The sequence below is a fragment of the Schaalia sp. Marseille-Q2122 genome (assembly GCF_903645355.1).
Classification (GTDB): Bacteria; Actinomycetota; Actinomycetes; order Actinomycetales; family Actinomycetaceae; genus Pauljensenia.
Map to the genome: position 1 here is coordinate 115,343 of NZ_CAHJXR010000008.1, position 53,267 is coordinate 168,609.

The 53,267-nt window shown below is 62.6% G+C and carries 46 protein-coding genes; 14 read left to right on the forward strand and 32 right to left on the reverse strand.

The window, feature by feature from the left end:
- Window positions 1-108 precede the first annotated feature (108 nt).
- The 6 genes from rplI to HWX48_RS10145 all read right to left on the reverse strand — a co-directional run bounded on the left by rplI (window position 109) and on the right by HWX48_RS10145 (window position 3,979).
- Window positions 109-567 (reverse strand): 50S ribosomal protein L9, encoded by a 459-nt coding sequence (gene rplI / locus HWX48_RS10120; protein ID WP_175957181.1) that lies wholly within the window; start codon window positions 565-567, stop codon window positions 109-111.
- 23 nt (window positions 568-590) lie between these two features.
- Complete coding sequence (gene rpsR / locus HWX48_RS10125; RefSeq protein WP_124869999.1) at window positions 591-833, reverse strand: 30S ribosomal protein S18; 243 nt, start codon at window positions 831-833, stop codon at window positions 591-593.
- Between the two features lie 81 nt (window positions 834-914).
- Window positions 915-1,499, reverse strand: coding sequence for a single-stranded DNA-binding protein (locus HWX48_RS10130; protein ID WP_175957183.1), 585 nt, complete (start codon window positions 1,497-1,499; stop codon window positions 915-917).
- Window positions 1,500-1,562: 63 nt separating this feature from the next.
- On the reverse strand, window positions 1,563-1,853 hold the full coding sequence (gene rpsF, locus HWX48_RS10135; protein ID WP_175957184.1) for a 30S ribosomal protein S6: 291 nt from the start codon (window positions 1,851-1,853) through the stop codon (window positions 1,563-1,565).
- Window positions 1,854-2,066: 213 nt separating this feature from the next.
- A complete protein-coding gene (locus tag HWX48_RS10140; RefSeq protein ID WP_175957186.1) occupies window positions 2,067-2,567 on the reverse strand; it encodes a hypothetical protein in 501 nt (166 codons plus the stop codon).
- A gap of 77 nt (window positions 2,568-2,644) precedes the next feature.
- Complete coding sequence (locus HWX48_RS10145; RefSeq protein WP_175957188.1) at window positions 2,645-3,979, reverse strand: MATE family efflux transporter; 1,335 nt, start codon at window positions 3,977-3,979, stop codon at window positions 2,645-2,647.
- Window positions 3,980-4,399: 420 nt separating this feature from the next.
- On the opposite strand from HWX48_RS10145, the gene dnaB reads away from it, so the two are divergent.
- Window positions 4,400-5,746, forward strand: coding sequence for a replicative DNA helicase (gene dnaB / locus HWX48_RS10150; RefSeq protein WP_175957190.1), 1,347 nt, complete (start codon window positions 4,400-4,402; stop codon window positions 5,744-5,746).
- A gap of 338 nt (window positions 5,747-6,084) precedes the next feature.
- On the opposite strand, the gene HWX48_RS10155 is transcribed toward dnaB, so the two are convergent.
- A complete protein-coding gene (locus HWX48_RS10155; protein ID WP_175957192.1) occupies window positions 6,085-6,789 on the reverse strand; it encodes a hypothetical protein in 705 nt (234 codons plus the stop codon).
- A 103-nt stretch (window positions 6,790-6,892) separates the two neighbouring features.
- Here HWX48_RS10155 and HWX48_RS10160 point away from each other — a divergent pair, with 103 nt between their 5' ends.
- Complete coding sequence (locus HWX48_RS10160) at window positions 6,893-7,468, forward strand: Panacea domain-containing protein (protein ID WP_175957194.1); 576 nt, start codon at window positions 6,893-6,895, stop codon at window positions 7,466-7,468.
- 156 nt (window positions 7,469-7,624) lie between these two features.
- Window positions 7,625-8,029 (forward strand): GNAT family N-acetyltransferase, encoded by a 405-nt coding sequence (locus HWX48_RS10165; protein WP_175957196.1) that lies wholly within the window; start codon window positions 7,625-7,627, stop codon window positions 8,027-8,029.
- 45 nt (window positions 8,030-8,074) lie between these two features.
- Here the strand turns inward: HWX48_RS10165 and HWX48_RS10170 are convergent, their stop codons facing one another.
- On the reverse strand, window positions 8,075-8,848 hold the full coding sequence (locus HWX48_RS10170; protein ID WP_254873067.1) for a nitroreductase family protein: 774 nt from the start codon (window positions 8,846-8,848) through the stop codon (window positions 8,075-8,077).
- Window positions 8,849-9,280: 432 nt separating this feature from the next.
- Between HWX48_RS10170 and HWX48_RS10175 the strand changes: the two genes are divergently transcribed.
- Together HWX48_RS10175 and HWX48_RS10180 are read left to right on the forward strand one after the other, a co-directional pair.
- The gene (locus HWX48_RS10175; RefSeq protein ID WP_368483995.1) at window positions 9,281-10,003 is read left to right on the forward strand and encodes an ABC transporter ATP-binding protein; all 723 of its coding nucleotides are present in this window, start codon (window positions 9,281-9,283) and stop codon (window positions 10,001-10,003) included.
- Window positions 10,000-11,346: an ABC transporter permease gene (locus HWX48_RS10180; protein ID WP_175957198.1), complete on the forward strand. Its 1,347-nt coding sequence runs from the start codon at window positions 10,000-10,002 to the stop codon at window positions 11,344-11,346. Before HWX48_RS10175 ends, HWX48_RS10180 begins: the two co-directional genes overlap by 4 nt.
- A 498-nt stretch (window positions 11,347-11,844) precedes the next feature.
- Here HWX48_RS10180 and HWX48_RS10185 read toward each other — a convergent pair whose 3' ends face one another.
- From HWX48_RS10185 to HWX48_RS10220, 8 genes are all read right to left on the reverse strand, one after another.
- Window positions 11,845-12,093 carry a ribbon-helix-helix domain-containing protein gene (locus tag HWX48_RS10185; protein WP_175957200.1) on the reverse strand — a complete coding sequence of 83 codons (249 nt, stop codon included), beginning with the start codon at window positions 12,091-12,093 and terminating at the stop codon, window positions 11,845-11,847.
- 281 nt (window positions 12,094-12,374) lie between these two features.
- Window positions 12,375-12,833 (reverse strand): DUF523 domain-containing protein, encoded by a 459-nt coding sequence (locus tag HWX48_RS10190; protein ID WP_175957202.1) that lies wholly within the window; start codon window positions 12,831-12,833, stop codon window positions 12,375-12,377.
- A gap of 211 nt (window positions 12,834-13,044) precedes the next feature.
- Window positions 13,045-13,791 (reverse strand): amino acid ABC transporter ATP-binding protein, encoded by a 747-nt coding sequence (locus HWX48_RS10195; protein ID WP_175957203.1) that lies wholly within the window; start codon window positions 13,789-13,791, stop codon window positions 13,045-13,047.
- The gene (locus HWX48_RS10200; protein WP_175957269.1) at window positions 13,791-14,642 is read right to left on the reverse strand and encodes an amino acid ABC transporter permease; all 852 of its coding nucleotides are present in this window, start codon (window positions 14,640-14,642) and stop codon (window positions 13,791-13,793) included. The genes HWX48_RS10195 and HWX48_RS10200 overlap by 1 nt, the downstream gene beginning before the upstream one ends.
- A 68-nt stretch (window positions 14,643-14,710) precedes the next feature.
- Window positions 14,711-15,580 (reverse strand): ABC transporter substrate-binding protein, encoded by an 870-nt coding sequence (locus tag HWX48_RS10205; protein WP_254873069.1) that lies wholly within the window; start codon window positions 15,578-15,580, stop codon window positions 14,711-14,713.
- Between the two features lie 248 nt (window positions 15,581-15,828).
- A complete protein-coding gene (locus HWX48_RS10210; protein ID WP_175957205.1) occupies window positions 15,829-16,656 on the reverse strand; it encodes a hypothetical protein in 828 nt (275 codons plus the stop codon).
- The gene (locus HWX48_RS10215) at window positions 16,653-17,330 is read right to left on the reverse strand and encodes a DUF6318 family protein (protein ID WP_175957207.1); all 678 of its coding nucleotides are present in this window, start codon (window positions 17,328-17,330) and stop codon (window positions 16,653-16,655) included. The genes HWX48_RS10210 and HWX48_RS10215 overlap by 4 nt, the downstream gene beginning before the upstream one ends.
- A gap of 275 nt (window positions 17,331-17,605) precedes the next feature.
- Complete coding sequence (locus HWX48_RS10220; RefSeq protein WP_175957209.1) at window positions 17,606-18,271, reverse strand: hypothetical protein; 666 nt, start codon at window positions 18,269-18,271, stop codon at window positions 17,606-17,608.
- Between the two features lie 804 nt (window positions 18,272-19,075).
- On the opposite strand from HWX48_RS10220, the gene HWX48_RS10225 reads away from it, so the two are divergent.
- Window positions 19,076-24,241: an SCO7613 C-terminal domain-containing membrane protein gene (locus tag HWX48_RS10225; RefSeq protein ID WP_175957211.1), complete on the forward strand. Its 5,166-nt coding sequence runs from the start codon at window positions 19,076-19,078 to the stop codon at window positions 24,239-24,241.
- A gap of 71 nt (window positions 24,242-24,312) precedes the next feature.
- On the opposite strand, the gene HWX48_RS10230 is transcribed toward HWX48_RS10225, so the two are convergent.
- Entirely contained in the window at window positions 24,313-25,212 is a 900-nt protein-coding gene (locus HWX48_RS10230; protein WP_217701624.1) for a hypothetical protein, read from the reverse strand.
- Window positions 25,213-25,643: 431 nt separating this feature from the next.
- On the opposite strand from HWX48_RS10230, the gene HWX48_RS10235 reads away from it, so the two are divergent.
- On the forward strand, window positions 25,644-28,643 hold the full coding sequence (locus HWX48_RS10235) for a cation-translocating P-type ATPase (protein WP_175957215.1): 3,000 nt from the start codon (window positions 25,644-25,646) through the stop codon (window positions 28,641-28,643).
- Window positions 28,644-28,949: 306 nt separating this feature from the next.
- Here the strand turns inward: HWX48_RS10235 and HWX48_RS10240 are convergent, their stop codons facing one another.
- From HWX48_RS10240 to HWX48_RS10250, 3 genes are all read right to left on the reverse strand, one after another.
- Window positions 28,950-29,570, reverse strand: coding sequence for a cupin domain-containing protein (locus HWX48_RS10240; RefSeq protein ID WP_175957217.1), 621 nt, complete (start codon window positions 29,568-29,570; stop codon window positions 28,950-28,952).
- Window positions 29,567-30,955, reverse strand: coding sequence for an amidohydrolase family protein (locus HWX48_RS10245; RefSeq protein WP_175957220.1), 1,389 nt, complete (start codon window positions 30,953-30,955; stop codon window positions 29,567-29,569). The genes HWX48_RS10240 and HWX48_RS10245 overlap by 4 nt, the downstream gene beginning before the upstream one ends.
- A gap of 212 nt (window positions 30,956-31,167) precedes the next feature.
- Window positions 31,168-32,751 carry an NAD(P)-dependent oxidoreductase gene (locus HWX48_RS10250; RefSeq protein WP_254873070.1) on the reverse strand — a complete coding sequence of 528 codons (1,584 nt, stop codon included), beginning with the start codon at window positions 32,749-32,751 and terminating at the stop codon, window positions 31,168-31,170.
- Window positions 32,752-33,035: 284 nt separating this feature from the next.
- Here HWX48_RS10250 and HWX48_RS10255 point away from each other — a divergent pair, with 284 nt between their 5' ends.
- Entirely contained in the window at window positions 33,036-33,968 is a 933-nt protein-coding gene (locus tag HWX48_RS10255) for a Cof-type HAD-IIB family hydrolase (protein ID WP_254873071.1), read from the forward strand.
- Between the two features lie 114 nt (window positions 33,969-34,082).
- On the opposite strand, the gene HWX48_RS10260 is transcribed toward HWX48_RS10255, so the two are convergent.
- Window positions 34,083-34,832, reverse strand: coding sequence for a hypothetical protein (locus tag HWX48_RS10260; RefSeq protein WP_368483996.1), 750 nt, complete (start codon window positions 34,830-34,832; stop codon window positions 34,083-34,085).
- A 149-nt stretch (window positions 34,833-34,981) separates the two neighbouring features.
- Here HWX48_RS10260 and HWX48_RS10265 point away from each other — a divergent pair, with 149 nt between their 5' ends.
- A complete protein-coding gene (locus HWX48_RS10265; protein ID WP_175957222.1) occupies window positions 34,982-35,503 on the forward strand; it encodes a peptidylprolyl isomerase in 522 nt (173 codons plus the stop codon).
- A 118-nt stretch (window positions 35,504-35,621) separates the two neighbouring features.
- Complete coding sequence (locus HWX48_RS10270) at window positions 35,622-36,482, forward strand: rhomboid family intramembrane serine protease (RefSeq protein ID WP_254873072.1); 861 nt, start codon at window positions 35,622-35,624, stop codon at window positions 36,480-36,482.
- A 188-nt stretch (window positions 36,483-36,670) separates the two neighbouring features.
- On the opposite strand, the gene HWX48_RS10275 is transcribed toward HWX48_RS10270, so the two are convergent.
- Window positions 36,671-36,934, reverse strand: coding sequence for a cell division protein CrgA (locus tag HWX48_RS10275; protein ID WP_175957224.1), 264 nt, complete (start codon window positions 36,932-36,934; stop codon window positions 36,671-36,673).
- A 140-nt stretch (window positions 36,935-37,074) separates the two neighbouring features.
- Between HWX48_RS10275 and HWX48_RS11315 the strand changes: the two genes are divergently transcribed.
- Genes HWX48_RS11315 through HWX48_RS10290 form a run of 4 tightly spaced genes read left to right on the forward strand, consistent with a single transcriptional unit; the run spans window position 37,075 to window position 38,873 of the window.
- Window positions 37,075-37,599, forward strand: coding sequence for a hypothetical protein (locus tag HWX48_RS11315; protein WP_254873073.1), 525 nt, complete (start codon window positions 37,075-37,077; stop codon window positions 37,597-37,599).
- On the forward strand, window positions 37,599-37,922 hold the full coding sequence (locus tag HWX48_RS11320) for a DUF881 domain-containing protein (protein ID WP_254873074.1): 324 nt from the start codon (window positions 37,599-37,601) through the stop codon (window positions 37,920-37,922). The genes HWX48_RS11315 and HWX48_RS11320 overlap by 1 nt, the downstream gene beginning before the upstream one ends.
- On the forward strand, window positions 37,915-38,685 hold the full coding sequence (locus HWX48_RS10285; RefSeq protein ID WP_175957226.1) for a class E sortase: 771 nt from the start codon (window positions 37,915-37,917) through the stop codon (window positions 38,683-38,685). Before HWX48_RS11320 ends, HWX48_RS10285 begins: the two co-directional genes overlap by 8 nt.
- A gap of 35 nt (window positions 38,686-38,720) precedes the next feature.
- Window positions 38,721-38,873 carry a hypothetical protein gene (locus HWX48_RS10290; RefSeq protein WP_175957228.1) on the forward strand — a complete coding sequence of 51 codons (153 nt, stop codon included), beginning with the start codon at window positions 38,721-38,723 and terminating at the stop codon, window positions 38,871-38,873.
- 484 nt (window positions 38,874-39,357) lie between these two features.
- Here HWX48_RS10290 and pknB read toward each other — a convergent pair whose 3' ends face one another.
- The 10 genes from pknB to HWX48_RS10340 all read right to left on the reverse strand — a co-directional run.
- Entirely contained in the window at window positions 39,358-41,376 is a 2,019-nt protein-coding gene (gene pknB / locus HWX48_RS10295) for a Stk1 family PASTA domain-containing Ser/Thr kinase (protein ID WP_175957230.1), read from the reverse strand.
- Window positions 41,349-43,166, reverse strand: coding sequence for a serine/threonine-protein kinase (locus HWX48_RS10300; RefSeq protein WP_175957232.1), 1,818 nt, complete (start codon window positions 43,164-43,166; stop codon window positions 41,349-41,351). The genes pknB and HWX48_RS10300 overlap by 28 nt, the downstream gene beginning before the upstream one ends.
- Complete coding sequence (locus HWX48_RS10305; RefSeq protein WP_175957234.1) at window positions 43,163-44,620, reverse strand: penicillin-binding protein 2; 1,458 nt, start codon at window positions 44,618-44,620, stop codon at window positions 43,163-43,165. The genes HWX48_RS10300 and HWX48_RS10305 overlap by 4 nt, the downstream gene beginning before the upstream one ends.
- Entirely contained in the window at window positions 44,617-46,035 is a 1,419-nt protein-coding gene (locus HWX48_RS10310) for an FtsW/RodA/SpoVE family cell cycle protein (RefSeq protein ID WP_175957236.1), read from the reverse strand. Before HWX48_RS10310 ends, HWX48_RS10305 begins: the two co-directional genes overlap by 4 nt.
- On the reverse strand, window positions 46,022-47,377 hold the full coding sequence (locus HWX48_RS10315) for a PP2C family serine/threonine-protein phosphatase (protein WP_175957238.1): 1,356 nt from the start codon (window positions 47,375-47,377) through the stop codon (window positions 46,022-46,024). The genes HWX48_RS10310 and HWX48_RS10315 overlap by 14 nt, the downstream gene beginning before the upstream one ends.
- A 2-nt stretch (window positions 47,378-47,379) precedes the next feature.
- Window positions 47,380-47,862, reverse strand: coding sequence for an FHA domain-containing protein (locus HWX48_RS10320; RefSeq protein WP_175957240.1), 483 nt, complete (start codon window positions 47,860-47,862; stop codon window positions 47,380-47,382).
- Window positions 47,862-48,572: a DUF3662 and FHA domain-containing protein gene (locus tag HWX48_RS10325; protein WP_175957242.1), complete on the reverse strand. Its 711-nt coding sequence runs from the start codon at window positions 48,570-48,572 to the stop codon at window positions 47,862-47,864. The genes HWX48_RS10320 and HWX48_RS10325 overlap by 1 nt, the downstream gene beginning before the upstream one ends.
- A 169-nt stretch (window positions 48,573-48,741) precedes the next feature.
- A complete protein-coding gene (locus tag HWX48_RS10330; protein WP_175957244.1) occupies window positions 48,742-49,446 on the reverse strand; it encodes an energy-coupling factor transporter transmembrane component T in 705 nt (234 codons plus the stop codon).
- A gap of 5 nt (window positions 49,447-49,451) precedes the next feature.
- The gene (locus HWX48_RS10335; protein ID WP_175957246.1) at window positions 49,452-51,941 is read right to left on the reverse strand and encodes a DUF2232 domain-containing protein; all 2,490 of its coding nucleotides are present in this window, start codon (window positions 51,939-51,941) and stop codon (window positions 49,452-49,454) included.
- Window positions 51,941-53,267, reverse strand: a 1,327-nt coding sequence (locus tag HWX48_RS10340) for a polysaccharide deacetylase family protein (protein WP_175957248.1), incomplete at its 5' end; no start/stop codon positions are given. The genes HWX48_RS10335 and HWX48_RS10340, both read right to left, overlap by 1 nt.

Here is a 53,267-nt window from a genome sequence, read left to right on the forward strand (position 1 = left end):
CAAAGGTGCTGTCATGAGGTTGGAAAAACACTGGGGGCCTGGCTCAAAGAGCCAGGCCCCCAGTGTTCAAGCAGTGATCCGCTCAGCGAATCAGCCGCCCATCAGTCTTCACTTAGCAGCGACAACGCGAACCTTGAGGTTAGCGGTCACCTCGTTGTGGAGGTTGACGACCACGGTGTAATCGCCAGTGGTCTTGATCGGAGAAGCGATCACCACGCGGCGACGGTCGATGGTCTGGCCGAGTTCAGCCTTGACAGCCTCAGCAATGTCAGCGGTGGACACGGCGCCGAAGAGGCGACCGTTGCCGCCAACCTTGGCGGAGATCGTCACAGGAGCAGCAGCCTGGAGGACGTCGCGCACGGCGCGAGCGTCATCGATGGAAGCGATCTCGCGCTTGCGGCGAGCAGCAGCCATCTGGTCAATCTGCTTCTGAGCGCCCTTGGACCAGGCGGTAGCCAGGCCACGGGGAACCAGGTAGTTACGGGCGTAACCGTCCTTGACCTCGACAACATCGCCGGCAGCGCCGAGATTTTCGACATCGTGGGTGAGGATGAGCTTAGTAGCCATGAATAATCTTCCCTTCCCCTCGATCAGCGGCCAGAGGACGAGTACGGCAGCAGAGCCATCTCGCGGGCGTTCTTAACGGCCTTAGCAATGCGACGCTGTTCCTGCACGGACACGCCAGTCACGCGGCGAGCGCGGATCTTGCCGCGGTCCGAGATGAACTTACGAAGCAGAGCGGTGTCCTTGTAGTCGATCTTTTCGATCTTGGCCGACTTCAAGGGGTTGGCCTTCTTCTTGATGGGCTTATTGCGAAGTTGAGGCTTCGCCATGATGGTCTCCTTGTGATCTGGGCGGCCGGGCCGCCCCAAGCATTGTGTGAGCGTTGCTGAGAGAATCCCTCAGCGTGAGACTCAGAACGGCGGTTCGTCGCCGAACGAGGCCGCACCACCATCGGTACGCCACGGGTCACCTGCACTGCCCCCAGCAGGAGCCGAGTAGGTCGCCTGGCCACCGTATCCACCCTGGTTGTAGCCGCCCTGGCTGTAACCATCCTGGGACTGGCCATATCCACCCTGACCCTGAGGCTGGCCGTAGCCGCCTCCCTGGCTGTAGCCTCCCTGGCCCGACGGCGCTTGCACGCGGGTCACTTGAGCTTTCGCGCGACGCAGCGAAGGGCCGACCTCGTCAACCTGAAGTTCGACGACGGTACGACGCTCGCCCTCGCGGGTCTCGTAGGAGCGCTGGGTCAGACGACCCTGCACGATCACGCGCATACCCTTACGCAGCGACTCGGCCACGTTTTCCGCAGCCTCACGCCACACGCTGCAGCGCATGAACAGGGTCTCCCCGTCCTTCCATTCGTTGGATTGACGGTCGAAAGTACGGGGGGTCGATGCCACCGTGAAGTCAGCAACTGCGGCGCCCGAGGGCGTAAAACGCAGTTCCGGGTCAGCGGTGAGGTTACCGATGATCGTAATGACGGTTTCTCCGGCCATTTCTGCTCCTCAGTGGGATCGATTGAGTGGACTCACAGGTGAAGTGGTGATGCGGATACGACGTCAGTGAGCGTCGGGGCGCAGGAGCTTGGTGCGCAGAATGGCCTCAGACAGGCCCATCTGGCGGGTGATTTCCAGCGCGACGGCAGGGGTCGTGGTCATGTTGATGACAACGTAGATGCCTTCGGAACGCTTGTTGATGTCGTAGGCAAGACGACGCTTGCCCCAGATGTCGACGTTCTCAACGGAACCGCCCTCAGCCGTCACCAGCTGCAGGTACTTGTCCATCGAGGGTGCGACGGTGCGCTCGTCGATCGAGGGATCGAGGATCACCATGAGTTCATATGCACGCACGTGAATACCCACCTCCTATGGTCTTCGCGGTCACGGTCTTTCCGTGACAGGAGGGTCATGCGTCAGACGAGGCCGAAACCTCGTCCTAAGGACCGCTTCTCACCCGGGACGGGCGCAGAATAGTCCGACTTCCTATCCTAGTGGGGGGTAGGGTCACATGTCATGTGTGCGCTCATCATTGAACGCGTGCAATAGAGCACGCCCCGAGGGGAATTAGAGGCTCAAACCCGCCATCAGAGTCTCCAGTGCCGACTGCATCATCCTGCCTGAAATGAAGGTAGCAATACCGGGAAGAACCAACACTGTCACCAGGGCAATGATGCTCATGGTCTTGGGGCGTTCCTTGACGATGGCGATGATGGCCACAATGAGGGCTACCAGGTTAATGAGGCCGGCGATCCCCAGTGTGCCGAAGCGAATGGCGTCAGCACTTTCGGCGGCATCCATCAGCTCAGTCACGCCCATCTGACTGACAGCTTCAGGGGTCATGCCACGCAGGGCAAGCCAGCTGCTGCCAAGGATCAGCAAGGACGCGAGGATCGTCAATCCCAGTGCCGTCATTGACAAGACCTTCTTCGTCGGCTGAAGCGGCATGGGGGTGGGGGCGGGCATCATGCCAGCTTGGGGCATCTGGCCTGGAGAGGGCATTTGGCCCGAGGGTGGCATGGGGTCGGGTCCGGGCATCTGGCCGGGAGGCGGGGGTGTGGTGGACATGGCAGACTCCTTTCCTGGAGGGAAATATGCCCTTACGATAGCCCAGAAACGCGCAGAAAAACAGAGTTTTCTGAGAATCATCTGGGCGTTTGGGGGTGGCGGTGGAACTCATCGCGTAATCCCCACATCAAGCACGCCAGGCGCGCCCCCATAAACAGCAGCGCCCACTCCGCCCACAAGCCAGCAAGTGCCCAGGTCACAGGCCATTGGCTCAGCCGTGGGCTCATCATCCAGAGCAGCGGCACATGTCCGGCCAGGAGGCCCACATGCACCCCAGCCAAGAAGCGCGCCCGATCAGCCCCCATCATCACCCCGTCAAAGAGGAAGACCGCGCTGGCAATCGGCATCCCCACCGCGGCAACGAGCAGGCCCGCAGTGGTGGCGGCGCGCACGGCCTCGTCAGTGGAGAAAAACAGGGGAAGCAGGGGGGAGGCGAGGGCAAAAACGCCACCCAGGACGAGGCCGGCGCCCACACCCCAGGCGCTCAGGCGACGCAGGAGGAGGCGCGAGGCCGAGCGATCCCCCTTGCCCGCAGCAGTGGCGAAGAGGGTTTGAGCTGCCGCCGCCAGGGCGTCGAAGGCGTAGGAGGCAAAAGACCACAGGGACCACAGCACCTGGTGGGCGGCGAGGGTGGCCACCCCCAGACCAGTGGCCGCCGTGAGCAGGGCCAGCAAGGACAGGCGCAGGGCCAGGGTACGCACAAAGTAGGGCACGCCATCGCGGGCGCTGCCAAAAATCCCCGAAAAACGAGGCCGAAGCGTGAGTTCGTGCCCGCGCGAGCGGCGCAGGAAAGCGCGCAGGAGGGCGGCGGCCATGAGGAGTTGGGTGAGGGAGGTGCCCGCCCCCGAACCGGCCACGCCCCAGCTCAGGCCGTAGATGAACGCGGCGTTGGCACCCGTATTGAACAGGGCCCCCAGGGAGGCAACCTTCAGGGCGGTGGTCGTATCGTGCAGGCCTCGGAGCGCGCCGGTCAGTGCCATGACGATGAACATTCCGACCACGCCGGGGGCCGAGTATCGCAGGTAGTCCACGGCGTGGGGGATGACGGTGGGGTCGGGGCCGAAAAGGCCAATGAGGGTGTGTGCGCCGAGGGTGAGGATGAGGGTGGAGGCTAGGCCCAAGAGAAGGGCGAGCCAGATGGCGTTGACTCCGGCATTGAGGGCGCGGGTGAGGTTTCCTTCGCCGAGGGCGCGAGCGGCTTGGGTGGTTGTGGAAAACAGGAGGAAGACGAAGAGGCCCACGAGGGTTTGGACGATGGTGGAGGCCAGGCCCAGGCCGGCGAGCTCAGCGGTGCCGAGGTGCCCGACCATGGCTGAGTCGATGAGGATGAAGAGGGGTTCGGCAATGAGAGCGCCGAGGGCGGGCAGGGCGAGAGAGAGGATCTGGCGCGTAAGTGAAGATGCCGAGGTCATGGGGCTTTTCTGCGAGTATTTGGGAGAATTTCAGGGTTTTTCCGGTGTTGTGAGGGAAGTGTAATGCCTTCACCTTGAGAGAGCATCCGCAACCCAAATGTGACGACGATTACATGCGTGGTGGGCTGTCCACAACCTGTGAATAGAGCTGTGGATGAGCGAGAAAGGATCTCGCCCGCAATTCCGCCGAGTGACATTCGTGTAATTCCCTGAGCGGGTTTTGAGAGTTTCCACAGCTCTACCCACAGGATGTGGACAAGTGCCCCCATTGTCCACACGCAATCCACAACCCCATCCACATTCCGGGTTCGCTCAGAGGGTCATCATGACGCTAAGGTGCCTAATGCTTATAGGCGCAACCCACTCCCCACAGCCCACTATCAGCTACGGGGATGAAGGATGAAGGGATAGCCCCACACCATGTCATCGGAGCAGGATTTCGACCGCACTCCACCCCAAGACATCGACGCAGAAATGTCGGTGCTGGGCTCCATGATGCTCTCCCCCGAAGCCATCCACGACGTCACCGAGGTCATCCGCGGCAGCGACTACTACCTGCCCGCCCACGAAACCATCCACGACATCATCCTCGACCTATCAGGCCGCGACGAACCCGTCGACGCCATCACCGTCGCCGCCGAACTCCAACGCCGAGGCGACCTCACTCGAGTCGGCGGCGCCGCCTACCTCCACAGCCTCATCGCCTCGGTCCCCACCGCCGCCAACGCCGGCTACTACGCCCACATCGTCCGCGAACGCTCCGTCCTGCGTCGCCTCGTCAGCGCCGGCACCCGCGTCGTCCAGCTCGGCTACGCCGATGCCGGGGGAGACGTCGACCAAATCGTTGACCAAGCCCAGGCTGAAATCTACGCCGTCTCCGAACGCCGCGCCGCCACCGACTACGTCGTCATGAGCGAAATTACCGACTCCATCCTCGACGAACTCGAAGAAATCGAGGCAAATAAAGGCAAACTCACCGGCGTACCCACCGGCTTTACCGACCTCGACAAACTCACCCAAGGCCTCCACCCCGGGCAGATGATCATCATCGCCGCCCGCCCCGCCATGGGTAAATCCACCCTTGCCCTGGACTTTTGCCGCTCCGCCTCCATCCACCACAACCGGGCCTCAGTCATCTTCTCCCTCGAAATGTCGCGCAGCGAGATCGCCATGCGCATGCTTTCTGCCGAATCAGGCGTGTGGCTGTCGAAGATGCGTGACGGCTCCATGGAAGGCCGCGACTGGGAGCGCATCTCCATGACCATGTCCAAGATCTCCGATGCACCCCTGTTCATCGACGACTCCCCTAATATGGCCATCACTGAGATTCGCGCCAAATGCCGCCGCCTCAAGCAACAGCACGACCTTGCCCTGGTTGTCATCGACTACCTGCAGCTCATGAGTTCAGGTAAGCGCGTCGAATCACGTCAGCAGGAAGTCTCGGAGTTCTCCCGTCAGCTGAAACTGCTGGCCAAGGAGATTGAGGTGCCCGTCATTGCTGTTGCCCAGCTCAACCGTGGCCCAGAAGGACGAACCGACCGCAAGCCCATGATGGCTGACCTGCGAGAATCGGGCTCCCTTGAGCAAGACGCCGACATCATTATGCTGCTGCATCGCCCCTCCTACTACAACGAGGACGACCGTCCGGGCGAGGCTGACATCATCGTCGCCAAGCACCGTAATGGCCAAACCAAGACCATTCCGGCCCTCTTCCAAGGCCACCTCGCGCGCTTTGCCAACTTCACCGGCCGGGAAGAACCCGCCTAAGGGGTGGTTGAGGGGTTGCCCCACGGCTGCCTGAGGCAGTTGTGTGACAGTTGTTGCGTTGCGTGACAGGTATAGCTGTCACCTAAGGTCGCAAATGCTCCCTCAGACAACAAGTGTCACAAAACTGGGCTGTAGGAGCACTCTAGCGTCACCAGGTTTGCCCCGGATCGGACCGACCTAGACCGGGACCGATCCTGATCGGACCAACCTAGACCGGGCAACCTCGTCACATGTATGTCACCCTCGTCTCCCCATGGCAGGCCCACAAAGGAAGTAATTCAACGCGGTGCCCGCGAAGGAAGTCACCCAAGTGCTGGCCCGAAAGGAGCCCGCCAGCCCTAGTAGCCAGCCTTCAGGCGAGACGAATCCGGCGCCCCACCCTCGCGATGATCCGTAAGAATAATCGGCCCACTAAACCCAGCCAGCGTCAACACATCCACCACATCGCGAGCAACCTCGCCGACCTCTTCACTGTCAAGGATCGGTGAGAGATGACGGATCTGAACGGAGTCAACACCGCGGCCTGCCTGGTGCTCACGGCGGTTCGGGTCTGCATGAACAGGCAGGACCCGCACGTGGGCGCCGCTATGCTCAATCGCCACACACGCCTGGAACAGATCCTCCGACGCTCCTAAAAGCCAGGTGATCGCCGTGTCGTCAAAAAGGTAGGTGTGGGTGAGGATCACCCGATTGCCCTCCTCCGGAATCTTCATTCCCACACGTTGGAAAAGGAGAGTGGGCTCGCCCTCCTCATCAACCGCTTCGGAAAGCTGATAAGCATACGCGGCCACACCCGCATCGACCTCGTTATTCAAATCGTCCGCGACGACGCCCATGATCGAATCGTCAAAAGCGGCCTTCTCAAAGAGCAAAACCCCGCCGCGCACCGGCTTTTCCGGACCAATAAGGGACACTGGCCACTCCATAGAGGCCAGCAGATCACACACTGCGGCGGCATTCTCCTGAGGGTGCGGGTGGAGGATCGCCGCATTGTGCGCGATGCGTTCAATAAAAACCGAAGTCTGAGAAGGCATGGAGGTCATGCCCCCAATGCTAGTTCCAAATCTCGTGATGTTGAGCGCATATGTCCTGTCGAACAGGCGTTCTTCAGTTTAAGATGAGGTCACGGAGCATGAGGGAAGGAGGATGAAATGGAGCCTATTTTTTTTCAGTGATCTGGATGCGCGACTGATCGCTGATTATTTTATTGCCCGCGATGAATGTCGCGATGATGCAGATGTCACGCAAATGAAACTGCATAAACTGATGTACTTCGCACAGGCGAACTACCTTGCAGAGACAGGTCGCCGACTGTTTTCGTCGAAAATCTACGCTTTTGAGCATGGACCTGTTGTGGATGCCATTCGTTCCGACTTCCAGGAATATGGCCGGGCAGCAATCGTTGTGAAGGACGATGCTGTCGCCTTCCGCGCGAAGCAGCGATGCGCTGAGATTCCTCAAGAGATCAGGCAGTTCCTTGATGCAATTTGGGACAAATATGGCGAAGAGTCAGCGTCGCAACTACGTCGCCTCTCGCATCAAGACAAGCCGTGGTCAGATGCCTACGTTCCTTCAGGACGCTTCTGTGTGATCACTGACGAGGCTATCCGCGACTACTACCGGGAACCAGACAAGGCAGACAGTCGCGTACGTTTGGATAGGGTCTTCTTCATTGACGAACATGTCTGGGCGGCACTCGATGAGCTCGACGCCACACTCTGAGCACCCTCAAACGCAGGCTCCTCCGTGGATATCTGTGGTGCGCTTGGAAGAATCACACAAAGAACTACTTGAGAATTTCAGTAGCAACGAAGAGAGTATCGACCACTGGCTGCAACACAGTGCTTGTGAGCAAAGTGCTCAGTTGAGAACAAGCACATGGCTCTGCCTCGACGCTCAAGGCAAAATCTGCGCTTTTTCTCACTCGCAATGAGTATCGTCACCGCCCCATACGAGAAACTCAGCAACACCCAACGCAAACGATGGGGCATTGATGAACGCGGGTTCGCGCCCGCCATACTCATCGCCAAGCTTGGGCTTCATCATGAATACCACGGAAAGGGGCACGGCAGCGATTTGATCGATGCCGCGCTCAACAAATGCGTGGAGACTGCCCAAGGTGCTGCCTGTCTCCTTATAGTTGTCGATGCACTCAAGGAAGAGCTGGTTTGTTTTTACACGAAGGAAGGCTTTATTCGCCTCAATGGCTTACGCTTTGTCCTTACGATGCGCGCAGCCCAGAAGCGGCTAGCATCCCGTACCAATAGCCGGCAGGGTGAGTAGTTAACTCTGAAAGACTCCCTGTGCGAGCAATAGAATCTCGAGTCTTTAGTACAGCCCCAACTTCTGCTTGGTAAAGACCTCGCGCATAGGGGAGCGCTCCGCAGCCCCCAAGCCCTGACGGGTCTGGATGAGATGAGTGAAGGAATCCTCACGCGTATTCGACGCGCGCGTCCCATAGTATTCCTGCACCTCAGCATCGTATTCAGCCAAGGAATCAACGAAAGCCGCAGGGTCATCAATAACGGGGTAACGATCCACAGCCACCGTCACCGACAGCGGCAAACGAGGCTTACGCTCAGGCTCAGATGCCGGATGCCCCACCAGCAGACCAAAAGCCGGGTAGGTGAAGACGGGCAAGCCCAGCAGCTCAATCATGCGCCGCGGATCAGCATTAATGGACCCCAGATACACCGTACCCAACCCCAAAGACTCAGCGGCAATCACCATATTCTGTGCGCCAATCGCCGCATCATTATGACCCGCCATGTAGGCGTTCATGCGCGATGCGTGCACAAGATCAGCATCCACGGCCTGGCGAATACGCGTATTGCGGTACAGGTCGATAACGAAGATGAACAGCTCACCCTTCGTGCCCGCCACATGCGCCTGGCCGGTGACAGCCGCAATCTCCTGACGCAACTGCTCATCCTGAACATGGATGATCGTGAACTGCTGGTTATACGAGGTCGTCGCCCCACGGCGGGCAACCTCAAAAAGAGTGGCGAGGGTGGCTTCGTCAACGGGAGCATCCGTGAACGCGCGGTGGGTGCGGTGGCGCAGCAGCAGGTCAATGGTGGGGTTCGAGATCAGGGCAGTCACGGTCATCCTCGGTGGTGGTCGTCGTCAATGATGCTCAAAGACATCACGCGTGGAGGAAAGCGCAGTTCAGCCGGCTTCTTCAATGAAGCCGGTGACAACAGTGCGGGCTGAATGAGAGCCTTCCTTCCCTTATTGTGCCCCCTGCGCTTAGGGGAGGACACCCGAAGGGCAGCGTGGCCCAAGATCCGGGACACTCAGGGATGGTGGGGGCTTAATCGTGCCAACCCCTAGCCCGCCCACCACGCAAGTTTCAAGATAGACACATGACTGAAATCCTCTACTCCACTCCCCAACCCACCGCCCACCCGGCAGGCGGCAGGCCTCGTCAATCACGCAGGGCCCACCACCCAAGCGGCCCCCGCTGCACCCGCCCCCAGCCTCGACGAAGGCCTGTGGGTCCGCAACCTCACCAAGCACTACCACCGCGAAGGCGTGACCGTCGCCGCCCTCAATGACGTCACCGTCCACCTGCCGCGCGGCAGCCAAACCGCGATCATGGGCCCCTCCGGCTCAGGTAAGACCACCCTGCTGCACTGCATGGCCGGCATCCTCGCCCCCACCTCCGGCTCCATCCTCATTGAGGGCGTCGAGATCGCAGGCATGAAAGAACGCCACCTGTCCGCCCTGCGCCTGGAACGCTTCGGCTTCGTCTTCCAAGACGGCCAGCTCCTGCCCGAGCTCTCCAACGAGGAAAACGTCGCCCTGCCGCTCATGCTCGCGGGCGTGTCACGGTCGGAGGCGATTACGCGCGCCAACGCCCAGCTTGCCGCCTTGGGCCTGGAAGGTCACGGCCCCTACCGGCCCGGCCAGCTCTCCGGCGGCCAGGCCCAGCGCGTCGCCATCGCCCGCGCCCTCGTCACCAACCCGCAGGTCGTCTTCGCTGACGAACCCACCGGCGCCCTCGACCAGGCCACCGGCCATGAGGTCATGAGCGTCCTCACCCAGGCCTGCCGCGCTTCGGGTGCGACCCTGGTACTCGTCACCCACGACGAGGGCGTCGCCCGCTGGTGCGCCGGGCAGCTGCGCGTGCGTGACGGGCGGGTCATGATGGCTGGCGAGGCCACTGCGGTGGCTGGGCAGGCGGGTCCGGCTGGCGCTCAGCAGGTGCCAGCAGGCGTGCAGCAGGCACCGATGTTTGCAGGGGGCCAGCAATGAGCCAGCTCCTTGTCGCCACCCGAGCACTCCTGCGCTCGCGGGACCGGGCCACCTCGATCCTGACCATCCTTGCCCTGGCCCTGCCTCACGCCGTATTCCTCAGCGTCATTGGCGGCGTGTACGCCTTCATGGGGCGCGAAGCAAACCCCATGAACGCGGTAATGGAGGATCAGCCCTACACCGCGCTGGCCGTCTTCGCGGCCGTCCTCGTTGTCATTCCCGCCCTGTCGATGGGTGCGGCTGCTGCGCGCCTGGGCGTGAGCCGCAAGGCGCAGGCACTGGCCGTCCAGCGCCTGGTGGGCCTGCCGCCTGCACCCGCTCAAGGCGCCGCCATGCTGGATACTTTGGCACATGCGGCTGTCGGCATCGCCGTGGGCAGCGTGCTCTATGCGGCCATCTTGCCCGTGTGGCAACTCATCTCCTTCCACGGTGTGCCCCTGTCGATCGGGGAAATGTGGATGGGTGTCCTCCCTCTTCTGGCCTGCGGGACCATCATGTTGGGACTAACGGCGTTGAGCTCCATCACCGCCATGCGCAAAGTGATGATCACGCCTTTGGGTGTCGTGCGTCGCACGGACCGCGCGAAGGTGTCCTGGGTGAATATTGTCGTGGCGCTGGTCCTGCTGGCCTTGTGGTTTGGTCCAGGTCAGCTCATCACCCGCATGGATCTGGGTGAAACGCTGGTGCTTACCATTCTCATGGGCTTCTTCGCCGGAGCGATCGCCGTGGTCAACCTCGTGGGGCCGTGGACCCTGCAAATCCTTGGCCGGATTATTGCCCGCGTGGCGCGCAGGCCTGAGACGCTGCTGGCTGGGCGCCGCATCGTCGAAGACCCGAAGGCCGTGTGGCGCTCTTTTGGGGCGATGAGTCTGGTGGGCTTCATTGTGGGCCTGATGATTCCGGCCATGGAATTGGTGCGGGCTGTCTCGCCGGAGGTGACGACCATGCCCGCAGAGATGGCCGCCCAACTTGAGACCGTCTTTATCGATATCCGCACCGGCCTCTTCCTCACCCTCGGCATGACCGTTGTCTTGGCAGCGATTGCCACCGCCATCCAGCAGTCCATTCGCGTCGTCGACACCGCCGCACAGGCTGAATCCCTTGAGCGCATGGGTGCAACAGCCAGCTTCCTGCACCGCAGCCGCCGCCGTGAGGTGGCCATCCCCGCAGTGGTGACCATTGGTGGTGCGCTGCTGGCGGGCGTGCTATTCATGGCTCCGGTCATGGCCGTCAGCAACCCGGTTGTGCCGCTGGCGGTACTGGCTGTCACCCTGGTGGTCTCGGTCGTGTTGATTGTCGCAGCCGCTGAAAGTGGACGCTTCTTCGAAAGGAAGACGGCGTGAGTGGGGAAGTGATTGGTGGCCACCGACTAGTAGCTAGCGATAGCTGCTGATCGGAGACGGATCTGACAAGAGACGTGATCCTTAGGGCGGCTGGTGCTGTGGGCCGCCCCGGCGCCCAGGTGTGCATCCACAACCTGATGGGGGAGCGTAGGCAGGTTTTCTGCCGTGGACGCACACCTGGGAGCGCCGATGGGTTGTGCTTTTTGGAGGGACTACTACGGTGCTGAAGTGATGATGGGCGCACCTATGGGAGAAGGCTGAGGTATTGCGGACGTGCCTTCATAGCGTGAATGATCATTTCGTTGCCACTATCGAAAATCAAAACGACCAGCTCTAATAATCGTCCATGTGTGTCAAACCCGAGTCGTAATTCTCGTTGCGGATGATCGTCATCAAGAGGGCCAACCCATTGAGGCCAGGCTGCTGCATAGAGGATATCTGCATCGGTTATTCGGTGAGCCTTCTGGTGTTTGCGAGCGGACTCGTGCAGAGAAATACTCACGCGAGGACGGCCTTGCGGATGAAGTCTGACCGGGAAATGTGACGTTCCTGAGCTCGTCTATCAACTTCGGCAAGTTCTTCGGGTGTGAAGCGGATGGTGACGACTTGGCTGGGTGCACTGCCTCGCCCAGGGCGCCCACGGCGGCGTGAACGGAGGAGCTCGACATCATAGCCAGCCTCCGCTTCAGCCACCCACGTTGTGATCTGCTCTTCAGTGACAGGTGTGCCCTGGATGGTCTCCTTCATACGAATATCGTATTACGAAATTATGGGACGGGCAATGGGAAAGGAATGGAGGCAGATCAGTACGCCTGAAAGAGGATCTTCATAAAGCCAGATCCCACATGTGCATCCAGAGAAGAAAATGGCGGTTTCACTGCCGTTATCCGCTTGGATGCACATGCGGGAGCCGAAGGTGGCGAAGCTGATGTGCGCTAGACAGCGAGTGCTGACCACAGAGCGCTTCACCAAGGTTTCATAGATGGGGACGCGCTGCGTTTCACCAGGTGTGCCAGTATCAGTGGTTCTTAGTCGTCGGCCGGGCGGACCTCAATGCCGAGGTCTTCAAGAGTGGCCGCGAGGACCCCTTCGCCAGCGATCCGCTGCCCGGTGTGCGTGCCATCGTAGATCTGGGTACAGCCACACGAGGGGCTGCGATCTTGCAAGATCGCCTCACGTGCGCCGAGCTCACGGGCAATGCGGGCGACCTCCTGAGCTCCAGCAAGAAACTCGGCAGTGACATCTGCGCCAGCAGCAGTCAGCACACGAGCCGTGCCTTCAAGGACATCGCGTCCGCTCCCACCTGTGATCTCAGCGGGCGGGCGAGGCGTGGGCAGGCCACCCATCACCTCAGCACACACGGGGACGGCATCGCCCTGCTCAACCAGGGCGATGATCGCAGCATCGGGCTTTGCGCGCCCGTCATAACGGCAGGGCTTTCCCGCCAGGCAGGCGCTCACCAGCAGGGGAGGCACATCATCAGGCACGGCCGACCTCCTTCATGCTCCGGCGCTGTACGACACACTCGCTCCTGGGAAAAGTCTAGGCCCGCCGCCCCTGCAGTCACAGGGGTGGCGGGCCAGGAAGCTTGGCAATGATCCGTCAGATCGCTGAGCGCACACGCGGCGGCCAGGCCAGCTCAGGCCAGGACAGCCCAGGCCAGGCCAAGCGGAGCGTCACTCAGTGCCACAAACGCAATCAGTGCAAGAAACGCGCCAGGAACTCGCGCGTGGCCGGCTCAAGCGGATCGTCAATCACCTGCTCAGGCGGCCCCTGCTCGACAATGCGCCCATGCTGCAAGAACACCACGCGATCAGCCGCCGATCGGGCGAAGCTGATCTCGTGAGTTGCCATCAAGATCGTGCCACCCTGCTCCTTGACCTCACGAACCAGGTCAAGCACCTCGCCCACCAGAATTGGGTCAAGGGCAGCGGTGATCTCATCAAGCAACAAAAGCTCAGGGTTGGTGGCCAGGGCGCGTGCGATGGCCACACGCTGCTGCTGACCGCCCGACAAGCGATCAGGGAACTCCTGAGCCTTCGCATCCAAACCAATGCGGGTCAGCAGCTCCATGCCGCGCACCTCGGCCTCTTCACGGGTCTGCTTATGAACCATGCGCGACGCCAGGGTGACATTATCCAGTACCGACATGTGCGGGAAGAGGTTGTAGTGCTGAAAGACCACGCCAATGCGGGCGCGCACAGCGTCAGCATCTATACGCGGGTCAGTAATGTCCTCACCCGAAAGGAAAATCTGACCATCATCAACCCGCTCCAGCAGGTTCGCACAGCGCAACAGCGTGGACTTGCCGGACCCCGAAGCGCCGAGCAGGACGACGACCTCGTGAGACTGGACGGACAGATCCAGGCCACGCAAAACCATATTGGAACCGAAACTTTTGACGACACGTTGAACGTCGAGGACGGGGGTGGTGGGCGTGCTCATCAGACGGCACCTCCCATCTGTTCGCGGCGGCGCAGGCGATCCGTGTACCAGTCGGTGAAGCGGATCAGCGGCCAGCTCAGGATGATAAACAGCAGGCCAGCAACAATGTAGCTGGTGTAGTTAAAGGTCGACGCCGTGTAAATCTGGGCGGCGCGAATCGCATCCGTCGCGCCCAGCACGGAAATCAGGCCCACGTCCTTTTGCATGGCAATGAAGTCATTCATCAGTGCTGGTGTCACCTTACGCACCGCCTGGGGAACCACAATGTGGCGCAGGGTCTGACCGTGGCTCAAGCCCAGGGAGCGGGCGGCCGCACGCTGGGAGGGGTGGACGGACTCCAGGCCCGCGCGCAACACCTCCGACACGTAGGACGAGTAGGTGAGGATAATGGCGATCGTCCCCAGCACCTCAACGGGAATACGCTGAGAGGGATTCAAGCCCGGCACGCCAAAACCGATGATGAACAGCACGAGGAGCAGGGGGACGCCTCGGAAAATGTCGGTGTAGGCAGCGGCGAGGAAACGGATCGGGAAGAAGATCGGGCCACCCAGGGTGCGGGCTACGGCCAGCAGGGTCGACAAGATGGCCACACCGATCGCGGCCACAATGAGCATCCGCAAGTTCAGCCACAGGCCGTCCAGGACCTTCGGGAAGGAGCGGGCGAAGTGTTCGGGGGAGAAGAAGGTCTGTTGGACCAGGGCCCAGCCCGGCGAGTTCGCCAGCACCCACCAGATGGCGCCGGCGAAGACGAGGAAGGAAACGACCGAAAGAGCGAAAGAACGTCGGGCCTTAGAACGCCTATAGGTGCGACGACCGAGCTCGATATCAGAGATCTCGAGCTCGGTCGCCATAACCTCAGGATCAGGCTGCACGGTTGAGCGCACGCAAGTGTCCTTTGGGAGTATTTAGATTGACGGCGTCACTTCAGGACGGGGATGTCCACAGCGAGGGACAGCCACTGCTCCTCAAGCTTGGCCAGGGTGCCGTCCTCGCGCAGTTCATCCACTGCCTTGGTGACGGGTTCGGTCAGCGCAGAGCCCTTGGGCAGGACGAGGCCGTAGTTGTCGCCATCCTTGGTGCCTTCGAACTGGCCGACGATGACACCCTTGTCGTCCAGCTGGGTGGCGGAGATGAAGAAGGCGGTGGGCAGGTCGACGACGATGGCGTCAACCTGGCCGCTCTTGAGGGCCTGGACGACGTCAGCGTTGTTGTTGTAGATCTGGGGGTCCTTCTCGGTGGTGACGTGTTCGGTGAGGAACTGCTGGCTGGTGGAGCCAGCCTGCACGCCGAAGAGGACGTTCTTCAGGTCAGCCACGGACGCGGCCTTTTCCGCGTTGGTGCCCTTCACGGTGAGGACAGCCTGGGAGGTCGTGTAGTAGGGGCTGGAGAAGTCCACGGCGTTGCGGCGCTCATCGGTGATGGAGAACTGCTGGAGGTTGAAGTCCCAGTCCTTCGCGCCGGGGGTGATGGCCGAGTCGAAGGTGGTGCGGGTCCACACCACGTCTTCCTTGGCGAAGCCGAGCTTTTCGGCGACAGCGTAGGCGACGGCTGCTTCGAAGCCTTCGCCGGAGGCAGGGTCGTCATTTTGGACCCAGGGGACGTAGGCGGGTTCGCCGGTGGCGATGGTGAGCTTACCTTCGGTGACGGTAGCCAGGCCGGTGGAGCTGCTGGTGGCAGCGCCTTCGGTAGAGGGGGCGGTGTCAGCAGAGCCGCCGCTGCAGGCGCCAAGTGCGAGGGTGGCGACTGCTCCAAGAGCAACGAGCGAGCGGAACGTGCGGGACACGGACATGAGGGGCCTCCATGAGTGGGTCGGCGGTGATGTCAGCCCTGGCGGAAGTGCTCCCGATCTTTTATGGCTGGTGGGCCGAGGTGACCGGGGTGGTTCGGAATGACCGGGTTGGTCGGGCCGCGAGGGCACGTTAAACGCTAGTATCTGCGCGGTTTTCCTGTCAGCAGCGTCCGGAGGATGGAACTTTGGAAATTTGAGGACTGGAGGACGAGGGTGGTGGGGGTGGTGCTGTATCTTCCTTGGGGGCGTTATCTGCCTTGGAGTTCTTCGGCGGTATCGGTTAAGTATCCTCGAGCCTTACGTACCTCGAAAGGTGCTGATCGTTCCCGGGTGATCATTGCACCTGGGACGGTGAGAACCTCCCCAGTGACAGGGTGAGTGATGGTGGCTGTCCATGTGGTTTCCAAGGTGACGGTTTGTGAGGGGAAGGGCTGCTGGTAGGTGTGGCGTAGTCGTGAAATGGGGTAGGGGCCTGATGGGTCGGTGGTGATCAGGGGAGGGAGGCCATCACCGAAGTCATACTTGTAGGAGCTTGCCGAAAAACTCACTGTGACGTCGTAGCCTAGGATGTGGAGTGTTTCTGAGCGGGTGGGTTGGGTGGCATGAACCAGAGTGGGGACGCCAACGTAGGCGCGCAGGTGAGGTTGGACTTGTAGTCCTGCGCCTTCGATTCTTGCTTGCGATAGGGTGTGGTAGAGAAGGTCGATGGGTGGGATTTCTTCTGGTGGTGATTCGTCGGGGAAGTTAATGGGGCAGATGTCGCCACCGCCCCATATGCCGCCGTGGATCTGGCCAGTGCAGCCTACATTGACGTTCTTGGGCAGTGCGCGTCGGCCAAGCTCGGCCTGAACTTCACCGGGAGCAAGATCAGGGGCAGAGTAAGCTCCATCGCGGGATTCTCCTCTTTCAATGCCTACCGCTACAGTTCCGGTGTTTCCATCTGTTGTCGCTTCAGAAAACACGCTGAAAGGTGTGTCTTCTGACGAGGTGCGAGGATGTTGGAGCAGCAGGCCAGGAAGGAATGCGCTGTGAATCATGAGTGCGACTGGCAGAATTGAGCGGAGTGCTTTACTCATTTCTCCTTACTCCCTTCAGCGCCTGTGATCTTCCACATGCCATCGAACTGGCGCATCTGAAGATGGAATTGTCCTTTTGCTCCTTCATATTTCTTGAGGGTGACACCGTCGTAGACATTGTGGTCACTATCTTGAACATGAAGGATCGTGTCCCACAGTCCTGGATGGAGGGGGGACTCGATAGCGGGCTCAATGTGAAGGACGCGATTATTGACATGCTCAACCCACCCCCCATTTGATCGATATTTGTCGGTCCGGTCTGCCATCCCCAGGCACCATCCGCAGGATTCGGCGCTGATAGACCGCAGTAGGCTGGTATCGCCGCTGAGCCAGGTGTAGTCCAGAACCTCAACAAAGTATTCCGCGAAGGCTTCTGCTCCGTTTTGGTCGTAGACCTTAGCGACTTCTGGGAGTTCAGGAGGGGTAAGTTCGTAGATACTTTCGGGTCGGAGGAGCTTGCCTTCAGGGCTGACCTCGTAGTGGCCGGACATGACTATATCGGCGGAGGTGGCCTTTCTCGATTGCGTGCTGCTTCCGGATTGTTCTGGCTTGAAGAAGGGGATTTCCGATATCGGCCGGTCGTCTTGGGCGCAGCCAGCGATGAGGGCCGCAGAACTGAGCATGATGAGAGCGCAGAACGTCGCAGTTTTTTGTGAAGCATGAAACCTAGTCATGTTGCCACGCTACAACGCTGAGGTCTGTTTCCGAAGGCGAACCGAAAATCTGTGGATAACGTGGGAATCGGCCTGAGTGAACCATCCTTTCAGGTTTCACCCCGGAACAAAACCCAGGACGGCTCAGAACGAATCCGTACAAAAGGTCTTCTATTGACACTGAGGTGATTCGTCTGTAGAGTCATAGCTGAAACAAGCAAGACTCTCTTCAGCAGACACTTGCTCAACAGATCTTGTGGCCCCTGGGGGATTTGCTGCGGCACCCAGGGGCTGTTTCATACTTCTGTGACTTCCGCAACCTCTCGCATTCTGTCAAACCAGCGTGGCTCTGCTTGAGACCGCTCACGACGAAGGGCATAGGCTGCGGTATCGGGGACCCAGAGGCAATTGAATCGACTCGGTGAACCGGCGTGAATGTTGAGATTACGGGAGAGCTTCCCACTAGAGACTGCTTCTTTAATCGTTCGCTTGTCTATATCTCGTAACGTTTTGTGATGACGTTGTTCATACACGACGACACGCAGCTTCGGCACCTTCTTGTGAGCCTGTCCAATGAGCGAAATTAAAGTCTTTGCTCGGGCCAGTTCTCCGTTTGCATCCTCAGCAGTGATAGGGCTCTGCACCGTGAGTAATAGGTGCTCTTCCCTGGGAATCTTGCCGATCCAAGAACAAAGCTTGTCAAAGATTTCACATCCATCAGGGTGCTGGAAAAACTCGGTCGAGTGGTAGTAAGGATTGTTGCCTCGCTGAAGTTGAGGAGCAGATCTCACTATCTCCCGCAGTTCTGCCTGAACGGTTTGAATACTACTCACAGGAAGCATGTATAGAGTGCAGCAGTAGAAGGTTGTTTCTTTTTGTTCCCTGGCGACCAGATAGGTCTCATCAATAAAGGCGGCGTAACCGGACTGGTATCGTACGAAGACTTCGTCCAAGCTGCTCATTACTATCCTCAAGAATGAATTACTAAAACGTCTGATACGGCCCGGAATGTGAGAGCAGTCGCAGCTTTCAGGAAGGTGCCTCAATTGGTGATCTTAGCAAAAGCAAGGTTGTGGTTTGATGCACGAGTTAGGTCCGATGTCCGCCTGTGGATAACCCTCGTTGTTCAGAAATTGCAACTAAGCTCAGAAGTAGCGGCACCTTCGTGGACTGCCGCGAGAGACCACAGTGAGTCCACCATGAAGGAGCCTGAGCGATGAGCGGTATGCACGAGCCTCAGCCACAGCGCTTCCCGCGCTCAGCGCAAGACCTGCGCAGCACCAACCTGTGTCCCTACTGCTACAGCCTGATTGGCCACGGGCAACGACACTGCCCTGAGTGCAGCCTCGACCTGAGCGTGCCAGAACTGCGGGCTGTGCACTCGCGCTCCCTGCAGATCGCAGACCTCCTCGACCAGCGCTCCATCATGCTCGACAAGGCAATGAGCGCCTCCCACGCCAGGGCGCAAGCCGCCCACACGCCACAGACGCCAGCCGCACCACAGCAGGCCACTCCACAGATCCCAACACCCACCCTTCCCGCTGCCTTCGCCCAACCCGCCGAAACGCCGCAGGTGTCGGCACACTCCGCTCCAACGGTGACACCCGCCGCCCCCCACGCACCCCGCCAGCCACCGGCACCAGCCGCCAAGGCCCCGCATCCACCCCGCCCACCACCTCTCCCAGCCACCACCCAGCCCCACCAGCCCCACCGCCCCGCCCCCCACCCCCCAGGCGCCCCGGCCTCGTCCTTCACTGAGCGCACCCATGCTCATCCTCGCCGTGGGCATCACCTTCCTCGCCATCGCGGCCGCCGTGTTCCTCACCGTCGCCTTCGTGACCTTCAGCCTGACCACCAAGGCCCTCATCACCGCCGCGATCACCCTGTCCACCATGGGCATCGCCAGCGCACTACGGTGGCGAAAACTCACTGCCACCGCAGAAGGCGTGGCCGTCCTGGGCGGCATCCTACTCACCCTGGACGCATGGGCCATCCAAGCCCTCAACTTCTTCGGCCTGGGCGCCGCCCCCCAAAGCTTGTACTGGGGTGTCGCACTGAGCATCATCAGCCTGCTATGCGTCGCCTGGGGGTGGATCTCCCACCTGCGCGCGCCCCGCATCATGGCCGCCCTGGCGTGCATTCCCGGCGCAACCGGCCTGATTGTGGGCATTTTTGGCGACACCGCACACCTACCCGCCCTGATCCCCCTCGGCGTCGCCGGAGTCATCGCCGGCACCGGGCTCCTCTCACGCACACCAGCACGCCCCCTCGAAGCAGGCCTCGTCATCGCTGCCAGCCACATCAGCGCACTCAGCGTCACCATCACCCCCTGGTTCAGCGTGCCCGAACCGTGGGCGTGGACCGTCATCGGCCAACTTGCCATTGTCGCCGCCCTCATCGGCCAAATGTTCCTCTTCGGGCGGCACAACACGTGGGCGGCCCTCAACCCTCTGCGCTACTCGGCGGCAATCCTCGCCGCCGGGGCGTGGATGTCGGCCCTCACCTACACCGCCCACCGCATTGAACCCACCCTGAGCTGGGCGCCCGCCGCCCTGGCCGCCCTAGCGGGCCTGGGCCTGGTCATCGCAGATGCCGTCATCCGCCCGCGCGCCCGCGCTGCCGGCTTGACCGCCATCATCACACTGGCCACTCTGTGGCTGCCGCTCCTGCTGGGCACAACCGCGTGGCAGGTCCTAGAAGTCATGATCACGCGGGCCTTCACCGCAGCCCCCAGCACCCTCACCGTCGAATCCCCCGAGCTCCTCGCCTTCGGCATCGCCACCCTCATCAGCGCATTGTGCGCGGCGGGCCTCTACGCCCTCTTCGGACGCGGCGAGGCCGAGGCGCGCCCCAGGGTTGAGCGGGCAAACCTCGTTGCCGGGGTGGGAGTATATGGCCTGGTCACCACCGCGTGGGCGCTGCCTCTGCCCGTGGCGAGCATCCTCCTGTCCGTCCTCATCCTCTTTGCCGCGGTGGTTGGCGGTATCTGGCGCAAGCCCTTCGTGGGCGTGAATGTGCGCGTCCAGGCTGATCTGTTGATGAGCCTGAGCGTGCTTGGCGCCCTCCTTACTCACGAATGGGGTAGCACCTGGGCGGCCGCTATCGGCGGAGTCATCCTCGTGGCGGGGGTTGCCCGCGCGGTGCTGACCAACGCCGGGGGAGATGCTGGTGAACTGCCTACACACACTCAACAAGGCGCCACTGCCGCCCTGATGACGCCCACCGCACCCGCAGCTCAGCCTGGCACTGTAGTCCAACCTGGCGCCACCCGAGCCGCCCTCCCCACTCCCTTCACCCCAGGAACCGCCGCACTCAAACGCCCCAGCGCACTCCTGGGCACGAGCATCGCCCTCGTGGGAGCATTCGCCACCCAAGTACACCTTCTCTACTCCTACGATGGTCCAAGCGACTACGTCCCAGCATGGGGTCTGCTGGTCGGCGCAATCCTCGCCCTCGCGCCCCTCGCGTGGAGCAAGCGCCTGCGGTCTGTGGACATCGGTCTTTTCGCGGGCGGCGCAACCCTCGTCACCCTCGTCTACAACGTTCTCCTCCTGCTGCCAGCCGAGGCGGACCTGCGACTCAATCCGGGAGTCATTGCCGCGACCAGCGCGGTCGCCGCCCTCACCGCAGGCATCGGCTTTGGGCTCCTCCCGGTGGCATCCGCGCAGTCACGAGGGCGCAGCCACGCCCTTGCCGTGCCTCTGCCATGGTTTATTGCCGCGGCGCTGGGAGCCCTGGGTCACCTCATCACTCAGCGCGGATCGAACCGTTGGGACAGCCCGTGGATTGCCCTCGGTGAAGCCCCCACGGTGTTGGGCGTAGCGGCCCTCCTCGCTGCTGCGATCCTGCTGGTTCTGGCTGCCGTAACGCGCCGCCGCGCCCCCGCACAGACCATTCCCGCCCCCGCACAGACCATTCCCGACGCCGCACTGGCCACCCCGGATGCCGCACTGCATCACCTCAGCTCAGGCGCCGTCAGCGCCCTCGTCCTCGCCGGCCTGCAGGTCGCGACGATGCTGGGCCTGTTCACCCTGGCGTTCAGCACCGTCACCCTCTATGACGGTGTTGGCCTACTTGCCGTGGTCGCCGCCCTCGTCACCCTGGGTGGCCTCCTTGGCCGGCAGGCCACAGCTGGCCCGCCCGTCGCCTGGGCAGGCGCCGCCGTCGCGGCTCTGCTCGGCCCTGTTTTGCTCGACACGGCACTGAACGACCCGTGGCCGCTACTCGTCATCGCACCCCTGACGCTCGCCCTCGCCGCCAGCGCCCTGGGCTTTGTCACCCGCCCTGCCTCCCACGCGCGCGGCGGACAGTGGGTGTTGGCCCTGCTCGCCTCCGGAAGCATCGCCACTCTCCTGGCAAGCACCCTTCTGACCGCATCCACCCACGCCCGACCGTGGCTGATCATCCTGACCCTCCTGGCCTCGGCAGCACTGAGTGTCGGAGTGAGCCTGCTGCGCCTCCCCGAACGCTTCCTCCCCGCGATGTGGGCCTCCGGCCTGGCCGCAGGCGTGGGCGCAGCAGCATCCCTGGGGCAACTCATGGGCGCCTACAGTCTGCCCGACGGCATTTCTCTGCCCTTGACGATCTTCGCCGTTGCGCTCATTGTGGGCCTTCCCGCCCGCAGGGCAGCCGTGAATGGTGAGGCGGTCATGATTGGCGAGGCAACCGCAGCTCCCGCACTCCCTGCACCAAAGCCGGCAGAGCACTCGCCAGTGAGCCAGCTGCCAAGCCAACAGCCAGCATCGACACCCGGCCAGCCAGCAGCATCCGCAGCGGCAGCGCCCAGTGGGAGCGTCATCGATGACAGCGCCCTCAGGGGCGTCAACCTCACCCTCCTCGCCGACATTCTCATTGCCGGAGCTGTCGCATTCTTCATGGCCTTTGGAGCGCCCTCTGGCCTGTTCGCAGGTCTGCTCATCCTCGGTGCGGGTGCGGGCGCGGCCCTGGGCGCACTTATGCGCACCCTCGTCCACCTGCGCCTCGCGGACACCCAGGCCGAGCGGCCCCACATTAACCTGTGGTCCACCCCTATTGGCGCCGCCATCGCCGCGAGCATCATCGGCAGCCTGACGATTCTCAACGGCACGCACGCCCTGCACCAGGGTGAGGGATCTGAACACGCTGGCTTGAGGAGGGTCCTCCTCGTCATCCAGATAGAACACACCCTCATTGCCCTTCTGGTGCTGCTCGCCGCAGGCGCAGTGTTCCTCCTCAGCCGCCGCGCCGCACAGGATGGCGCGCAGCAACCCTGGACGCTCCTAGCGCGCCTGAGCCTCAGCGCCCTGCCCGCCGCCCTGTGGGCCACCCTGGGTGATCTTCCACTCCTTGGTGACTGGCATTGGTGGCCGCTGGCCGTCGGATCCGGCCTCGCCCTGGCGTCAGCGGCGAGCGTCTTTGGACTGCGGACACGCCCCGGCCACGCCCTCGCCCTGTACGCTGGCCTGGCGGCACTGGCCCTGCCTGTCATCTCCCTGATCGTCACCGGAACGAGGGCCTCAGACGTGGGTGTGGCCGGACTCTTCACGGCCTTCGCTGGGACGGCAATCCTCTACGGCGCACCACCCCAGTGGCCAGCAGCGAGCATCCGAGGCTTGCGCGCTGGTGCCCTCGCCCTCGCCTACGGTGCGACCCTGCTGATCTTCCCCGAAGTGCCCGCGAACTGGCAGCCACTGCTGACCGCAGTTCCGGCAGGGCTGGCCGCGCTCAACACTGCGGCCCTGCGTTTCTTCGGGAAGGTGGCCCACGAGGGCGACGCGGTGCAGGCCGGGCGTGAGCGTGAGCTCTACAGCCTGTGGGATCAGCGCATCTACGCCTTCCTTGCGCCTCTCATTGCGGTCAGTAGCCTTGTCATTGTTCCGCTGGGTAGTGAGGCCACTGCGGCACTCTGGTGGACCAGCGGGTATGCGGTGATCTTGAGTGCCCTCGGCGTTGGCCTGAGCTTGTGGATGGCGGGTAGTGCCCTCGGTCGCGGCGCGCCGCTTGAGCCCCTCTCTGTGCGCGTCTTTGCCCAGGTGAGCGCCCACCTCGCAGCCGTCGTGGCTCTGGCAGGGTTTTCCGCGAAGCGCACGATCGCAGGAGGGTCCTCAGGAGTGTTCGGCGCTCAGATTGGTGGCGTTGACTACGCCCTTGGCATCATTGTCATTCTCACGGCGCTGGCATCCCTGGCTGTGACGTCGTGGACGATCCGCGTGGACTCCACCTGGCAGGCGCATCTGATGCCCGCACTCCATAGCGGTGCCGTCAGCGTCGCTGCGGCAGTCACTGCGGTGATGATCAGCAATGAAGGCCTCTTCCGCACGCTGAGCGTTGGCCAGCACTTCGCCTATGGCGCCCTCAGTGTCCTGGCCGCACTCACAGTCGTCGCGGTCCTCACCTCCCTGCTCAGGCCCTTCGGTGAGGACACGGTCCGCAGCGTATCCCTGCGCGCGTTGATCGCCGGAATCCTTGCCGCGCTCGCGGGCGCCTACTCCTTCATGGGGAGCCTCGTGTCGGGTATGGGGGCCGAGATTGAACTCTTTGCCGTGCCCCTGGGCATTACATTGCTGGTCGCGGGCCTTGTTGCCGTCCGTGGTGAGAGGAGGTGGCGTTCCTGGCTGACCTTCGGCCCGGCCCTGATCGCCCTCATCGTCGTGCCGCTGGCGGCAGAGGTTGCCACGCCAACTGCGTGGCGTATCGGCCTGGTCACCATCCTTGTCGTGACTGTCATTGTCATCGGCGCGCGCATGAGCCTGCAAGCACCCCTGTTGGCGGGCAGTATCGCTGCGATCATTCACGCCGTCATTGCTGTGCGCACCGCCCTGCCTAACCTTGTCATCCCCTGGTGGGTGTGGCTGAGCATCGCTGGCGTGATCCTTGTGGTGGTGGCCTCCACCTACGAGGCGCGCCTGCGGGATGCCCGCCGATTGGGCGAGGCTGTGCGGGCACTGCGCTGAGGCGTTGGGGGGCGTCAGTGTGGGGTGCTGTTGGCTGCTGCGATCTTCCCGTTGCCGTAGTGGTTTGGGTCTTAATCACCGATTGCTTTAAGCCATGAGGAGAGGATTCCTCGGCTGCTGGCCAGGGATAATCCCCGGGGGACGGATGCTACCCACCAGCGGCCATCCGCGCCCTGAAGCAGACAATCGTTAGCTTCGTGGGAAGTGCTCGCGCACACCTCGTTGCCGTAGCCGGTGTAGTGAGGGAACTCGGGGTCACCATAGGACGCGCCTCCTTGATGAATGACGCGTTCCCAAGGGTCGTCAATCTGAGTGAAGGAAAGCGAGCCGCCGTCGGTCTGATACATGAAGCGCACTATCGGGGACTCGCCAACACTGGAGTGATTCGAGAACGGGTAGCCGTGAACTGGGGGAGGGGGATTCTTGAGGAGGTCGTCGGTTGTCATCGAGACTTTCGGCATTTCCTCGGCAATCATGGGAGGGAACATCGTGGAGTGGAGAGGGGTGTTGAGATCGGGGATCAAAGGATTGAGTCCGGCGGCCAGTGGGGGACCATACTCCCCATCACGAGTCATCAAATAGTCTTTGATGCTGGCGACGAGCTGGCGGATCTCCTCAGTCTTGTCTCGAAGCGCTCGCCCACCCACATCGGAAGAGAGGGTCGTTTCATCCTCGAGGCGATCCCTCATCTCCGTAACGGTGTCAAGGAAGGCATTGTCCTGCTCAGTGAGCCCAACAAGACCTCTCTGGAGAAGAAGAAGGCGCGACAGTGCGAAATCAAATTGAAGAACTGCGTAGGAAAACTCCCAGTAGGCCATGGCGTCATCCCGACTAGCCTTCATGGCCTCCACGTGGTCTGAAATCTTCTGATGGCTTTCACGTGCAGCAGCTAAGTCCTCATCCGTGAGCCAATGATCGAGTGTTCGAATGTCCTCGGCGCACGCCGTATCGAGAGCGGTCTTGTGATCCATGACTTGGCTTGGTACAGGTGTGGAGGCGTTGTGGTACCAGGCGCGCGACAAGATCGTCTGGATTTCCTCCGCACTAGGTGCTTCTTCGCACAGGGATGTCATCGATATGTTGAGATCCAGGTATTCAGCTGACCGTGGATTCCATGCCACCGGAACAAGAGCACACCCGCCAAGAGTGAGCGCAGAACAGGTACTAAGCGCGAGAAATGCTGACATTCGACGAAAACGTGCGTGAAGAAGGGGTTGATGCGGACTCACGGATACCTCCAAAGCGTGACGCGGATATTGTCCCCCACACCCCATACACCTGTCAGTAATTTTTTAGATAAGTCTCACGTGGTGGTCAGGGATAGGTGGGCTTTCACGCGCGACAAGGATGCACAACCTCAACTCCCCAGGCCAAGAAGCGCCAGGGGCAATAGGCTGACTCAATGGAGACACCAGCTTCCCCGCGTGCCACGGCAGAACCCCCGCCCCACCCACGGGCGCGGGCCGCCACCGCAACCTCAACGCCCGAAGCTTCGGCGCGCGAACACCTCGCCAATGAAGCCCACGCCCGCAGCGGAGCTGAACTCGCAACAGAACTCAGCACCGACGCCGCAAGCGGCCTTGCCAGCACCGAAGCCGCTGCGCGCCTGAAAGCCGACGGCCCCAACGAGTTGCCCTCCAGCCGCCCCCCCGCCTGGCTGCGATTCCTCCACCAATTCAAAGACCCGCTGGTATTCCTGCTGATCGGCGCCATCGTCATCTCCGTCATCGCCTGGGTGATCGAGGGCGCCCGCGGCGTGCCCGTCGACGGCATCGTCATCTTCCTCGTGATCTTCCTCAACGCCGTCCTGGGGTTCATTCAAGAAAACAAGGCGGCGGACGCTGTTGCCGCGCTCTCAGCCATGACGGCGGCAACCTCGACAGTGCTGCGCGACGGCGCGCGCACACTCATCCCGTCCAGCGAACTCGTCGTCGGTGACATCCTCGTCCTGTCCGAAGGCGACCAGGTGGGCGCGGACGCCCGCCTGCTCAAAGCCGCCGCCCTGCGCGCCATCGAATCCTCCCTCACCGGCGAGGCCGACGCCGTCGCCAAGCACACCGCGGCGGTGCCCCTCGACACGGACCTGGCCGACCGCAGCGGTATGGTCTACTGCGGGACCTCCATCGCCCAAGGCAGCGGCGAGGCCATCGTCGTCGCCACCGGCGCTCGCACGCAGATGGGCGAGATCGCCCTCATGCTTGACGAGGTCGAGGAAGAACCCACCCCGCTGCAACGCGAAATCCACCAAATCTCCACGGTCCTGGGTGGCCTCGTGGTGCTCATCGCCGTGGGAGTGGTGGCGACATTACTGCTGCTCAGCCCCGATCGGAGCATCCACACCATCATTGACTCCCTGCTGCTGGGTGTCTCCTTGGCGGTGGCCGCCGTGCCCGAGGGCCTGCCCGCCATCCTCTCCGTCGTGCTCGCCCTGGGCGTGCAGCGCATGGCCCTGCATAAGGCGGTCGTCAAGAAACTCACCAGCGTGGAAACCCTCGGGTCGGCGTCGGTGATCGCCTCGGATAAAACCGGGACGCTCACCCGATCAGAAATGACGATCCAGGAGGTCGCCACCGCCTCGGGCGTGACCCTGGTGTCCGGTTCGGGCTACACGCCCGAGGGCAGCCTCGCCCCCGACGCTGACCGCGATGGGCAACCTGATGCCACCCCGCTGAGCGAGTCCCTGGCCGAAGAGGTGCGCTACGTGCTCTCCGGCGGGGCGATGGCCTCCGACGCTCAACTCGACCAGGACGAGGGCGTGTGGAGTGTCATCGGCGACCCCACCGAGGGGGCTTTCCTTGTCGCTGAGCGTAAACTCGGCGCCCAACCTCTGCCCCACCAGGGAAAACGTCGCGTGTGGGACTTCCCCTTCACCTCCGAACGTAAACTCATGAGCGTCATCTACGAAGCCGAGGACCACTCCATGGTGCTCGTCGCCAAGGGCGCCCCCGACGTGCTCATCGAACGCTGCGTGCGCGTGCGCCGCGACGGCCACGAAGAGGCGCTCACCGACGCGTGGAGGGCCACCTTCCTTGAACACGTCAGTGACATGTCAGGCCGAGCCCTGCGCACCCTCGCCGTCGCCTACCGCCCTTTAGGCGAGGACGAGGCCGCCCGCGTGCGCGCCGCCATGCGCGCCCAGGACGGGTGGAATGGGGGCGCTGAGGACACTGACCTTTCCTTGGAATCCCAGGCGCCAGACCCGGCTGACCTTGCTGATTTAGAGGGTGAGCTGACAATGGCGGGAGTCGTGGGCATTATCGACCCGCCTCGACCTGAAGCCGCTGACGCCGTTGCGGAGGCCCGCCGGGCGGGCGTGCGCGTCCTCATGATCACCGGCGACCACCCCGCAACCGCTGGGCGAATCGCCGCCGACCTGGGTATTCACGAGGCGGGTGGGCGGGTCGTCACCGGCCGAGAACTCACCGTCATGGACGACGAAACCCTGGCGGCCACGGTGGCCTCGTCGAATGTGTACGCGCGCGTCGCCCCTGAACACAAGATGCGCATCGTGGGCGCCCTCAAAGCCCAGGGGCAGACCGTGGCGATGACGGGCGATGGCGTCAATGACGCGCCCGCCCTGCGCGCGGCTGATATTGGCGTGGCCATGGGCATTACCGGCACGCAGGTCACTAAGGAAGCGGCGACGATGGTGCTGGTGGATGACAATTTCGCCACCATCGTCGCAGCCGTGCGTGAGGGCCGACGCATCTTCGACAATATCCGCAAGGTGCTGCGCTACCTGCTCTCATCCAATATGGGCGAGGTCCTCACCGTCTTTGGCGGCGTCGTGCTGGCCAGCGTCATTGGTCTGAGTGAGCATTCGACTACCGGCGTGGTGTTGCCGCTGGTGGCCACGCAGATCCTGTGGATCAACCTCGTCACCGACTCCGGGCCCGCCCTGGCTATGGGGGTTGACCCCAGCGTTGAGGATGTCATGGCTAGGTCGCCGCGACGCACCACCGATCGCGTGGTGAATGGCGGCATGTGGGCCGGGGTTGTGCTGGTGGGGGCCGTCATGGCGGTGGCGACGCTAATGACCCTGGACTTTTTCCTACCCGGCGGGTTGATCGAGAACGCATACTCCACGGATGATCTGGACACCGCACGCACGGCAGCCTTCACCACCCTGGTGTTTGCCCAGCTCTTTAATACCTTCAACTCGCGTTCAGAGAATGTCTCGGCCTTCTCGCACGTGTTTGTTAACCGCTGGCTGTGGGGCTCGATCGCCCTGGGAGCCCTCCTGCAGGTCGTGGTCGTGCATGTGCCGGTCTTCCAGGCGGCCTTCTCAACCGCGCCACTGGACCTGATGCACTGGGGCGTGGCCATTGCCCTGGGCTCACTGGTGCTATGGGTCGATGAGCTGCGCAAGGTGGTGCGTCGGGCACTGAAGCTGGGGCAGTAGGTGCGCCGTGTGCCCCGGGCGATGACAGTCCATGGGGCAAGCGCTGCTCCGAGGTCATGATGTCCTACGGGTGGCCAGGGTGAGCATTGAACAATACTGACCCTGGTCGCGCTGCGTATCTCCCACGTGTGAGTCCACGGGGTTTTCGTGCCCTGTGCAGGCAGGTTTTGGTCTGGGCGCACACCTGGGAGCCGAGGCGGCTGGTCGATGGTAGGGAGGGATGATGCCAGGCCAGGATGATCCCTCTGGCGAGTGCAACGAGCCATGGCAATGAAGTGCTGAACACTCCACGCACGCGAAGTGGCATTAGTTGCCTGGCTGCGCCAGCTGCCAATCCTCGAAACTAAACTCGGGCGAGACAATACAGGTCGCCACCGCCACTCCACCCCGGGCGAAAGTGCGCTGCCAGGTGCCAGCCGGGACAAGGAACTGGACTAGGGGAGGGGCATCAAAAGAGGTGGGAGCCCCGGCCGTCCGAAGCGCGCCAGCCGCGCGTGCCGTCCCGGGCCCCAATGTTCCAGGTTCGCTAGCCGCACCTACGACGCGAGGCTCGCCAGCAGCCCCCACCACCCCGGGCACACCAGCAGGGCGTGCCCAATTCCCCTGCAGGACAGTCGGTGCGGGATCCTCCACCGGCGCATCCCCACAGCCACCCAGGTGAATCTCCAAGGCACCCGGCCCATGCCACAGCCACAGCTCATCAGAAATCACCTTGTGCCAGGCGGCCTCCTGACCATCATCAAGCACAAAGAGAATGCCCGAAGCCGTCGCCCGCTCACCATTGGCTGTCATCACCCGCGCGGGCGCCGTCCAGGTGCGCCGAAACCAGCCACCCTCCGGATGGGGTGCCAATTCAAGGGAGGCAACTAGGGCGGCGGCCTCGTCAGAAGGCGTCCACGAGGGCGTCGGAACAGCGGGAGTGCTCACAGCGCAACCCCCTCATCCACGTGAGGACCGTCAGCAGACACCGGGCCCACCTGTTCGACAATATCCGGGCGCGCCCACCGCACCCGCCCCGAAATGAGGGTCGCCACCTGACGGCCCGCACCATGCCGAGCCACGGCCTCGATCGTGCCGACAATGCTGGTCACAGGCACATCAATGAACACCATGTCTGCCACCGCTCCCGCCTGCAACTGGCCCACGCGCTCGTGGCCCGTGGCCAAGCCCAGTGCGTGGGCGCCACCCAGGGTCGCCGTGTGCAGCAGGCGGCGGGCCAGGTCCTCATGCCGGTAGCCCTGCTCGCGCGCGACCTCGTACAGCAGTGCCACATCCTCCAGCACATCCAAGGAGGGCGAGGAGGACAGCGAGTCCGTGCCGACGGCGAGCATATTGCCCTCCTCCAGGTAGGCGGCCACCGGCGGCGCATCCAAGCCAATGACCCGATTCGACTGCGGGCACAAAGCCACCGCCGTGGAGCGCGCCCGCAGGCGACGTCGGTCATCAGCAGTCATGTACACGCCATGCGCAATATGGCAGTCCGGGCCGAGCACACCGAGTTGGTCAACGAACTGCGTGGAGGAAAAACCGCCACCCCCCTGACGCATCTGCGTGTAGGAGCCCGCCGCACTCGACTTCCACAGCTCAGCCAGCTCCCCGCGTTGGCCGCCGCTCCACTCGGCCTCCTCGTGTGACTCACCCAGGTGGATGTGCAGGCGCATACCGCGCCGCCGGGCGACGTCGGGCAGCTCCAACAGGGGAGCGGACTCCAGGGAGTAGGGGGCGTGCGGGCTCAGGCCCACGCCCGGCGAGGTCGGCATCGCATCCAACTGCGCGTTCACCGTGGTCAGGCCGCGTTCGCGCCAGGCGGCGTTCTCCCAGCCCATGACCTCCCAGTAGGCCACGCCATGCAGGCCCGCATCATGCAGGGCCGAGGCGGCCTCCGCATCCGTCACCACGTCAGCGGCGCAGGTCGTGCCATAGCGCAAGGACATGCGCGCGCCCTCCGCGGCGTGGGCACGCCAATCCTGCGGGCCAGCGTCGTAGACGACATCGAAGGCCACCATCCAGTCGGGGAAGTTGGCGTATTGGCGGGCGCCGACCTCGGCCATGCCCGTGTATTGCAGGTGCGTGTGGGCGTTAACCAGGCCGGGCATGAGCACGCCGTCCACGTGAGTTTCGGTGAAGGGCACGCCATTGTCTCGCAGCATGCCCACCAGCCACTCGCGGTCGCCGACGTGCTCAATGCGCCCGTCGCGCACCACCGCGCCATTCAGCATGGAGGGCGCGGTGATGGGAATGACGCAGGAGGCTGACCACGTGCATGGGGCGTTCGACGGTGAAGGCGAGGTGCGGCGGTGCGGCGGGGGCATGGGTGGTCTCCGAAAGCTGGGGGGGGACAGACGAGGGCGGGCGGGTGGAGGGCGAGGCAGGCGGGCTCTGAGGCGGGTGGTACGGGCAGTGGAAGCCAGTGTTGCAGGGCTGCGGCGGCGACCGCGTTATCGGCGGAGGTAGGCGGGGTGCAGGCGGGGCAGGCAGGTACGGCTGGAGCGCTGGGAACAACCGGAGCTGCATCGCGAGGATGTCAGTGCGCGCATGACGGCGCAGTCCGATTCAGGTGGCGGTGGTTCACGCAGCCGCCCCGGTCGGTGACGAGCAGTTCCCGGCCAGAGGGCAGGCGCAAACGCTCCACGGCGCGCATGCCGGGGGCGGGCAGCCATTGTGCCCCAGCCTCAAGGGCGTCATCAAGGGCGACCTCCTGGTCAACACCCCCAGCCACAGCCACTACCGCGCCATCAGGCAAGGCGTTGAGGACATCACGGCTGATGGTGTCGGCAACGCCTGTGGCCGACATGCACAGGTCAGCACGGGCGGCCAGGTCGACGAGGGTGCCCGTGCCATAGCCATCCATGCGAGCTTGGAGGGCGCGCACGGGGTCAACCTCGGCCACGCTCACGCGCGCCCCCAGGGCCGCAGCCAGGCGCGCGCACCCCTTCCCCACATCGCCATATCCGGCGACCACGACGTGTTGACCGGGCAGGGGGTAGCCCTGGAAGGAGGGGTCAAGGAGGTCGAGGATGGTGAGCAGGCAGGACTGGCCTGTGCCGTAGGCGTTATCGAAGAGGGTCTTGGAGCGGGCGTCATTGGAGGCCATCACCGGAATTCTTAGGGTTCCTGCGGCCTCCATAGCCCGCAAAGGACGCAGGCCAGAGGTGGTTTCCTCCGCAGCACCAAGGAGGGAATCAAGCGCGCTGGGGGCCCGCTGCGAATCGTGGGCCATGCGGATCAAGTGCGAGCCGTCATCGAGAAGGAACTCAAGGTTTTCGGCGAGGAAGGCGCGGGCTAGGGCCTCTTCCTGCGAAGGGGTGGCGGTGGAATCAGCAAAGACCTTCAGCCCCTGGGCGCGCAGCTCGGCCGCAATATCCTCGCGGGTCTCATCCGCATGGCCAAAGACGCTGACCTGCGCGCCAGCAGCGGCAAGTTCGAGGGCGAGGACAGCGGTTTTTGGCTCCAGGACGAGGGCCAGGCCAATGCGGCGGCCCGCAAGGTGGCCTCCAAGTTGACCCCCATGTTGACTAGTGCGTGCCAGGCGGGCGACGGCCGCCCGGGTGATGGGCATATGAGCCCTGGCCCAGGCGATGCGCTCGCGGCCATAGGTGAGATCACATGCGGGTGCCTCTCCTGAGCCGGCAGTGGCGGTGTGCGCCGCGTAGGGCGAGTGCAGGGCAGCGCCCTCCCCGGTGGTCACGCTGATTGGGCCCGAGAGAGGGGCTTCAACAATCACATGAGCCAGGGGGTTAAGCGTCAGAGAGCGTGCTTCTTCGGGCGTTTCAGCAACGACAATCACGGCCTGCGCGGGAGGGAACGGCACGGAGGCAGGCGCTGCGTGAGCCACAGAGGTGGATGCGGCAGCGGGCTGGGGCACAGCAGGGGAGGGGAGGGCACTCACCATCGGGTGAGCGCCAAAAGCGCGAAGAGTGTGCTCCAGAGAAGCCAGCTGCGGGATGCCATGCAGATGCGAGGGCGCGGCAATGACAAAGGAGTGGCCGCAGACCAGCAGATTCGTGGCCGCCGCAAAGCTGCGGATCACGCGCTGCGACCACAGCGCAGGTGAAGCGCCTGTGGTGGTCAGAGGGGCGGCAGCATCACGTGGAGCAGGAGTATGCACACTTCGACGCTATCAAGACCAGGCCCACAGTGGGGGAATTGAAGCATTCATGGACACGGGTAGCCTCCGTGCCCCCGCAGCAATCGGGGCGCGAAGGCCGCGGAGTGCGGCCGTCCGGCGCCCAGGTGTGAGTCGAAGCGAGAAACGCCCCCAAGATCGATGAAAACCCCGTGGGCTCACATGTGGGATCCGAGGCATCAGATAAGCGAGGGGGCCGGGACAGGGAGGCAGAAACAAGCGGGAGGGGAGTGCATTGCCGCGAGCATTTAGGGCACAATCAAGGGGTGAGTGAACAGACCAACCCCGCAGCACAGGCGCACACACCCGCGACCTCTAGAGCCCCCGAACTGCCAGCCCCCACCCCCTTCGATGAGCTGAGCATCAGCGACATCGAGCTCATCACCATTGACATGGACGGCACCCTTCTCGACGAAAACAGGGAACTACCTGAGGAAACCTGGCCTGTCATCGAGGCCCTCCTTGCCCGAGGGATCAATGTCGTTCCCTGTTCAGGCCGCCAATACTGGACCCTGCGTGACCTCTTTGACCGCGTGAGCGACGGGCTGACCATCATCGCAGAAAATGGCTCCATCGCCATGCGTGACGGGGAAGAACTCTTCTCGATGGGCCTGGACTACGCCAGCGCTCAAGAAGTGGTCCTCAATGTGCGCCAGCAACGCCAGCCTGAAGTCAACACCGGCCTGGTGGTCTGCGGCAAACGCAGCGCCTACGTCGAGCGTGACGACGAAGCCTTCCTCACCATCGCCCGCGAGTTCTACCACCGCACCACGGTCGTTGATGACCTGCATGAAACCCTCGCCCAGATGGAACGCGGTGAGCATGAGGACTCCCTCCTCAAGCTCGCCCAATTCGACTTCACGAATATCACCCCCACGGGGGAGTTCTCCATGGCCGGATTCGCCAACACCCACCAATACGTGGTGTCCGGCCAGCACTGGTGTGACCTCATGAACCCTGAGGTCGACAAGGGCAACGCAGTTGAAGCCCTCCAAGAACGCCTCGGCATTAGCCCCGCTCACACCATGGCCTTTGGTGACTTCCACAATGACCTGGGCATGCTCGCCCGAGCTGAGCACTCTTTTGCCATGGCCAATGCTCACCCTGACATTCACGCCGTGTGCCGCTACGTTGCCCCCTCGAACGCTGAACACGGGGTCCTTCAAGTCCTGCGGGCTGTCTTCGATCTGGACGCCTAAACAATCCGGGCACAAGGCGGGGGTGCTGGCCACTGGCCAGCACCCCCGCCTGACATGAGCACGTGATGAGCGCTACGGGCAAGAACCTTGCGCCCTCATCGCGCCCCGATGGGCTCACTTGCCGTCAACAGCGTCCTTGACGTCCTCAACGACCTCGTCCACCTTGTCGGCGGCGGCTTCAGCAGCATCCTCAGCGGCGTCCTTGAGCTCCTCAGCCTTCTTCGCGGCAGCGTCCTTGACCTCTTCCACCTTGTCGGCAGCGGCGTCAACGACCTCGTCAACGGACTCAGGCAGCATCTCCTGGATGTCCACCTCGGACTCGAGGTCGGCCCAGTACTCCTCCGCCCAGGGATCCTCAATGGGCTGGCTGCGCTTCCACAGGACGTAGCCTGCGCCAGCAACGCCCGCACCCAGAGCGGTCCAGCCCAGAGCACGCAGCAGACGGCGAGGCTTACGAGCCTTCTTCGTGGGGGTGGTCAGAGCAACAGCGGTGGCATCGCGGGCGCTACGAACGCGGTCAAGCAGGGCGCCATCAGAGGAAACAGCAACGGTTGCGTCGTGTGCGGCGCGGTTAATACGCGGCAGGTAGTCGTCAATAACGCGCTCGCGGGCGTCCTCGATGACGGGCTTGGCGCGCTCGGCGGCGGCCTGAGCGCGGTCGGCGGCCTCGCTCAGCAGCGGGGTGGCGCGGTCAATGGCATTTTCCAGGGCCTGCTGCGCGCGGGGTGCGGCCCAATCCAGGCCAGCGCTGGCAAGGTCGGTTGCCTTCACGGCTGCGCGTCCGGCGTGGACGGCAACAGCTTCGCGAAGCTGAGCGGCTTCAGCCTTGATCTTGTCCGCATCGAAATTGGGGGTCTTCGCCATGATGCCCTCCTGGTGTATGGCTTTATCTGCGTGCTTGGCGCACTTTCCCTTCCTATTCTGCCTTGTTTAAGTGTGAAGTGCAGCCTATCGTTCGGGAATTCGTGCCCGTAAGAGGTGAACAAAGCGCCTAACTCTGCGACGATTAAGACATGGAAGCTATTCTTCACACCTCCGCAGGCGACATCCGCCTAGAACTGTTCCCCAACCACGCCCCCAACACGGTCAAGAACTTCGTTGACCTCGCGCAGGGCAACCGCGAGTGGGTTCACCCCGCCACCGGCGAAAAGAGCACCGCTCCCTTCTACGATGGCATCATCTTCCACCGTGTGATCCCCAACTTCATGATCCAGGGTGGTTGCCCCCTCGGCCAGGGCACCGGCGGCCCCGGTTACACCTTCAACGATGAGATCCACCCCGAGCTCAACTTCAATGAGCCCTACCTGCTGGCTATGGCTAACGCCGGTAAGCGCATGGGCAAGGGCACCAACGGCTCGCAGTTCTTCATCACCGTTGCCCCCACCCCCTGGCTGCTGGGCAACCACACGATCTTCGGCCGCGTCATTGACGAGGAGTCCAAGCGCGTTGTGGACGCGATCGTCAACGTGCCCACCGGCCGTAATGACAAGCCCGTTGAGGATGTCACCATTAACTCGGTGACCATTTCTGAGTGACCATCTGATTGACGAGGGCGGGTGCGTGCCGTGAGTGCGTGCCCGCCTTTCGTTACCCTCTGCTTGTTTGACGAGGCAATGCGGGTGGGGAAGTTTGAGAGAGAAAGCCGGGTGTGCTGTGAGTGAGATCCCGACCTTTGGCCAGCGTTCTAATCCTGCGGCGGCGCCGAATTGTCCGCGCCACCCCCATGAGCGCTCCGTTGATTACTGCAAGCGATGCAATCGTCCGATGTGCGTAGCCTGTGCCATCCCAACGGAGGTGCGTGCGATCTGTGTGGATTGCACGACCTCGCCGACGAAGCGGATGCGGGCGCGTTCTTTTGGTTCTCCGGTGACGTCAACGCTGATTGGCTTGTGCGTGTTGCTGTATGTGGCGGAGTGGTTGCTGCCGGTCTATCAGTGGTTTGCGTTCTATCCGCCGTCGGCCTACTTCGAGCCGTGGCGTTTCCTCACCACTGCTTTCTTGCATTCGGGTTTGATGCACCTGGCGTTCAACATGTTGGCCTTGTATTGGATGGGGCAGTATCTTGAGCCGCTGATGGGCGCAATGCGCTATATCGGCCTGTACGTGTTGAGTGCTCTGGGGGGTACGACCTTCGTGTTGGCGTGGGTGCTGGTTTCGCCGACGTCCTTTAATACGGTGACGGTGGGTGCTTCGGGCGCTGTTTTTGGCCTCTTTGGCGCGATCTTTGTGCTGCAGAAGGCGGTGGGTGCGGATACGCGCTCTATTCTGGTGCTCCTGGGGATTAACCTCGTCTACGGTTTCCTTGTTCCGGGTATTTCGTGGCAGGGCCATGTGGGTGGCCTGCTGGTGGGCGTTGTGGTGGCGTGGCTGTTGGTGCAGACCGATCGACCGCGTCCGGGTGTGACAGAGAAGAAGCAGAATCTTCAAGCGGCAGGAGTGTTGGGAGCGGTGGCTGTTGCTTTACTTGCCGCCCAATCGGGAATCTATTCCTTGCTCATCAGCTGGTACGCCTGAAATCACACGTCTGTAGTTTTCCCCAACTGTGGATAGCCCTGTGGATAACTTCGGGGAAGGACTGTGGAAGAACTGTGGAAATACTGTGGGGCGCGATCCGAAACCGGATCGCGCCCCACGGTGTTAGACGAGGAAAAGCCCTCCTCAGATGGCCTGCGCTCGTCAAGGCACAGACTGTGGATGAAGCTTCATCGCCACTTCAGTGTCATCAAGAACCCTGCCATCATGATGCCCAGGCCAATGATCATGTTCCACCAGGTCACGCCGGGGATGGGGTAGAGGCCGCCGGAGATGTAGTACACAACCAGCCAGACAAGGCCCAGGATCAACAGGGTGGAGAACAGGGGAGCCCACCAAGAAGGACTCAGCGGAATACCATCCGTCCACGATTGGATCTCCAGGTCATCCGAAACGACCTTGCCGTGCTTCTTGCGCTTCTTCGACTCAGCCACGTCGACTCCTCAATAACAAGTGAATTTCTTCCGGACATGCGCCCGGACTACGTCGCCTTCTAGCGACACCTAGTGTCCTAGCGTAGTCTCGGATATGAAACTAACGAAATGGAAGGCAACGAGTGTTGAGACAGGAGGGAATGACACAGCACGAGTCGCAGCATGACGCGCCCACGCAGACGTCCCATGCGTCCTCCTCACCGCCGAGTTTCGCTCCCCGCGCAGGAGGAACGCCTCCAGCATCACCACACGGGCCGCGATTCTCTGACTTTCTGCAAGGGGTGCTTGTCCCTCGCCGCTGGCAAAAGGGTGCGTCGGTTCTTGTCGTCACCATCGCCTCAGGGCTTCTCTTTGGGCTCTCAGCCTCAAATGCTCGCGATAATGCTGACCATGATGGGGATTTAGTATCACTGGTACGTCAACGCCAAACGATCGTTGCCAGCTTGGAAGACCAGATGTCGGGTGTCCAAGCTCAGGTGTCACGCCACCTTGAACAAGAGGTCGGAGGACTGGAAGAGACCCTGAACCAGCGCCGAGGTGTAACCTACGCGCCGGTGAGCGGCCCGGGTGTGACAGTGACCTTAAACGATGCCCCGCCAGGACCTCTACCTGAAAATGCCAAGCCGATGATCTTGTCATCCACCAGCAGGATATTGAAGATGTGATGAATGCCCTATGGTCGGGGGGTGCTGAAGCAATGACCGTCCAAGACGTGCGCATTACGTCGCGCACGGTAGTGCGGTGTATTGGTAATGTCATCCTTATTGATGGCACATCTTTCTCTCCGCCCTACAGGATCTCCGCCATCGGGGATCCCCTGGCATTGCGTGAGGCGCTGGATGTGAACCCGCAGATCATCAACTACAAGGCCTATGTTGCCTTGTACGGCTTGGGGTGGAAGCTTGAATCCAGTGACCACCTCGACCTGCCAGCAGCCGCCCCGGATGCAGCAGTGAAATATGCACAAGTAATGGAGAAGCATGGCTGAACATGTGCGCCGCCGACCGCCACTAAGTCCGGCAGCTCGAGTGTTTTACGGCACAATCGGCGTCATCGGTGAACTACTTATTACGGCGGCAGTCGTCGTTGCCCTCTTCGCCGTGTGGCAGCTGTACTACACCAGCTACAAGGTCGAAGGCCCCCGTCAGGAGCGCATCGCCGAATTCGCCACCAAGCACCTTCCTGCGGCGACCAACGAGGGCGAGCGTCGCACCGACGACCCGCCGCCCATTCCCACTCCTGCGCCGGGAGAAATCTACGGCATCATCCACTTCCCCACATGGGACTGGATGCGCACCCCCCTGACTGAAACCACCGAGCAGATCGGCCTCGACAAGGGTTACGCCGGACACTACGCCGAAAGCGCTCAACCGGGCGAGATCGGAAACTTCTCGGTGGCCGGGCACCGCCGCACCTCGGGTGAAAACTTCCGCTGGATCGACCGCCTCAAAGACGGAGACAAGGTGATTGTCGAGGTTGCCGACACCTACTACGTGTACAGCATGAAGCGCGCCCAGATCGTTGGAGCCGAGGAAGAAGGCAATGAACGTGTCATTGCTCCGGTGATCGATGATCCCACCTACAGGCAGGTCCCCAGTGAACGATGGATGACGATGACGAGTTGCCACCCTGAGTGGAGTAACTACGAGCGTTACATCGCCCACCTGAAGTTTGAGTATTGGACGCCTAAGTCAACGGGTGTTCCCGCTGAGCTTGTGGCAGCGCCTTACAATACGCCCGCCGGCTCTTGAGCTTCGACAAGCGTCTGACTGACAAGGATTCTGACATGTACGCATGGCTATTTCGTCACCTGCCCGGACCGGTGTGGCTCAAGGTCATTGTGACCCTGGTGATTCTCTCCGGTGTGCTCTACCTGCTATTTGAGCACGTGTACCCGTGGGTGCAAAGCTACCTCAACCTCGCTGACAACTCCGTCTGATCGCCACCTCCTGCCTCCTGCAGGGAGCTGTGCCCGATCAGTGATTCTTCTTCAACTCAACAACTCCTAGTGCGTGGCTGTGGCCGCGCACTAGGAGTTGTTTGTCTGTGCAGGGGAGGTCCTGGGTATCCAGTCTTGCTACCCGGCCCTGGGCCCGGCCTTACTACCCGGCCCTGGCACCCTGATCTTTGCTCCCAGGTGTGAGTTCAGGCGGATTGTGGGCCTTTAAGGGGCGGTTGTAGCTTTGGGCGCACACGTGGGCGCCTAGCAGGATCTGGTGCGGTAGAGGCTCGTATAGAGCGGCACTGATAAGCGGGTTGTGTTGTGGCGGGTGGTTGAGAAGCGGTGTTGGGACATGCCAGTGCAGAAAAACGCAGGGCAGGACTCCTCACGCAAAAGAAATCCCTGCGCAAAAGAATCCCAGTGCAAAAGAAATCCCTGCGCCGACGTTAGCCGACGCAGGGATCACAGGTGCAGGAACAGGCTAGTTCCCATTAGCTCCCGGTGAGGGAGGAGTCTGAACACCAGGAGCACCCGGGTTCGAGGGCTGTTGCTGCTGCGGACCCGTGGAGACGAAGATCGTCACGCGGCCAGATGGCCCGAAGGGAACCTTTTGACCACCCTTGGGTGAGGTGGCGAAGACGATATCCTTGGCTGCCTCATTGGGCTGGTAGTTGACGTCAACAGTCAGGCCGGACTCTGTCAGAGCAGTCACAACCTCATCCTCGGTCCTGCCCTCCAAGCCAGATGGAATTACCACGTCGCCGGAGGCAATCATCAGCTTAATGGTGCTGTTCTTCTTGACGGATTCACCAAAGGCGGGCTCCGAGCTGACGATGAGGCCCTTGGCGTAGGGGCCGTCAATGATCTCAACATTACCGACAATCAAGCCCTTCGCCGTCAGAGCGTCACGGGCTTGATCCTGGTTCATATTCGACAGGTCGGGGACGTTCACAGAATCAGGCCCAGACGACAGGGTGAGCTTAACCGGGGATCCCCCCTTGACCTTCTGGCCGGGTGAAGGGTTGGTCTTGGCGACCTTGTCCTTCTCAATCTCATCAGAAGGCACAGTTTCAGTGTCCTTCTCTGCGGTGAGGCCCAGATCCTCCAGCATCTTCTTTGCTTCGTCGAAGGACTTGCCCAAAATGTCCGTCGGGATAACAACGGAATTCGGACCCATGGAGATCGTGGCAATGATCGTCTCACCCGGCTTGACGGACTGGCCGCCTTCGGGGCTGGTGCGAATAATGCGGCCCTTCTCCACGGTGTCGGAGTTCTCCTCGCCACCCAGGGCAAACTTCAACCCCAGGGGTTCGAGGGTGCGGCGAGCCTCATCCTGGGTCATATTCACCAGGTTGCGGGGGACCTCAACCAAGGTCTCATCCGACTGGGGCGTGTCCCCTCCAAAGAGCAAGAACCCACCGCCGACCAGGGCCAAGACCAGGAGGACCACAAGGGAGACCAACAGGGCCACAGGCTTCTTCCGTTCAGGGGCTTCCGGAGTAGTCACCTGAGCGAAGGAGGGCGCAGTGGTGGTTTCTGTGGGGCGTGCGCGCATGGCGGAGACGGGCGGGGGCATCGGAATGGTGGCCGTCACTTCTGAAGGAGCCCCCCACACTTCGGTGGCAGGAGCGTCCACGTCCATGCCGTGCATAGCGCGCGTCAGATCGGTGCGCATGACCGCAGCAGACTCGTAACGGTCGGCTGGGTCCTTCGCCATGGCCTTCATGACGACACGGTCAAGGGACTCGGGCACATCCGCAGCGAGGGTGGAGGGCGCCGGAGGCAGGGAGGAAACGTGCTGGTAGGCCACCGAAACAGCGGAGTCGCCGCGGAAGGGAGGCTGTCCGGTGAGCAGCTCAAAGAGCAGCACACCCACCGCGTACAAATCCGAACGGGGGTCGACCTGCTCGCCACGGGCCTGCTCGGGGGAGAGGTACTGGGCCGTACCGACCACAGCGTTGGTTTGGGTCATGGTGGCCTGGGAGTCGGTGAGGGCGCGGGCAATACCGAAGTCCATGACCTTCACCTTGCCATCATTGGTGAGCATGATATTGCCCGGCTTGATGTCGCGGTGAACGAGGTTTGCCGTGTGCGCATAGGCCAGGGCAGACAGGACACCCGAGGCGATCTCCACTGCCTCGTCAATGGGCACGGCGGTCCCATCAGAGAGGAGGTCCTTCACCGTGTGGCCCTCCACGTACTCCATGACGATGTAGGGCACCGAGACGGTGGAGCCATCGGGAGTGATGACGTCCTCTTCACTGGTGTCGTAGACGGCGACAATATTGGGGTGGTTGAGGGAGGCCGCCGACTGCGCTTCACGGCGGAAGCGCGCCTGGAACACGGAATCGCGTGCCAGGTCGGTCCGCAGTCGCTTAATGGCGACAATGCGGTTGAGGCGTGTGTCGAAGCCTAGGTTGACCTCGGCCATTCCGCCTCGACCGATGAGGGAGCGTACCTCGTATCGGCCACCTAGGTGGTGGGCCATGGAGTCGACCATGTTGTGACCTCCTGGAGTGGATGGAAATCTGCGCCGAGAACTGCCGACGCGAATCCTAACTTTGAGAACAATACTGCCAAAGCGACGGCAACTAGTGCTAGGAAGACCATCCCAGCGATGAGCCACCGAAGAATAGTGCGCCACAGTGGTGTGGGGGGCGCGGTCATTGAGCGCGAGTAGCGTGTCCGCATCGGGCGTCGCGTAGGTACCGAAGCGGCCTCAATGGATGCGGGAGTGATGCTGTGCCACAGGACGGGGGCGCGCCGCTGCGTTGCGGTAGTACGCAGCGAGCGTCGCGACACACGCTGGGGTGCCGAGGTGGAGTCCGCTCGGACGGGATGGAAGGAGGGCGCGTGCTCTGCGCGTGCGTTCCCCTCGTTGCGGGACGAGGCCGTCGCGCGTGGCCGGGTCGGCGCAAAGCTTGGGGGCGCGGGCGGCGCGGGGGTAGCCGCTGGAGAGGACGGTGCAGGAGCCGCCGGTGGAGCTGAGGGAACAGCGGGCGTGGCCGCAGCCGGAGCCTCGGGCCTGACACTCAGCGAAGCCTCGCGCACGGGCGCAAATCGCGGCCGTGTCGGCTCAGGAGCACCCTCGCCACCCTGCTGATGGGCACGGTGGCGCAGTTTCAGGGCAAGCTGGGCGCTCATGCTCGTGTCTGCATGTGGCTCGTGCTCGACCGTGGCGGACTCGCCGCCAGTCGCAGTCTCATCGTCGGCCACGGCTTCAGTACCCGGCTCCGCAAGGGGCTCAGCGGCGTGCTGCGGCCGGGAGGGGCGCTGAGGTTCCGGTCCGACCACGGCATCAAGGGAGGCAGCCTCAAGATCCACAGGACGCAGCATCTCTTCGGGCAGAGTCCGCGCAGGCGTGTGCTCAATGGGGGCAACCACCGGCTGAGCAGGCGCAGCAGGCGCCTGGGCAGCACCGTCAGGTTGAGGCAGCGGGCAGGGCGAAATCGGAATACTCAGAGCCTGCGCGGCGCCCACAAGCTCACGCACAAGTGCGCGCCCAGAAGCCGGCCGCTTGGAGGGCTCCTTTTCCAGCAGGTGCATAATGACCTGCGCCAAGGGGGCGGGCACATCGGATGGAAGCGGAGGCACAGTCTCGTTCACATGGGCGAAAGCAATCTCCACCTGGGATGACCCGGTGAAGGGGCGTTTCCCGGCGGCGGCCTCGTAGGCGATGACACCCAGGGCGTACAGGTCACCCAAGGTGGTGGCGACCTCGCCGAGGGCCTGCTCAGGCGGCAGATACTGGGCGGTGCCCATCACCATGCCCGCAGCGGTGAGGTCTACCTGATCGGCGGTGCGTGAAATACCAAAGTCGGTAATCTTCACCATGCCGGTCGGACGGATCAGCACGTTGGCGGGCTTAATATCGCGGTGAACTACCCCGGCAGCTGCCGCAGCACTCAACGCCATCGCCATCTGGATGAGCACAGGAATGAGATGCTCAGGACTCAGGCGCTGCCCGCCCTTGAGGTAGTCCGTCAAAGGGCGACCCTCAACGAGTTCCATGACCAGCCAGCCGCGGCCCTCATCCTCGCCGGAATCAAGGACGGCAGCGATATTGGGATGCTCGATACGCAGCGTGTTCTTTGCTTCCAGGCGAAGGCGCGACAGGGGGAGTTCCTCGCCCGATAGCTCGGGGCGTAACACCTTCGCGGCCACGAGGCGGCCCGACAGCTGGTCGCGGGCCTTCCACACTTCACCCATACCGCCCTTAGCAATGAGGGACAGCAGCATGTAGCGGCCGCCAATCATGCGGCCTGCGCTATTGCGAGAAGTGGCTGTCATTTCAACCCCGCTTCCAGGAGAACGCGGGCAATGGGAGCGGCTGAAGTGCCGCCGTGTGGGACGGGATCAGTGTCATCTCCTTCAACGAGGACAGCGAAAGCAAGCTGAGGACTATCTGCGGGAGCAAAACCAATGGCCCAAGCGTTAGCGAAACCCGAGCCGTCACCCAGTTCAGCGGTGCCCGTCTTTGCTGCCACTGATCGGCCTGGAATATCCAGGACGTTGGCCGTGCCATAGGGCTGGTGGACGACGTCACGCATCATTGCGTTGAGTTGGGCGGCGATCTCAGGGGTGATGGGGTTGGAGTATTCCTTCGCCGTCGTTGTTGAGCGAACCTGCAGGTCGGCATCCACAATGTCGGAGATGAGGAAGGGCCGCATCACGACGCCATTAGCGGCAATCCCTTGGGCGACCATCGCCATCTGCAAAGGCGTGGCCTGCACCGTGTATTGGCCGATGGCGGCCAGCGCGGTCTGTGCGGCATCCATCTCGTCGGGGAAGTAGGAGGGCGTCACTTCCAGGGGAATATCGAGGTCGCGGCCAAAACCAAAGCGCGAGGCGACGGCGGCCAGTTCCTTGGCGCTGACGTGCTCGCTGGCATTGACGAAGGTCGTATTGCATGAGCGTGCGAAGGCCTCTTGCAGGGTGGGGTTTCCGTCGCCACATTCGGAGGATTCAATATTCGATACCTGCGTGGAGGTGCCCGGCAGGTTCACGGTCACGGGGGAGAGGATCCGCGACTCGGGGGTGAATGCTCCCTTTTCCAGCAGGGCGATGGTGGTGAAGATCTTCGCGGTGGAGCCTGGAGCGTAGCGGTTGCCGGCTATCGCGCGGTTGGTCAGGGGTGAGCGGGGATCTTCAACGAGGGCCTCGTGGGCGGCCTCGGCCTGCGCGGTGTCAAAGACGGCCAGGGCATTGGGGTCGTAGGAGGGTGAGGAGTATAGGGCGAGGATCGCGCCCGTCTGGGCGTTGAGGACGACGACGGCGCCCTTGCGTTCGCCCAGCTGTTCGGCGGCGAGGCGTTGGAGTGTGGGGTCGATCGTGAGGACGAGGCCACCGCCCTTACGGCTTTCACCAGCAAAAAGGTTACGCAAGCGTTGGCCCAGGAGGGCCTGCGATTCGCCGTCGAGGACGTTTTCGGCTACCGACTCAAGGCCGGTTGCCGTCGTGAAAGCCGAGGAGAAGTAGCCTGTCACCGGCGCATACAGGGGGCCTTCACTGTAGCGACGCTGGTAGCGCTTGGAATCTTCCACCTTCTGTGAGGAGGCAACTGCTGTTCCGGCCACAATAATGGGCCCGCGATCCAGGGAGGCTGAGTGCAAGATGGTGCGCGAGTTTCGTGAATCGGCGTTGAGTGTGGGGGCCTGGAGGACTTGGATATTCGACACTGCCAAACCGAGGATGGCGAAGAGTCCGAGGATGACGACGAAAATCCGGCGAATCTGCGTGTTCATGCGCTCGCCCCCTCAGGAGCTTTCCGGCCGCCGGGGCCCTCGCCCAGAAGAAGCGAACCCGACACCCAGGGGGTGTAGTTGTGGGAGGGGCGACGCGCCGCATCCGAGATGCGCACCAGCAGGGCAATCGCCAGCCATGAGGACACCATGGAGGAACCGCCCGCAGCGAGGAAGGGCGCGGTCAGGCCGGTCAGGGGAATGACACGGGTGAGGCCGCCGAGGACGACAAAGACCTGGAGGGCAAGGGAGAAACTCAACCCCGTTGCCAGGAGCTTGCCGAAACCGTCGCGCACACCCACTGCGGCGCGTAGGCCTCGTTCAATGAGGATGAGGTAGAGCATGAGGACGGCGGCAAGGCCCGTCAAACCCAGCTCCTCTGCCAGGGAGGACAGGATGAAGTCCGAGTTCGCTACGGGCACCAGCTGCGGGTATCCAGAGCCCCAGCCGGTGCCTGTCAGACCGCCGGAGGCCTGCCCGAAGATTCCTTGAACGACCTGGTGGGAGCCGCCCGGATCACGGTTATACACCTCGGGTTCCATGGCGTTGAGCCACACGTCAAAACGCGCAGACACGTGGGGGAAAAGAGAGATTGCCAGGAAAACAGCGGGGGTGAACATGGTAAAACCGATGACCAGCCACGATACCCGGTTGGTCGCCACATAGAGCATGGCTACGAACAGGCCAAAGAACAGCAGGGAGGTGCCCAGGTCGCGCTGGAATACGAGGATGCCAATGCCAATGAGCCACACGGCAATAATGGGCCCCAGATCGCGGCCGCGAGGCAGCTGCAAACCGAAAATCTTCCGACCGGCAATTGCGAGTTTGTCGCGGTTGGCAACCAGATAGCCAGCGAAGAAAATCGCCAGCGTGATCTTGACGATCTCACCGGGCTGGGCTGACAGGGGGCCGAGCTTAATCCATACGCGTGCGCCGTAGGTTTCAATACCCAGGCCAGGGATGACAGGCAGCAGCAGGAGGATAAGCGAGGCAACGCCGAAGGTGAAGGTGAAGCGACGCAGGGAGCGGTGGTCGCGGATAAAAAAGAGCGCCACGGCCGCCAGGGTGATCGCAATACCCACGTAGATGAGCTGATTGAGGCCCACCGTGTCCTGGTCGAGGAGCTCATAGGACATGTCCAGGCGGTAGATCATGGCCAAGCCAATGCCTGTGAGCGCCACAGAAACAGGCAAGATGACGGGGTCGGCGTAGGGGGCAAGGATGTGCATGCCCACTTCAGCGACCACAGCCAGGATCACGAGGATGGCAATATGTTGGCCGAGGTTGGTGGGCACCTCGCCCGTGCGGTTAATGGTGGTCAGCGCATACCCGCCCACGCCCAGAGCCACAGCAATGAGCATGAGCAGCATTTCGACAAGACGCCGAGGGCGCGCTGGCGCAACACTAACCGTTGCCACGAGCACCCCCTGACTGCGCTGCGCCGGGCTGCGTCGCGCCGGATTGCTGGTTGGCGTCAGCGGGGGCGGTCGCCCCCGACTGAGATGAGGTCTTGGGCGTGAGATAGGTGGTGGCCGAGGTGTGCTGAGCGTGCTTCAGCGCGGCTTCACGCAGTTGCTCAACATAGAGGTCAATCTCCTCACGGGAGCTGCGCATCACCGGCTCCTCAAGGCGTTCGCGTTCGACCTGCGGCAAGGATTCAAGGGAGATCTCGGTGATCTCAACAGGGGTGGACAGTTCCCAGGATCCCAAGGATTGGGGAATGCCCTGGTAGATGACAACCTTCCCATTGGAGCCCAGCACGTAGAACTGGGTTTGCGCCCAGGTGTAGCCCAGCCATCCGCTGCCTAGCACGATGGCGGCCACGATGAGGGAAATAACGGGCGTCCACCAGCGTGCTCGCTGAGGTTCTTCCGTGTCGGCGTCCTCGTCAAAGTAGGTGGTGGCGTCGGGTAGGGTCGAAAGGGCGGCAGCCCGTCCGGCTGCGCCGGGGCCCATCCGCGAGGGCGCTGTGCGATCAACGGCCGCTGCACCAACAATCTGGGGGGTGGTGTCGCCGCCGCCGAGGGCGGGCACGACGTCGGCGACGATGCAGGTGACATTGTCGGTGCCGCCGGCACGCAGGGCCAGGTCAATGAGGGCGTCGGAACATTCGCCCGGGTCCTCGTAATCGCGCAGGGTTTGGGCGATGGTCTCATCCGAAACGAGGCCGGAGAGGCCATCAGAGCACAGGAGCCAACGGTCGCCTTCAACGGCTTCACGGACCGTCTCATCGGGGATGGCGTCAACCTCGTTGTATCCCAAGACCTTCGTGACGGCGTTGCGCTGCGGGTGGTCAAGCGCCTCCTCGGGGGTGATTTCCCCTTGAGAGACAAGGAATTGCACGAAAGAGTGGTCGGTGGTGATCTGGGCGAGCTGCCCATTGCGCAACAGGTAGGCGCGCGAGTCGCCAATATGGGCCATGGCGAGCTTATTACCCGAGCGCAAGATCGCAATACAGGTTGTGCCAAGGCCGGTGAGTTCAGGTTCGCGTTTGGAGCGGTCCAGCAGTTCAGCGTGCGCGTCAAGGAAGGCTTGGCGCAGGAGGGGTAGGAGGGTGTCGGCCGAGTGGGATTCAAGGCCGAGGGGAGCCAGGTGGGCGACGGCCACGGAGGAGGCAATGTCGCCGCCGGCTGCGCCCCCCATACCGTCGGCGAGGACGAGGAGGTTATGTCCGGCATAGCCTGAGTCTTGGTTGCTGGAACGCTTCAGGCCAATGTCTGACCGGGCAGCGTAACGGAACTCAACGTTAGGGGAGGCCATGATCACCGCACCAATTCAAGGGTTGTTTGGCCGATTCGGACGGTGGTCCCGGGCCCAAGAGGACGAGGTTCAGTCAGGCGCTCATCGTCAACGAAGGTGCCGTTGCGTGAGCCGAGGTCTTCAATCCACCATCCGCCTTCGCCAGGAGAGAGGCGGGCGTGGCGGCTCGAGGCGTACTCGTCCTCTAGGACAAGGGAGGACGAGGGCGAGCGGCCGATAGTGATGGGGGAGTTGCTCAGGGGCAGGATCATTCCCACGAGGGGCCCGCCGGTAACGAGCAGGGATTGGGGTGCGCTGTGGGTGGTGGTGCGTCCTCGCCGGGATTCTTTGCGGCGCTGGTCGGCGCTCTTGCGGCCTTTACCACGCGGGGTGACGACAGTGCCGAAGATGTCGCGCTTGAGCACGGCGACGGCACCGAAGACCATCAGCCACAGGAGGAGCAGGTATCCCAGGCGAAAGATATTGAAGGCCAGATCGCTGGTCATTAGTTGACCTCGGGCGTCACATCAGAAGGGTGGGTCCAGAACATGATGGTGGTCCGGCCAATGGTGATCTGGTTGCCGTCAACGAGGGTGGCGGCGTCAATGCGGTGGCCCTCGACGAAGGAGCCGTTGGTGGATCCCAGGTCTGTGGCGATGACGCCGGTGGGGGTGATGCGCAATTCAAGGTGTCGGCGTGATACGCCTGCGTCGTTGACGACAATGTCAGATTCGGATCCTCGACCCAGGATGGTGACGGCTTCCTTGAGGAGCCAGCGTTCGCCTTCGACTTCGATAATCGGGTGCTCGGGAGAGGGTGCGACGGCGGTGGCGGGGGCGACGGAGCCGCGGCGATTGGCGGTGTCAATACTGAGCTGTCCGGTTGCTTCCACGGGGGAAATGTCGAAGAGGACCTCGACTGGTCCGAGGAGGGCGTAGCCATGGAAGGCGGCGTGTTCGGTGGCTTGGACGGCGAATTCTTCAGAGAGGACGGGCAGGTCAGCTCCGAGGGTGTCGGCGTCTCCTTGGGCGATGTGGACGGTGAAGTGGTTGGGGGCGATGATGCGGTTGGAGGAGACGGCGGAGGTGTTGTCATCCATGGCCCGCTGGATAGCTGTCGTAATGTCTACCGGCTTGAGGCCCGACCGGAACACGCGGGAGAAGGCGCTGTTGACGCCCCTTTCGACGGCATTTTCGAAACGGTCGAAGATGCTCATGCTCGTTTACTCTCCTCTCCCCACTTTTGCAGGGTCCATCAAGGACGGTTCCATGTCACGCACCGACCTGATGGGATGGCATACGACTCAGTGCAGACAGTACCGCCACAGCCAGTCTAGCCACTCGATGAGAAAGATGGGTGCGTGATTTGTCTTAACTGTCGAAATTTCACGAGAAATATGTTGCGCCGACAACAATGCCCCCAATGGCGCAGAGGGTGGCCGCGACCCCCAGCGCATCCCAGGGGCCCAGCGTGGGCGTGGAGGACGGGAAGGGCGGAATACCGCCGCGCATCGTCATTGCACGTCCCAGGTCATTTGCTCGCTGTGCCGCGACGGACAGGGAGGCGGTGAGGATGTCGTTCAGGTGCGAGAACAGGCTGGGCTCGCCCGCGGAGGCGCCACGCCCGTGACGGAGCGCATAGTGGCGCAGCGCCAGCGTGTCCCCAATCGTTTGGGACTGGTCGCGCATGAGGGGAACGCTCTTGAGGGTTGTCGCCATGACATGCGCCCACTCCTTGACCGGCATACCCACCCACCGCAGTGGTGAAAGAAGGGTGCGGATTGTGGGAGGGAAGGACGAGGTCGGGGAGGTCCACAAGATGATCGCTGTCCCCCACATAATGACGACGGTGAGGGTGAAGGCACGCATAAAGATCAGTAGTCCATCTCCTAGCCACGCGCCGATCATGCCGCCGATCATGCCCGCCCAGAACCACAGGGGGAAGCGAGGGATCGCGCGGCGAGGCACCCGCGCGACGAGCGTTGCGCCTACAAGGACGGTGGCGGTCATGACCAGGGAGAACCATGTCGGCACGAATAGGAGGGTGGTGGATAGGGCCGCCCAGCAGAGGATCTTGGTCCCCAACCACATGCGCGTCAGGCCGCTTTCCCAGGGAAGGGGCGAGGCATTGTGGGGGAGGAGGGCAGGTGGGGGTGGGCCCTCTGGCAGGTGGTGTCGTTCCTCGCGGTGCTGTTCGTTGTGGCGTTGGCGGTGCCAGGGTGAGCGAGGGTGCCAGGGTCAATGAGGCGTCCGTGGTCGAGGATGAGGTGGCGTTCACACAGCCCAGCGAGGCCTTCAACGTCGTGGGAGATGACGATGAGGGCCATGCCGCGTTGACGCTGAGCAGCCAAAAGAGAGACAAGTTGCTGGCGAGACTGGCGGTCAAGCCCAGCGAAAGGCTCATCAAGGATGAGGACGGATGGCTCGGAGGCAAGAAGCCCCGCCAGGACGACGCGCCGCATCTGCCCGCCAGAGAGCTGGTCAATCCCCCGATCAGCGTAGGAAGGGGGTAAACCGACGGTTGTGAGAGCTCGCTCAATGAAAGCGGAGCGTTCTTCACCGGAGAGGTCGTGCGCCCCAGCGGCCTCGAGAATGTCCTCACCGACGGTGGGGCGCAGGAGCTGCAGTCGGGCAAATTGATGGGAAATCGCCACCGCCCCCACGCGCGTCCACATCGGCCGATTGGCCAGCAGGCAGCGCCCCCAGGTGGGGGTGATGAGCCCGGCCATAATACGAGCCAGGGTGCTCTTTCCTGAGCCGTTCTCTCCCGTAATGAGCAGAGACTGGCCCGGAGAGACTATGCAGTCAATCTCGTGGAGGACGGGCTTTTCCCAGGGGGTCAGGACGTCATAGTGGTGGCACACGCGCGACAACCACAGGTGCTCAACCTGGCCGTTGGCATCCACGCGGGGCCTGGGGGAGGCGTCCAGGCCACGCGGGGCGGACTCACTCAAGGGCGCAGGTTTTCCTGAAGGCAGCTCATCAGTGCTGTAGAGGTCGGAGGCGCGCCGTGGAGCAATGAACGAGGCCCGCCCTTCGCGCAGTGCGCGCTCGCACTCAGGATCGCGCCCCGGCTCCCCATCAAAGACAATTCGCCCGGCCTCCATGCGGATCAGGCGAGAGGCTGCGGCGGCCTCGGACAGGTCGTGGGTCACGCACACCACGCAGGTGCCCTCGGCTGCGACCTCAGCAAAAATGCTCAGCAGGCGCTCGCGGCCAGCGGGGTCCACCATTGCCGTCGTCTCATCACAGATAAGAAGGGCAGGCTGACGCATCAGCGCCCCCGCAAGGGCAAGGCGTTGCAACTCACCACCGGAGAGTCTGCGGGTCTGCAGGTCGGCTTTATCCGCCAGGCCCACGCGTTCTAGGCAGCGCTGGGCTCGCGCATGCAGCCCGTCATCGTGCAGCCCGCCGTCGTGCAGGGCAGTGCCCTGCGAGGAGCGAGGGGAGGCGCCGCCCGGGGAAGTGGCCCGCTGAGCATGTGCGGGACCCAGACCCCAGAGGATGTCCTCCCACACGGTGTCACCCACGACCTGGACCTCGCTGCGCTGAGTAAGGAAAGCCGTACCGCCCACCTGCCCCAAGCCCCGCGGACCGGGGGAGGAGATCCGACCGCCACTTGGTTGCGCCCCGGCAATGAGAGAAGCCAAGGTTGACTTGCCCGACCCATTCGCCCCCGCAATGACGACGAACTCACCGGCCTCGAAACGAAGAGTGACGTCCTGGAGGATGACGCGTGCCTCGTCCTCGTAGGAGAAGGACACATTCTCCAGAAGGAGTGGCAGGGGAGCGGGGGAGGGCAGCACGCAGGGAGAAGAAGAGGGAGAGGGAGTGAGGGCGCCGGGGATGGCCGCAGTGGCGTCCAGGCGGTCCACCTGGGAACCGTAGTGCAAACGACGCAAGATCGCGCCCAAGAGAACAAAGGACAGCAGGGTCGCCACGAAGGTACCCACCACAACCAGCAGCGGTACCCACAGCCACCAGTAGCTCAAGAAAACCCCCAGCATGCGGGTGGCCTCGGCGCTCACACCCGACGCACCGGGCACATAGGCCACAAGCTTGAGATAGCCCGTCATGCCGGTGCGGGTTGCCTCCAGAAAAAGGGTGCGCGACTGGTCAAACACCCACAGCAGCGACACCGTCACGGCGCCCACGCCAGCACCAATCACCACACCAGCAACGCTGGCACCCACGCGCCCCACGCCCCGCCGGTGCAAAGCACCGATCGTGGCGCCCACAAGGCAGGACTGAGCGACATGAGCGGCAGTAAGCGCGCCGCCCACGGCCCCCGACACGACTATCGCCGCAGCCACTACCGCCACAGTCGCGCGAGGGCGAAAAGTCGTCGCCACCATCGCAATCGGGACGATCGCCGCCACCTGGAAGGCCAATTGGAACACCGGGAACACAGCCGAGAGTACGCCAAGAGCCACCGACAGGCCCGCCATAATCCCCGTATTCGCGATCTCCACTGTCGACAATGGTCCGCGCTGATGGGAGGGAGGGCGGGCCTGGGAGTGAGGGGAGGCAATGGAGGGGCCAGAAGGAAGGGAGGGATGGGAAGGCTGGCCAGAACGTGAGGTCATTATTCTCTGCCGTAATACACGTCGCCCGCCGTCACTGAACCCAAGAGGGTGGGCACCGACACCAAGGAAAAACCGCGATCCTGCAGCCCACGAATAATGCCGGGCACAGACTGGACGCTGGTGGGGTGCACATCGTGCATGAGAATAATCGAACCTGGACGTGAGCCCTCGACAGCGCGGCGCGTCGTCTCTGGAACGCTCTTATTCTTCCAATCCTCCGTGTCCACATTCCACATGATCACCGCATCCCCCGTGGAGCGCAGGACCTCCAGCACCGTGGAAGAAAACTCACCATAGGGAGGGCGCATCAAGATCGGAGTACGCCCCGTCGCACCAATGACCACATCCTTCGTTCGCGTGACCTCCTGATGTACCTCTTCTGCCGATATGAAGGGCAAACGAGGATGGGACCAGGTGTGCGTGCCAATCGTGTGACCCTCACGCAGGGCGCGCATCACCAAGTTCGGCTGCTCAACGGCAGCATCACCCTGGACAAAGAAGGTTACGTGGACGCGCTCGCGGAAGAGAAGGTCAAGCAACTGCGGGGTGAGCTGAGGATGAGGCCCATCATCAAAGGTCAGGGCGACGCAGCGCGCCTGAGAGCAGTCGGTGTCCTCTGTTGCCACCATGCCAATGAAGCGGGCAGCATCCCCCGCAAGAGGTGCCTGCGCATGCGGATAGGGATGGAAGCCGGGGAAGCGTCCTCCGCTGGTGATGGCATCGCGGATGCGCACTCCCTCAGGACTGAGCAGGGAAGCGGAGGCCTCGCGGCCGATGCGAATCGTCGTGAAAGAGGCGCGATCCATGCTGGGGACAGTGACGATCAACGCTCCGTCGGGAGCAAAGAAGAGATCATCGTAGGGTGGGGCAGGCTTCGGCGTTGGACGGGGCGTTGGGGGATGAGCGCTTTGTGAGGAAGAGGCCCTTGGCGCACCCCCCTGGCCTGCGGATTCACTGTCTGGATCGTCCTGGGTGTGCGCGCGAGCGAGGGCGGTGCTCAGCAGGCGAGTGAGGGCAGGCTCAGCCTCGCCGGTCATCAGAGCGTGGCCGGGCGTGACCTCTCCACTGTCCAGATTGACAAACCATGTTGCCGAATCAGTTCCGGGAGCATCGGCAGCGGGGGCCCGCGTGAGGGGGGCAGTAGCGAGCCTTTCGGCGACATACTTTCCCCCCGAGGCAACGATGCTCCACTGGATGGGCGTCAGTGGCCGCGGCCCCTGAAGGTTTTTCGCCCCTTCGCTCAGCGTCTGAGAGAACACGGACAGGCCTGCCCCCGACACCCAGTGGGCGGAAGCGCGCTCGGGGGTTGGGGCGGCGCCCTCGACA

Excerpts from the sequence above, each read along its gene's own strand:
- HWX48_RS10260 (WP_368483996.1), bottom strand. The coding sequence starts at position 34,832 with ATGGCGAAGACCCCCAATTTCGATGCGGACAAGATCAAGGCTGAAGCC.
- HWX48_RS10160 (WP_175957194.1), top strand. The coding sequence starts at position 6,893 with ATGAAATGGAGCCTATTTTTTTTCAGTGATCTGGATGCGCGACTGATC.
- HWX48_RS10130 (WP_175957183.1), bottom strand. The coding sequence starts at position 1,499 with ATGGCCGGAGAAACCGTCATTACGATCATCGGTAACCTCACCGCTGAC.
- HWX48_RS10140 (WP_175957186.1), bottom strand. The coding sequence starts at position 2,567 with ATGTCCACCACACCCCCGCCTCCCGGCCAGATGCCCGGACCCGACCCC.
- HWX48_RS10335 (WP_175957246.1), bottom strand. The coding sequence starts at position 51,941 with ATGACCTCACGTTCTGGCCAGCCTTCCCATCCCTCCCTTCCTTCTGGC.
- HWX48_RS10210 (WP_175957205.1), bottom strand. The coding sequence starts at position 16,656 with ATGAGTAAAGCACTCCGCTCAATTCTGCCAGTCGCACTCATGATTCAC.
- HWX48_RS10265 (WP_175957222.1), top strand. The coding sequence starts at position 34,982 with ATGGAAGCTATTCTTCACACCTCCGCAGGCGACATCCGCCTAGAACTG.
- HWX48_RS10165 (WP_175957196.1), top strand. The coding sequence starts at position 7,625 with ATGGCTCTGCCTCGACGCTCAAGGCAAAATCTGCGCTTTTTCTCACTC.
- HWX48_RS10330 (WP_175957244.1), bottom strand. The coding sequence starts at position 49,446 with ATGTGGTTGGGGACCAAGATCCTCTGCTGGGCGGCCCTATCCACCACC.
- HWX48_RS10325 (WP_175957242.1), bottom strand. The coding sequence starts at position 48,572 with ATGAGCATCTTCGACCGTTTCGAAAATGCCGTCGAAAGGGGCGTCAAC.
- HWX48_RS10215 (WP_175957207.1), bottom strand. The coding sequence starts at position 17,330 with ATGACTAGGTTTCATGCTTCACAAAAAACTGCGACGTTCTGCGCTCTC.
- HWX48_RS10305 (WP_175957234.1), bottom strand. The coding sequence starts at position 44,620 with ATGAACACGCAGATTCGCCGGATTTTCGTCGTCATCCTCGGACTCTTC.
- HWX48_RS10290 (WP_175957228.1), top strand. The coding sequence starts at position 38,721 with ATGTACGCATGGCTATTTCGTCACCTGCCCGGACCGGTGTGGCTCAAG.
- HWX48_RS10230 (WP_217701624.1), bottom strand. The coding sequence starts at position 25,212 with ATGGATCACAAGACCGCTCTCGATACGGCGTGCGCCGAGGACATTCGA.
- rpsR (WP_124869999.1), bottom strand. The coding sequence starts at position 833 with ATGGCGAAGCCTCAACTTCGCAATAAGCCCATCAAGAAGAAGGCCAAC.
- HWX48_RS11315 (WP_254873073.1), top strand. The coding sequence starts at position 37,075 with ATGACACAGCACGAGTCGCAGCATGACGCGCCCACGCAGACGTCCCAT.
- HWX48_RS10315 (WP_175957238.1), bottom strand. The coding sequence starts at position 47,377 with ATGGCCTCCCCTAACGTTGAGTTCCGTTACGCTGCCCGGTCAGACATT.
- HWX48_RS10245 (WP_175957220.1), bottom strand. The coding sequence starts at position 30,955 with ATGCCCCCGCCGCACCGCCGCACCTCGCCTTCACCGTCGAACGCCCCA.
- HWX48_RS10300 (WP_175957232.1), bottom strand. The coding sequence starts at position 43,166 with ATGACAGCCACTTCTCGCAATAGCGCAGGCCGCATGATTGGCGGCCGC.
- HWX48_RS10235 (WP_175957215.1), top strand. The coding sequence starts at position 25,644 with ATGGAGACACCAGCTTCCCCGCGTGCCACGGCAGAACCCCCGCCCCAC.
- HWX48_RS10180 (WP_175957198.1), top strand. The coding sequence starts at position 10,000 with ATGAGCCAGCTCCTTGTCGCCACCCGAGCACTCCTGCGCTCGCGGGAC.
- HWX48_RS10225 (WP_175957211.1), top strand. The coding sequence starts at position 19,076 with ATGCTCATCCTCGCCGTGGGCATCACCTTCCTCGCCATCGCGGCCGCC.
- HWX48_RS10320 (WP_175957240.1), bottom strand. The coding sequence starts at position 47,862 with ATGACCAGCGATCTGGCCTTCAATATCTTTCGCCTGGGATACCTGCTC.
- dnaB (WP_175957190.1), top strand. The coding sequence starts at position 4,400 with ATGTCATCGGAGCAGGATTTCGACCGCACTCCACCCCAAGACATCGAC.
- HWX48_RS10155 (WP_175957192.1), bottom strand. The coding sequence starts at position 6,789 with ATGACCTCCATGCCTTCTCAGACTTCGGTTTTTATTGAACGCATCGCG.
- rplI (WP_175957181.1), bottom strand. The coding sequence starts at position 567 with ATGGCTACTAAGCTCATCCTCACCCACGATGTCGAAAATCTCGGCGCT.
- HWX48_RS10285 (WP_175957226.1), top strand. The coding sequence starts at position 37,915 with ATGGCTGAACATGTGCGCCGCCGACCGCCACTAAGTCCGGCAGCTCGA.
- HWX48_RS10220 (WP_175957209.1), bottom strand. The coding sequence starts at position 18,271 with ATGAGCAGCTTGGACGAAGTCTTCGTACGATACCAGTCCGGTTACGCC.
- HWX48_RS10205 (WP_254873069.1), bottom strand. The coding sequence starts at position 15,580 with ATGTCCGTGTCCCGCACGTTCCGCTCGCTCGTTGCTCTTGGAGCAGTC.
- HWX48_RS10185 (WP_175957200.1), bottom strand. The coding sequence starts at position 12,093 with ATGAAGGAGACCATCCAGGGCACACCTGTCACTGAAGAGCAGATCACA.
- HWX48_RS10200 (WP_175957269.1), bottom strand. The coding sequence starts at position 14,642 with ATGGCGACCGAGCTCGAGATCTCTGATATCGAGCTCGGTCGTCGCACC.
- HWX48_RS10195 (WP_175957203.1), bottom strand. The coding sequence starts at position 13,791 with ATGAGCACGCCCACCACCCCCGTCCTCGACGTTCAACGTGTCGTCAAA.
- HWX48_RS11320 (WP_254873074.1), top strand. The coding sequence starts at position 37,599 with ATGAATGCCCTATGGTCGGGGGGTGCTGAAGCAATGACCGTCCAAGAC.
- HWX48_RS10145 (WP_175957188.1), bottom strand. The coding sequence starts at position 3,979 with ATGACCTCGGCATCTTCACTTACGCGCCAGATCCTCTCTCTCGCCCTG.
- pknB (WP_175957230.1), bottom strand. The coding sequence starts at position 41,376 with ATGGTCGACTCCATGGCCCACCACCTAGGTGGCCGATACGAGGTACGC.